Origin of the sequence: Streptomyces sp. NPDC012835 (assembly GCF_042900885.1) — a bacterium.
In the GTDB taxonomy this organism is placed as follows: Bacteria; Actinomycetota; Actinomycetes; order Streptomycetales; family Streptomycetaceae; genus Streptomyces.
Window position 1 is genome coordinate 112,394 of the sequence record NZ_JBIBBW010000005.1, and the last position, 57,671, is coordinate 170,064.

The 57,671-nt window shown below is 70.1% G+C and carries 45 protein-coding genes, 1 tRNA gene and 1 pseudogene (2 of these 47 running past the window's edge); 24 read left to right on the plus strand and 23 right to left on the minus strand.

Features of this window, described 5'->3' with window-relative positions; translation table 11 throughout:
* A protein-coding gene (locus tag ACFY6S_RS21925) for an LURP-one-related/scramblase family protein (protein WP_388824076.1) crosses the window boundary here: on the plus strand, positions 1 to 464 show its 3' portion. The gene continues 31 nt to the left of window position 1, outside the view; 464 of the gene's 495 nt are visible here — the last part of the coding sequence; its start codon lies off the left edge, out of view; the stop codon is at positions 462 to 464.
* Between the two features lie 54 nt (positions 465 to 518).
* On the opposite strand, the gene ACFY6S_RS21930 is transcribed toward ACFY6S_RS21925, so the two are convergent.
* Positions 519 to 1,334, minus strand: a complete 816-nt coding sequence (locus ACFY6S_RS21930; protein WP_388824078.1) for a carbon-nitrogen family hydrolase — start codon at positions 1,332 to 1,334, stop codon at positions 519 to 521.
* A 185-nt stretch (positions 1,335 to 1,519) separates the two neighbouring features.
* Here ACFY6S_RS21930 and ACFY6S_RS21935 point away from each other — a divergent pair, with 185 nt between their 5' ends.
* Positions 1,520 to 2,344, plus strand: a complete 825-nt coding sequence (locus ACFY6S_RS21935; protein ID WP_388824080.1) for a maleylpyruvate isomerase family mycothiol-dependent enzyme — start codon at positions 1,520 to 1,522, stop codon at positions 2,342 to 2,344.
* A 272-nt stretch (positions 2,345 to 2,616) separates the two neighbouring features.
* Here the strand turns inward: ACFY6S_RS21935 and ACFY6S_RS21940 are convergent, their stop codons facing one another.
* The 4 genes from ACFY6S_RS21940 to ACFY6S_RS21955 form a co-directional block, all read right to left on the minus strand.
* Entirely contained in the window at positions 2,617 to 3,918 is a 1,302-nt protein-coding gene (locus ACFY6S_RS21940) for a nitrate/nitrite transporter (protein ID WP_388824082.1), read from the minus strand.
* Positions 3,915 to 4,589 (minus strand): GntR family transcriptional regulator, encoded by a 675-nt coding sequence (locus tag ACFY6S_RS21945; protein WP_388824084.1) that lies wholly within the window; start codon positions 4,587 to 4,589, stop codon positions 3,915 to 3,917. The genes ACFY6S_RS21940 and ACFY6S_RS21945 overlap by 4 nt, the downstream gene beginning before the upstream one ends.
* Before the next feature lie 143 nt (positions 4,590 to 4,732).
* Entirely contained in the window at positions 4,733 to 5,710 is a 978-nt protein-coding gene (locus tag ACFY6S_RS21950) for an NADP-dependent oxidoreductase (RefSeq protein ID WP_388824086.1), read from the minus strand.
* A gap of 130 nt (positions 5,711 to 5,840) precedes the next feature.
* Positions 5,841 to 6,212 carry a MerR family transcriptional regulator gene (locus ACFY6S_RS21955; protein WP_388824088.1) on the minus strand — a complete coding sequence of 124 codons (372 nt, stop codon included), beginning with the start codon at positions 6,210 to 6,212 and terminating at the stop codon, positions 5,841 to 5,843.
* A 545-nt stretch (positions 6,213 to 6,757) separates the two neighbouring features.
* Here ACFY6S_RS21955 and ACFY6S_RS21960 point away from each other — a divergent pair.
* Complete coding sequence (locus ACFY6S_RS21960) at positions 6,758 to 6,985, plus strand: hypothetical protein (protein ID WP_388824090.1); 228 nt, start codon at positions 6,758 to 6,760, stop codon at positions 6,983 to 6,985.
* A gap of 233 nt (positions 6,986 to 7,218) precedes the next feature.
* Here ACFY6S_RS21960 and ACFY6S_RS21965 read toward each other — a convergent pair.
* The 3 genes from ACFY6S_RS21965 to ACFY6S_RS21975 all read right to left on the minus strand — a co-directional run bounded on the left by ACFY6S_RS21965 (position 7,219) and on the right by ACFY6S_RS21975 (position 8,347).
* A tRNA-Ser gene (locus ACFY6S_RS21965) sits at positions 7,219 to 7,308 on the minus strand.
* A gap of 142 nt (positions 7,309 to 7,450) precedes the next feature.
* Positions 7,451 to 7,984, minus strand: coding sequence for a hypothetical protein (locus ACFY6S_RS21970; protein ID WP_389462587.1), 534 nt, complete (start codon positions 7,982 to 7,984; stop codon positions 7,451 to 7,453).
* Between the two features lie 180 nt (positions 7,985 to 8,164).
* A complete protein-coding gene (locus tag ACFY6S_RS21975) occupies positions 8,165 to 8,347 on the minus strand; it encodes a hypothetical protein (protein WP_388824094.1) in 183 nt (60 codons plus the stop codon).
* 425 nt (positions 8,348 to 8,772) lie between these two features.
* Here ACFY6S_RS21975 and ACFY6S_RS21980 point away from each other — a divergent pair, with 425 nt between their 5' ends.
* The 3 genes and pseudogenes from ACFY6S_RS21980 to ACFY6S_RS21990 all read left to right on the plus strand — a co-directional run bounded on the left by ACFY6S_RS21980 (position 8,773) and on the right by ACFY6S_RS21990 (position 11,039).
* Positions 8,773 to 9,696, plus strand: a complete 924-nt coding sequence (locus ACFY6S_RS21980) for an FkbM family methyltransferase (RefSeq protein ID WP_388824096.1) — start codon at positions 8,773 to 8,775, stop codon at positions 9,694 to 9,696.
* 180 nt (positions 9,697 to 9,876) lie between these two features.
* A pseudogene (locus ACFY6S_RS21985) lies at positions 9,877 to 10,185 on the plus strand (UTRA domain-containing protein); the annotation flags it as partial.
* Between the two features lie 56 nt (positions 10,186 to 10,241).
* Complete coding sequence (locus ACFY6S_RS21990) at positions 10,242 to 11,039, plus strand: hypothetical protein (RefSeq protein WP_388824098.1); 798 nt, start codon at positions 10,242 to 10,244, stop codon at positions 11,037 to 11,039.
* 43 nt (positions 11,040 to 11,082) lie between these two features.
* On the opposite strand, the gene ACFY6S_RS21995 is transcribed toward ACFY6S_RS21990, so the two are convergent.
* The gene (locus tag ACFY6S_RS21995) at positions 11,083 to 11,865 is read right to left on the minus strand and encodes a glycosyltransferase family 2 protein (protein ID WP_388824100.1); all 783 of its coding nucleotides are present in this window, start codon (positions 11,863 to 11,865) and stop codon (positions 11,083 to 11,085) included.
* Entirely contained in the window at positions 11,862 to 12,650 is a 789-nt protein-coding gene (locus ACFY6S_RS22000; protein ID WP_388824102.1) for a GntR family transcriptional regulator, read from the minus strand. The genes ACFY6S_RS21995 and ACFY6S_RS22000 overlap by 4 nt, the downstream gene beginning before the upstream one ends.
* A gap of 1,083 nt (positions 12,651 to 13,733) precedes the next feature.
* Between ACFY6S_RS22000 and ACFY6S_RS22005 the strand changes: the two genes are divergently transcribed.
* Entirely contained in the window at positions 13,734 to 15,875 is a 2,142-nt protein-coding gene (locus ACFY6S_RS22005; RefSeq protein ID WP_388824104.1) for a hypothetical protein, read from the plus strand.
* A 658-nt stretch (positions 15,876 to 16,533) separates the two neighbouring features.
* Here the strand turns inward: ACFY6S_RS22005 and ACFY6S_RS22010 are convergent.
* The gene (locus tag ACFY6S_RS22010) at positions 16,534 to 18,156 is read right to left on the minus strand and encodes a S1C family serine protease (RefSeq protein ID WP_388824106.1); all 1,623 of its coding nucleotides are present in this window, start codon (positions 18,154 to 18,156) and stop codon (positions 16,534 to 16,536) included.
* A gap of 301 nt (positions 18,157 to 18,457) precedes the next feature.
* Here ACFY6S_RS22010 and ACFY6S_RS22015 point away from each other — a divergent pair, with 301 nt between their 5' ends.
* The 3 genes from ACFY6S_RS22015 (at position 18,458) to ACFY6S_RS22025 (ending at position 21,522) form a co-directional block, all read left to right on the plus strand.
* Positions 18,458 to 19,285: a glycerophosphodiester phosphodiesterase gene (locus ACFY6S_RS22015; protein WP_388824108.1), complete on the plus strand. Its 828-nt coding sequence runs from the start codon at positions 18,458 to 18,460 to the stop codon at positions 19,283 to 19,285.
* Between the two features lie 319 nt (positions 19,286 to 19,604).
* Positions 19,605 to 20,285, plus strand: a complete 681-nt coding sequence (locus ACFY6S_RS22020; RefSeq protein WP_388824110.1) for an ATP-binding protein — start codon at positions 19,605 to 19,607, stop codon at positions 20,283 to 20,285.
* A 271-nt stretch (positions 20,286 to 20,556) separates the two neighbouring features.
* Complete coding sequence (locus ACFY6S_RS22025) at positions 20,557 to 21,522, plus strand: DUF5926 family protein (RefSeq protein WP_388824112.1); 966 nt, start codon at positions 20,557 to 20,559, stop codon at positions 21,520 to 21,522.
* Between the two features lie 500 nt (positions 21,523 to 22,022).
* Here the strand turns inward: ACFY6S_RS22025 and ACFY6S_RS22030 are convergent, their stop codons facing one another.
* The gene (locus ACFY6S_RS22030; protein WP_388824841.1) at positions 22,023 to 22,709 is read right to left on the minus strand and encodes a bifunctional DNA primase/polymerase; all 687 of its coding nucleotides are present in this window, start codon (positions 22,707 to 22,709) and stop codon (positions 22,023 to 22,025) included.
* A gap of 1,302 nt (positions 22,710 to 24,011) precedes the next feature.
* Between ACFY6S_RS22030 and ACFY6S_RS22035 the strand changes: the two genes are divergently transcribed.
* Together ACFY6S_RS22035 and ACFY6S_RS22040 are read left to right on the plus strand one after the other, a co-directional pair.
* On the plus strand, positions 24,012 to 25,370 hold the full coding sequence (locus tag ACFY6S_RS22035) for a PP2C family protein-serine/threonine phosphatase (protein ID WP_388824844.1): 1,359 nt from the start codon (positions 24,012 to 24,014) through the stop codon (positions 25,368 to 25,370).
* Between the two features lie 274 nt (positions 25,371 to 25,644).
* The gene (locus tag ACFY6S_RS22040; RefSeq protein WP_388824114.1) at positions 25,645 to 27,144 is read left to right on the plus strand and encodes an aminopeptidase P family protein; all 1,500 of its coding nucleotides are present in this window, start codon (positions 25,645 to 25,647) and stop codon (positions 27,142 to 27,144) included.
* A 178-nt stretch (positions 27,145 to 27,322) separates the two neighbouring features.
* Here ACFY6S_RS22040 and ACFY6S_RS22045 read toward each other — a convergent pair whose 3' ends face one another.
* Positions 27,323 to 27,886: an ATP-binding protein gene (locus tag ACFY6S_RS22045; RefSeq protein WP_388824116.1), complete on the minus strand. Its 564-nt coding sequence runs from the start codon at positions 27,884 to 27,886 to the stop codon at positions 27,323 to 27,325.
* A gap of 342 nt (positions 27,887 to 28,228) precedes the next feature.
* Here ACFY6S_RS22045 and ACFY6S_RS22050 point away from each other — a divergent pair, with 342 nt between their 5' ends.
* The 9 genes from ACFY6S_RS22050 to ACFY6S_RS22090 all read left to right on the plus strand — a co-directional run bounded on the left by ACFY6S_RS22050 (position 28,229) and on the right by ACFY6S_RS22090 (position 38,906).
* Complete coding sequence (locus tag ACFY6S_RS22050) at positions 28,229 to 29,074, plus strand: hypothetical protein (RefSeq protein ID WP_388824118.1); 846 nt, start codon at positions 28,229 to 28,231, stop codon at positions 29,072 to 29,074.
* 185 nt (positions 29,075 to 29,259) lie between these two features.
* Positions 29,260 to 30,081, plus strand: a complete 822-nt coding sequence (locus ACFY6S_RS22055; protein ID WP_388824119.1) for a YcnI family protein — start codon at positions 29,260 to 29,262, stop codon at positions 30,079 to 30,081.
* A 208-nt stretch (positions 30,082 to 30,289) separates the two neighbouring features.
* Positions 30,290 to 30,949, plus strand: coding sequence for an SCO family protein (locus ACFY6S_RS22060; RefSeq protein ID WP_388824121.1), 660 nt, complete (start codon positions 30,290 to 30,292; stop codon positions 30,947 to 30,949).
* A complete protein-coding gene (locus ACFY6S_RS22065) occupies positions 30,949 to 31,428 on the plus strand; it encodes a copper chaperone PCu(A)C (protein WP_388824847.1) in 480 nt (159 codons plus the stop codon). The genes ACFY6S_RS22060 and ACFY6S_RS22065 overlap by 1 nt, the downstream gene beginning before the upstream one ends.
* Positions 31,429 to 31,448: 20 nt before the next feature.
* Positions 31,449 to 33,587 (plus strand): copper resistance CopC/CopD family protein, encoded by a 2,139-nt coding sequence (locus tag ACFY6S_RS22070; protein ID WP_388824123.1) that lies wholly within the window; start codon positions 31,449 to 31,451, stop codon positions 33,585 to 33,587.
* Positions 33,588 to 33,593: 6 nt separating this feature from the next.
* Entirely contained in the window at positions 33,594 to 35,006 is a 1,413-nt protein-coding gene (gene efeB, locus ACFY6S_RS22075; protein WP_388824125.1) for an iron uptake transporter deferrochelatase/peroxidase subunit, read from the plus strand.
* 147 nt (positions 35,007 to 35,153) lie between these two features.
* Positions 35,154 to 36,089 carry a prephenate dehydratase gene (gene pheA, locus ACFY6S_RS22080; protein ID WP_388824127.1) on the plus strand — a complete coding sequence of 312 codons (936 nt, stop codon included), beginning with the start codon at positions 35,154 to 35,156 and terminating at the stop codon, positions 36,087 to 36,089.
* Between the two features lie 649 nt (positions 36,090 to 36,738).
* The gene (gene serS / locus ACFY6S_RS22085; RefSeq protein WP_388824129.1) at positions 36,739 to 38,016 is read left to right on the plus strand and encodes a serine--tRNA ligase; all 1,278 of its coding nucleotides are present in this window, start codon (positions 36,739 to 36,741) and stop codon (positions 38,014 to 38,016) included.
* A 71-nt stretch (positions 38,017 to 38,087) separates the two neighbouring features.
* A complete protein-coding gene (locus tag ACFY6S_RS22090) occupies positions 38,088 to 38,906 on the plus strand; it encodes an HAD family hydrolase (protein ID WP_388824131.1) in 819 nt (272 codons plus the stop codon).
* A 511-nt stretch (positions 38,907 to 39,417) separates the two neighbouring features.
* Here the strand turns inward: ACFY6S_RS22090 and ACFY6S_RS22095 are convergent.
* The 5 genes from ACFY6S_RS22095 to ACFY6S_RS22115 form a co-directional block, all read right to left on the minus strand.
* Entirely contained in the window at positions 39,418 to 40,113 is a 696-nt protein-coding gene (locus tag ACFY6S_RS22095) for a hypothetical protein (RefSeq protein ID WP_388824133.1), read from the minus strand.
* 275 nt (positions 40,114 to 40,388) lie between these two features.
* A complete protein-coding gene (locus tag ACFY6S_RS22100) occupies positions 40,389 to 41,108 on the minus strand; it encodes an ABC transporter permease (protein ID WP_388824135.1) in 720 nt (239 codons plus the stop codon).
* Between the two features lie 25 nt (positions 41,109 to 41,133).
* On the minus strand, positions 41,134 to 42,045 hold the full coding sequence (locus ACFY6S_RS22105; protein WP_388824137.1) for an ABC transporter ATP-binding protein: 912 nt from the start codon (positions 42,043 to 42,045) through the stop codon (positions 41,134 to 41,136).
* A complete protein-coding gene (locus tag ACFY6S_RS22110) occupies positions 42,042 to 42,950 on the minus strand; it encodes an ABC transporter permease (RefSeq protein ID WP_388824139.1) in 909 nt (302 codons plus the stop codon). The genes ACFY6S_RS22105 and ACFY6S_RS22110 overlap by 4 nt, the downstream gene beginning before the upstream one ends.
* Positions 42,940 to 43,977, minus strand: coding sequence for an ABC transporter ATP-binding protein (locus tag ACFY6S_RS22115; protein ID WP_388824850.1), 1,038 nt, complete (start codon positions 43,975 to 43,977; stop codon positions 42,940 to 42,942). Before ACFY6S_RS22115 ends, ACFY6S_RS22110 begins: the two co-directional genes overlap by 11 nt.
* Before the next feature lie 478 nt (positions 43,978 to 44,455).
* Here ACFY6S_RS22115 and ACFY6S_RS22120 point away from each other — a divergent pair, with 478 nt between their 5' ends.
* Positions 44,456 to 46,303, plus strand: a complete 1,848-nt coding sequence (locus ACFY6S_RS22120) for an SDR family oxidoreductase (RefSeq protein WP_388824141.1) — start codon at positions 44,456 to 44,458, stop codon at positions 46,301 to 46,303.
* A 551-nt stretch (positions 46,304 to 46,854) separates the two neighbouring features.
* On the opposite strand, the gene ACFY6S_RS22125 is transcribed toward ACFY6S_RS22120, so the two are convergent.
* Positions 46,855 to 47,754 carry an LLM class flavin-dependent oxidoreductase gene (locus ACFY6S_RS22125; RefSeq protein WP_388824143.1) on the minus strand — a complete coding sequence of 300 codons (900 nt, stop codon included), beginning with the start codon at positions 47,752 to 47,754 and terminating at the stop codon, positions 46,855 to 46,857.
* 170 nt (positions 47,755 to 47,924) lie between these two features.
* Here ACFY6S_RS22125 and ACFY6S_RS22130 point away from each other — a divergent pair, with 170 nt between their 5' ends.
* Both ACFY6S_RS22130 and ACFY6S_RS22135 read left to right on the plus strand, forming a co-directional pair.
* Entirely contained in the window at positions 47,925 to 48,722 is a 798-nt protein-coding gene (locus tag ACFY6S_RS22130) for a VOC family protein (protein WP_388824145.1), read from the plus strand.
* Between the two features lie 183 nt (positions 48,723 to 48,905).
* Positions 48,906 to 49,775, plus strand: coding sequence for a Cof-type HAD-IIB family hydrolase (locus ACFY6S_RS22135; protein WP_388824147.1), 870 nt, complete (start codon positions 48,906 to 48,908; stop codon positions 49,773 to 49,775).
* A gap of 153 nt (positions 49,776 to 49,928) precedes the next feature.
* Here the strand turns inward: ACFY6S_RS22135 and ACFY6S_RS22140 are convergent, their stop codons facing one another.
* The 4 genes in view from ACFY6S_RS22140 to ACFY6S_RS22155 are tightly spaced (at most 20 nt apart) and all read right to left on the minus strand, a layout consistent with a single transcriptional unit that may run on beyond the window.
* Positions 49,929 to 51,812, minus strand: coding sequence for a GAF domain-containing protein (locus tag ACFY6S_RS22140; RefSeq protein ID WP_388824149.1), 1,884 nt, complete (start codon positions 51,810 to 51,812; stop codon positions 49,929 to 49,931).
* A gap of 20 nt (positions 51,813 to 51,832) precedes the next feature.
* On the minus strand, positions 51,833 to 55,432 hold the full coding sequence (gene cydD, locus ACFY6S_RS22145; RefSeq protein ID WP_388824151.1) for a thiol reductant ABC exporter subunit CydD: 3,600 nt from the start codon (positions 55,430 to 55,432) through the stop codon (positions 51,833 to 51,835).
* Positions 55,433 to 55,447: 15 nt separating this feature from the next.
* On the minus strand, positions 55,448 to 56,452 hold the full coding sequence (gene cydB, locus ACFY6S_RS22150) for a cytochrome d ubiquinol oxidase subunit II (RefSeq protein ID WP_388824153.1): 1,005 nt from the start codon (positions 56,450 to 56,452) through the stop codon (positions 55,448 to 55,450).
* Between the two features lie 14 nt (positions 56,453 to 56,466).
* Positions 56,467 to 57,671 carry the 3' portion of a cytochrome ubiquinol oxidase subunit I gene (locus ACFY6S_RS22155; protein WP_388824155.1) on the minus strand. The gene runs 304 nt beyond the window's last position, so the window shows 1,205 of its 1,509 coding nt (coding positions 305-1,509); the start codon falls outside the window, past its right edge — the gene reads right to left on this strand; it ends in the stop codon at positions 56,467 to 56,469.

Consider the following 57,671-nt stretch of genomic DNA (forward strand, 5'->3'; position numbering starts at 1 on the left):
CGATCGGCGACGACTACTGGATCGAGGACGAGCAGGGCCGGCAGGCGTTCCTCGTCGACGGCAAGGCGCTGCGGCTGCGGGACACCCTGGAGCTGAAGGACCCCTCGGGACGGGTGCTGATCACCCTCCGCGAGAAGCTGATCAGCCTGCGGGACACGATGACCATCGAGCGGGACGACGAGACGCTCGCGACCATCCGCAAGAAGCGCCTCTCGCTGCTGCGCAACCACTACCGCGTGAAGCTCGCCGACGGCAGCGAGCTGGACGTGAGCGGGAAGATCCTCGACCGGGAGTTCGCGGTCGAGTACGACGGCGAGCTGCTGGCGCACATCTCGCGCCGCTGGCTGCGGGTGCGGGAGACGTACGGAGTGGACGTCGTACGGGAGGACGCGGACCACGCGCTGCTCATCGCGGTGGCGGTGTGCGTGATCCGGATGGCGGAGAAGGAGCGGGAGGACGACTGACGGGGCCGCACCGGGCGGGACGGTGATCGGCCGTCAGGCAGCGGTGTCCCGTCATCAGGCGCCGGACGGAGGGGCCAGCCCCAGCTTCCGGTCCCGCAGCACCGGGAACCGCTCGCGGGTCGTGGCGACCGTCCCCGGGTCGAAGGCGACCGTCAGCACCTCCTCGCCCGTCCCCGCCTCGGCGAGCACCTCGCCCCAGGGGTCCACGACCATGCTGTGGCCCGACTGCTCCACCCCCGCGTGCGTACCGGCGGTGGCGCAGGCCAGGACGTACGCCTGGTTCTCCACGGCACGGGCCCGCGCCAGCAGCGTCCAGTGCGAGCGCCGGCGGGCGGGCCAGCCGGCGGGGACGACGAGCAGCTGCGCGCCCGCGTCGGTCAGACCACGGAACAGCTCGGGAAAGCGCAGGTCGTAGCAGGTGGCGAGGCCGAGCGTGGTCTCCGGCCGGTCACCGCTCGCGGGCAGCGCCACGGTGACGAGCGCGTCGCCCGCGTCCATCAGCGTCGCCTCGCCCTTGTCGAAGCCGAAACGGTGGATCTTGCGGTAGGTACGGACCGGTTCACCGGCGGGAGAGATGACGAGCGAGGTGTTGTACAGCCGTCCGTCCCCGGCCCGCTCCACCACCGAACCGGCGTGCAGCCAGACCCGCGCGTCACGCGCCGCCTCCGACACCGCCTGGAACGTGGGCCCTTCGGCCGCCTCCGCCTCCTCGGCGAAGGTCTCGTACGCGAACGCCCCGACCGGCCACAGCTCCGGCAGGACGACAAGGTCGACGCCGCGCTGCTCCCGTACCAGTGAGGCAACGCGGTGCCTACGGGAATCGACGGATTCGTCCGGGTCTACTGCGATCTGGAGCAGGGAAGCGCGCACAGTACCACCGTCCTGGCATTCGAGCCGTCAACACGGGCCTACGATCGTCACACGAAAGCACTGCCGGGGTGCCATCGGGCAGCGTAACTTAGCTGCCGAGCCTCCTACGCAGCCCGCAGCCGTACAGCCGTAGCCCGCCCGCCTAGCAAGCCAGCCCGCGTACCGCAGAACCGCCGAGGGGTCCCGTGACCGTCCATCCCAGCCTTCAGAACTACGCCGATGCCTGGACCCATTCCATCGAGGCCATAGTCGAGCTGGTGCAGCCACTCGTCGAAGGCGAGTGGAACCGGCGCACGCCGTGCCCCGGCTGGTCCGTACGGGACATCGTCTCGCATGTCATCGGCATGGAGTGCGAGATGCTCGGGGATCCACGGCCCATTCACTCGCTGCCACGCGATCTCTACCATGTGCAGAGCGAGTTCACCCGCTACATGGAGATGCAGGTGGACGTCAGGCGCCACCACACCGCGCCGGAGATCGTCTCGGAGCTGGAGTACACGATCATCCGCCGCAACCGGCAGATGCGGAACGAGACCCGTGCGCCCGAGACCATGGTCCCGGCGCCGCTGCGCACCCAGCAGACCCTGGAATCCGCCATGCGGCGGCGGGCGTTCGACCTCTGGGTGCACGAGCAGGATCTGCGGACGGCGCTGGGCAGGCCCGGCAACATCGACTCCCCCGGCGCCCTGGTCACCCGGGACGTGCTGCTGGCCGCGCTGCCGAAGGTGGTGGCCAAGGACGCGGGGGCGCCGCCGAATTCGGCGGTCGTGATCGATGTGACGGGCCCTCTGGAGTTTCTCCGTACGGTCAGGGTCAACGCGGACGGGCGCGGCTCGATCGACGGTTCGCCGTCGCTCGGTCCCGTGGTGACACTGGCGACGGACTGGGACACGTACTTCCGGCTGGCGTGCGGGCGGGTCCGGCCGGCGGCGGTCGCGGACCAGATCAAGATCGACGGGGACGAGGAGCTGGCGGAGGCGATCCTGCGCGAGTTCGCGGTGACGCCGTAGGCGCGGATCGGGGCGTGGGCGCCCGGGCGACGGGCTGACGGGCTGGCGTAGCGGGCTGAGGGGCGGGCCGGCTTGGCGGGCGGGCTCAGGGGCGGGCCGGCTTAGCGGGCGGGCTGAGGGGCGGGCCGGCTTGGCGGGCGGCGGGGGCTGCGGGGCAGGCGGCGGGGGCTACGGGGCGCCCGACGTGCGGCGCCCTGGCCCTCTGCCCCGACCGACCGACCGCCCCGCCCCGCCCCGCCACCGGGCCGAGGGCGCGTCCCCGCGTCCCGGCCTCACACGGGTACGTGCACAGCCTCCACCCGGCTCGCCACCAGCCGCTCCCGCTCCCGGCGGGCCGTGCGGTCGCGCAGCCGCAGGATCTGCACGACCCCGATCGCTTCGAGGACGAAGACGGACGAGAAGGCGATCCGGTAGTTGTCGCCGGTCGCGTCCAGGAGCACGCCGACCGCGAGCAGCGTCGTCATCGAGGCGACGAAACCACCCATGTTGACGATTCCGGAGGCCGTGCCCTGACGCTCCGGCGGGTTCGCGGGCCGGGCGAAGTCGAAACCGATCATCGACGCGGGACCGCAGGCTCCGAGGACCACGCACAGGGTGATCAGCAGCCACATCGGGGCGTGCGCGCCGGAGTGCAGCAGCGTGGCCGCCCAGAGCAGCGCGGTCGCCGCGACCGTACCCAGCGCGAGCGGGGCCCTGGCCGCGTGATGCCGGGCGATGACCTGCCCGTACACCAGGCCGACGACCATGTTGGAGAGCACGATCAGGGTGAGCAGCTCACCCGCGACGGCGCGCGACAGGCCCTGCGCCTCCACGAGGAACGGCATCCCCCACAGCAGCAGGAAGAACATCGCGGGGAACTGGGTGGTGAAGTGCACCCACATCCCGAGCCGGGTGCCGGGCTCGCGCCAGGACGCGCTGATCTGCTTCCGTACGTAGGCGGCGCCCGCGTGCTCGGCGGGCGGCGGCTCGTGGCCCTCCGGGTGGTCCTTCAGGAAGAGGAGCATCAGGACGAGCACGAACACCCCGGCGAGCGCGCTGCCGGCGAAGGTCGTCGTCCAGCCGAGGCCGTGCAGGGTGCGGGAGATGAAGATGGTGGAGACGAGGTTGCCCGCCATGCCGAAGAGGGCGGCGATCTGCGCGACCATCGGCCCGCGCCGGGCCGGGAACCAGCGGGTGCCGAGCCGCAGCACGCTGATGAACGTCATCGCGTCGCCGCAGCCGAGCAGCGCGCGGGAGGCGAGGGCCGTGCCGTACGACGGGGAGAAGGCGAAGCCCAGCTGTCCGACGGTGAAGAGGACCACGCCGAGCGTGAGCACCTTCTTGGTGCCGAGCCGGTCGACCATGAGGCCGACGGGTATCTGCATGCCCGCGTACACGAGCAGCTGGAGTATGGAGAACGTCGACAGGGCCGAGGCGTTGACCTGGAACCGGTCGGCGGCGTCGAGACCGGCCACCCCCAGGCTCGTACGGAAGATGACGGCGACGAAGTAGACGGCGACGCCGATGCCCCAGACCCAGGCGGCCCGGCGGCCACCGGGCGGATCGCCGGGCAGTGTGACGGCGGCGGCGCTCACCGGGCCTCCCCCCTGACCAGCACCTTGACCCGGCTGACATGGCTGCGCACACAGGCGGCGGCGCGGTCCGCGTCGCCCGCCCTGATGGCTTCGAGCATCTCGGCGTGCTCGGTGACGTTCTTGGCGATACGGTCCGGATGGGCCTCAAGCACGGCGACCCCCATCCGCAGCTGCCGGTCCCTGAGCTGGTCGTACAGCTTCAGCAGGATCTGGTTGCCGGCGTGGCGCACGATCTCGGCGTGGAAGCTCCGGTCGCTCACGGCCACCGCCGCGAGGTCCCCGTCCTCGGCCCGCCGGCGCTGCTCCTCCAGCCGCTCCTCCAGCCGGGCGATCAGCGCGGCGGAGGCGGGTACGGCCTTGCGTACGGCGAACTCCTCGACCAGCAGCCGGGTCTCGACGACGTCGGCGATCTCCTGCGCGGAGACCGCCAGCACGAGGGCGCCCTTCTTCGGGTAGAGCTTGATCAGCCCCTCGACCTCCAGCTTCAGCAGCGCCTCGCGCACGGGGGTACGGGACACCCCGACGGCCTCCGCCAGCTCCCCTTCGGTGAGCAGGGTGCCGCCCTCGTACCGGCGGTCCAGCACCGCTTCCTTGATGTGGCTGTAGACCCGCTCGGCGGCGGGGGGCGGTTTCACGGGCACGACGGACGCGGGAGCGGGCGCGGATGGCATGTGCACAGCTTAGATACAACAGAGGTGCAACAGAATTCGGCGTCCACCATCCGGACGCCCCACCCCTCCCCGGGTCCCCCAGGGCTCTCCGGGGTCGCTGTGGGCCACCCGCGCCCGGCCGCCGCGCCGGCCGTCCTCTCGGCTCAGCCGTGGGACGGGGCGGCACCGGGGGTGGTGCCGGGGGTGCCCGGGGTCGTGTCGGGGCTCATGTCGAGGGCGACCTTGCCGAGGGCGTGACCGTCCTCCACGAGGGCCAGGGCTTCGGCCGCACGGGAGAAGGGATAGGCGGTGACGCCGGGGTCGAGGCTCCCCCGCAGCATGAGCGCGGCCCCCTCTTCGAGATCGGCTCGCTCCAACCGGCGGCGCACCATCTCGCCCCCGAGTTCGGACACCGTCTCATCGGTGACGGACACCACCTTCTTGGGGTCCCTGGCCAGCGGCGCCACGGTGCGCAGGGACGCGCCGCCGACGAGGTCCACCACACCGTCGACGCCGTGCGGCGCGAGATCGCGCACCCGGCGGACGACATCACCTTCGGTGTAGTCGACGAACGTCACGCCGACCGCTTCGGCGAGCGCGCGCTTGGCGGTGCCGCCCGTACCGATGACCTTCAGGCCACGATCGCGGGCGACCTGCGCGGTCACGTACCCGACGCCTCCTCCGACTCCGTTGACCAGCACCGTGGCGCCGCTGGGCAGGTCGAGCTGATCGATCGCGTTGAGGGCGGAGGTGACCGCCACGGGGATGATCGCCGCCCAGTCGTCGCGGAGCCCCTCGGGCTTGCGCGCGGTGTGCGCCCCGGACAGGAGGGTGGTCCTCGCGTAGGTGCCGCCCCCGGTGAGCGCGCAGCCGAACACGGAGTCGCCCACGTCGAGCCCCTCGACCTCCGCCCCCACGGCCAGCACGACACCGGCGGCCTCCGCGCCGAGCACATGCGGGAACGGCCGTTCGCCGAAGAACTGCGGCGCGATGCCGGAACGCAGTTTGTGATCAAGGGGATTGACGCCGGCGGCGGTGACCCGCACCAGCACTTCCGACGGGCCCGGGACCGGGTCCGGCCGGTCGAAGAACTCCTGGACCTGCGGCCCGCCGAACTCGCGGAACCCGAACGCTTCACTCATGGTCATCTCCTGGAACACATGTCACGGGCGCCGACGCCGCACGGCGTCGCCTCCCTGCCGATGTCTCCAGACGCTAAGACTTGACATCAATGTCAAGTGCAAGCCCAGCCCGCGGGGCTGGGCGTCCGCGTCAGCGCGCGCGTGCGGCGGCGCAGTCGTAGTGGGGGTCGACCGCGGCGTCGATCACATCGTCCAGGCGGTCGCGCACCGTGAGCAGATCGGAGATCCGCCGCTCCACCCGCCGGCGTTCGGCCGCCAGCAGCTCCACCACCACCGGACTCCGCTCGCCCGCGTCCACGCAGGGCAGCACCTCGCGGATGGCCTTGCTGGAGAGCCCCGCCCCGTAGAACAGCTGAATGAGCCGGACCCGCTCCACGGCGGCCTCCTCGTACTGCCGGTGCCCGGCCGGCGTCCGCGTCGAGACGAGCAACCGCTGCTGCTCGTAGTAACGAAGCACCCGAGTACTGACCCCCGCTCGCGCGGCCACCTCACCGATGCGCACTGGGCTCTCCCTCCGTCAGGACACACTCCCTGCCACCCTGGCACAAACCACGACGAGAACGACGGCGCCCGCAGTCGCCCCCCAAAGCCCCGACGAACGCAGGAAGGGGCGCCCTCGACGAGGAGCACCCCTTCTGACCTGCACATATGCTGACCTGCTGCGGTGGGTGTGGGATTTGAACCCACGGTGACATCGCTGCCACGACGGTTTTCAAGACCTTTTGCCGGTCGAGCGACTTCTGGGCTCCGTCGCAGGTCAGACGAGTAAGGGCGCCCAGACGGAACCGTTGTCGACGCCATCGTGTCCGCTGCGTGCCCCTCACTCGCGATCGTGGCCCCGCCACCACGTGGACGCCGCCGCCGAGCTCAACGACCGCCCCAGGAAAAGCGCTCAGCTGGGAAGCCCCTCCGAGCCCCGGGGTCAACTCCCGCGAGCATCTGACCAAGCGGGCCGATCCGGGCGCCGGACACATGGACCAGCCCTAAGGTGGTGGCATGGCAGCGTCAGAGTGGGAACGACTCACACGCGTTCGGGCAGGTCAACGCATGAAGATGGTCGCGCGGCACATCATCCGACGTCCTCTGTTGATCGCTGGCCTCATCGGCGTGCTCGTCCTGTTCAATTTGGTGAGGGACGGCTTTGCCCTGGCCTACGGGCTGGCAGCCCCAGCCGGAACTTTTCTGATCATGGCCAGCATGGGCCGCTACCGCAGACCGCCTGAAGACCCGGCACCCGAAGACGCTTCGCTTCATGATCAGAGGTCGTCGGACTGAGCCGGTGGGACGTGGCAGTCAGTCCGACGCAGCGGACGCCGAGCCGTCGTTTTCAGCGTCCGACCCGCTGAGCCAGGAGTCCGACGCCGCCGCCACCTGGTCGTCACGGCCGACAACGGGCCGGGCGTATCCGTGCCCGACAGAGCGGGAAACCAGGGGGAACAGCGGCGCCCGGCGGGGAACGGCCATGGCAAAGGCCCCCGACCATACGTACTGGTCAGGGGCCTCTCACCTGGCGGTGGGTGTGGGATTTGAACCCACGGTGACATCGCTGCCACGACGGTTTTCAAGACCGTTCCCTTAGGCCGCTCGGGCAACCCACCCATGCCCCGCCCACCTGCTGCGGAGCGGCTACAGCCTACCGGCCCCGGCTGATGTCGGGGGCCGTTGGCCCGTCCCCGGCCCACGGGATCCGAAAACGGCCCGCGCCGAGGGACCCGGCCAGGATGCCACGCACGCTCAGCGTCACGCAGAGGCAGCATCGTCGTCGCGGCGAGCGGCGGGAAGCAGCAGATCCCGCTCCGGGTGATTCTCGCCGGTGACCTTGCCCTGAACCCCGAGGTTGACCCGGGCTGCTTCGTGAAAGGCGTTGATCCCGCGGAAGGCGGCGCGGTTCCGCTCCCGCCATTCCTCCAGCGTTCCCACGGTCTTCCCGGTCGCCTGCCAGTCGATGGCCCGCACCATGGCGTGCAGCTCGTGAGCCGCCTCCACCACCTCGTCACCACCGAGCAGCATCACCTGCTCGAACGACCGCCCGCGCTGCCGCTCGGCGTCGGCCATCTCCGCGAGCATCTCGACCTCAGAGTGCTCGCTCCGCCGGATCTGCTCCCGGTGCTCGTACAACTGCACAGCGAGGAAGATCCCGGCCCGAACCCGGTCGACGAAGCCCGCGTACGCGTCCAGCTTCCGGTCATCCCACCGGGTCAACAGCTGCCGTTGGTGCCGGCTCCGCTCCATCACGTAGTTGGTCAGATGCGTCGTGAACGCACCCAACAGCACGGCAGCGATGGTCACGAGCTGTTCGCCGGTACCCAACTTGTCCCCCAGCAGCCGAAGTCATCCAGATCTCTCAGGATCTTAGAAGCGCGGCTGCCGGGAGGCAGAGGGATCGTTGCGACAGGATGGCTCGGGTCGTACCTCGCCGCTCCGGGCAGGAGACCACCCTGACGCCGAGCAGCGCTATCGGCGGCCTGCGTCGAACCCGAGGACGACGATCACCAGCCCGACGCCGGTCATGGCAACGGTCAGGGGCACAGCAAGGCTTGGGTATCGGTGCGTCACGTCCATCAAGCCGACGAAGACAAGGGCGAGCACGATCAACAGAAGCGTCTGGGTGGGGTTCTGCGGGCCGGTCGGGTTCATCTGGCTTCTTTCGGATCCGGGCATGCGTCAGCCGCATACGAGGGGATGGAAGCGAGCGCTCGGGGACCAAGCGACGGGTCCGGGCTCGACGGGGCCACTATGAGGAGAGCGGTGGTTAGCCGCGCAAGCTCGCTGGGAGCGGCTCTGTCTCAGCTGCACCGGGCGGCGCCACCCGTTGTCGGCCTGGCACCGGACTTGCCAGTGAACGACTTCCATTCCACACCTCTGACCTGCGACTATCCAAAATTTCCACCCCTGTGCAGCCTTGAATGGACGGCGCGTCCACGCTACGGAGCGCGCAGCAGCTGCGCCTTGGACAGGCGCCTACACCAGCACCGGCATAGCCGCGCAACCCCGGCGCGAGCATCGCGAGCAGCCGCGGCAGGGCTACGGTTGACGCGGGACCCGGCGGAGAGGCCAGTTGGATGCTCAGTCGCAGCTCAGATCTCTTGATCACTCTCGGCAGGGGCTACCTGCGAGACGCCCCCGGGGCCCTCGGCAAGGCCACCTTGGCCGGGCGGTACGTGAACCCGCGGCTGCGCGAGCGCCCGCGACAGCGGGTTGTCCGCTCGCGGTTCGATGCTCGGTTCGCAGTGGACACTCAGGACCTGATCCAGCGGTATCTGTACATGTTCGGGGTGTGGGAGCCACACATGACGCGGTGGCTTCAGGGGCGACTACGGCCCGGGGACACGTTCGTCGACATCGGGGCGAACATCGGGTACTACAGCGTGCTCGCGGCCGGACTGGTCGGGGCCGAGGGCCGGGTCGTGGCGATCGAGGCGTCTCCCACATTCCATCAGAGGGTGCTCCAACACGCGCAACTCAACGGCCGCCCCAATATCCGGGCGGTGAACGGCGCCGTCTCCGACAGCAGGAGAGCCCTGACGTTCGTGCTCGCCAGCTCGGCGAACATGGGCGCGAACAGCATCGTCCCGTACGACGGGCCGGCCGAGTCGTCGTTCGAGATCGAGGCGCTGCCGCTGCCCGAGGTGCTCCTGGCCGAGGAGATCACGAGCGCCCGGGTGATCAAGATCGATGTCGAGGGAGCCGAGGGGCCCGTCGTGCGCGGGATGGTGCCCCTGTTCGACAAGCTGCGACCCGACGCCGAGATCACGGTCGAAGTGTCCCCCGACCGGATGGCACTGCTCGGCGACTCCGCCGAGGAGTTGCTGCGGACGATGCGAGACCACGGCTTCCACGTCTACCGGCTCGCCAACGACTACGCGCCCGAGAGCTACCCGGCGGCGATACGGAACAAGGCCGTCGTACCCGTGCGGTGGCGGGGGACCCTCGATGGCGAGAGCGATCTGGTCTTCTCCCGGATCGACGCGGAGACGCTCCCTTGACGTACGCCCGACGCGACTGCGGCCCGGCCCCTTCCCTTACGGGGGAGCCGGCTCGCAGCGTCACCCCCGGGATCACGGGACCGTCATCCTGGTCCTCGTCACCGTCCGGCTCCGGCAACCGCACCCCTCAACTCTCCGCCAACCGAAGCACATCACCGAGTGGCTCCGTCACCCGCGCCCAGTTGGGAGCCGTAGGACCTCATGTCGGGCACTCTCATCGTGCTGCCCGAGGGCGGTCGGCGCGCCGACGCGGGAGTCGTCGACCGCATGGCCGAGATCGGCATCACGGTCAGCCACGTCGTGGCGCAGCCCGAGCCCGGCCGGGCCGACATCGAGGAAGCGACGCTCCTCGGCGTACAGCGCGGCGCGCTCGTGACGCGCATCCGGCGGACGTACTGCAGCGACGACGCACGGCCGGTCGAGACGGCGGACATCGTCACCCCGGTGGCCACCTGCGAGATCGCCTACGAGATGCCGGTCAGCCCGTAACCGGTCAATGCCCCAGTGCCGCCGGGATGTCGGACCCGAGTGTCACACTGCGGCGTATGTCTCTCGCTGATCTCCGTCTCGACCAGTGGCGACTCTTCGAGCTGTCCGCCGCGCGCCGCGTCGCCCGGGAAGCGGCCTCCCAAGTGGATGGCCGCGTGACCGCCGTAGAGACCGTCGAGCACCTCGGTAGGCCGCTGCACCGCGTGCGGATCGAGCGGAAGGGGCAGGAGTTCGCGCTGATACCCGGTGGCCCTGTGGCCCTCGGATTCGACCTCGCCGCCTGGCGTCCGACGCCCGAGCAGACCGCCGACTACGCGGAAAGCCTGGATCAGGGTTTCGGCTACGGCTCTGGCCTGCGGGCCCACCTCGCCGAGGTACTCAGCCCGCGCCGGAGTGTCGTGCTGGCCGCAGTGCTCATGGCCGTGGAGGACGAGAACCTGACCGAACCGCCCGCCGACATGCCGAACGTCCTCGCGGCACGTGGCCTACGGATGCCGAGCTCCGACGAGTGGGAGCACGCCTGTGACGCCGGCGCGAACACCTTGTTCCGGTGGGGCAATGACTGCCCCCTCGACCGCATCCCCTACGCGGACCACACCGGCCCGCATCAGCAGCTGAGTGCCTTCGGGCTGCGTATCGCGTACGACCCCTACCGCACGGAGCTGACAAGCGACATCACCGCGGTCCACGGTGGCGACGGCGGCGAGTCGGTGTGCGGGGGATACGGCCACATGCTGGCGTGGCTGCCCCTGGCCACCGCCAACCGCAACCCTCTCTTCGCCGAGTTCGTGTACGGCCCCGCCGGTGAAGACCTGTGGGAGGACCTCTCCGTCCGCCCCGTACTCACGCTCTGATCCTGCTCAGGGCGTTCAGGACGCTCCTGAGAACTCGGGCCACTCAGGGAACAAGGCCGGGGCCTGCCGGAAAGCTCCACCCCAGCCCCGACAGCGCCCGCGCCCGCGCCTCCACCACCGCCATCCGCGCGTCCCGCTCCGCCGGGTCGACGTGCGCGGCCTGGCCGGTCGCCTGACCCGGCCACTTGCGGTACAGGAGCCCCACTTCGGGGGTGAACCAGCCGCGGCTGACCGCGTCCAGCGCGAGCAGCAGCCCGGTGTCCTCCGAGGCCGGCAGTGCCATCCACCCACCAAGAGCAAGGACCAGTTCCCGGCGCGCGAAGAGCGTCGCCGGGTGGACCTGTGCGCGGTGGTGATTGGCCGACCAGTACGCCAGCACGGCGCCGCGTTCGAGAGGCCCGGCGTCGGGGTCGCCCGGGAAGCCGGCCGTGGAGCCGTCCGGCAGCAGGTCCAGTACGCGCGACGTCGCCCAGCCGATCGTACGGTCGGCTTCGAGCGCGGCCAGGTCACGGGCGAGCGCGCCCGCCGGCAACTGGTCGTCGGCGTCCAGGACCTTCACGTACTCGCCGTCCGCGTGCGCGAGCGCGAGCGTACGGGCGGTCCCCGGGCCGCCGGGGCGACCCTGATGGAACGTGACGCGCGGGTCATCGGGCACGTGCGGCGCGACCTCGTCGCTCCGGCCGTCCTCCTGGATCAGCCAGTGCCACTCCCCACCCTCGGGCAACTCCTGCGCGCAGAGCGACTTGTACGCGTCCGGCAGGAAGTGGGCGGAGGGAGCGTGGACAGCAGTGATGACGACGATGCGCCGGCTGCTCACGGCGCTCACCACCTTTCCAGGGGAGTGACGAAGAGCATTTCTGTACGGTCACCGGGGAGCGTGACGTCGGACACCTCCACGACGCGGTCGTTGAGGTCGAACGAGGTTTTTCGGAGCAGGAGGATCGAGGTCCCGGGCGGTAGTTCCAGCTCCTCCGCTTCTTCCGGCGTCGGCGGCCGGGCGGTCACGCGTTCCTCGATACGGTCCAACTCGATCCCGATCGACAGCAGTTGGCTCTGCGTACCGCCGGGCCAGGGCTCATTGGCCGCGTCCAGGAGATCAGGGTTCGACTCGACCATCTCGCGGACCAGATACGAGGTGACCAGCGCGAACGGCGCGGTCTCGGCCGCGTACCGCGTCCGGTAGGTGCGCTCCACCAGGACGGCCCCCTCGGGGACTCCGAGCGCCTCGGCGATCCCCTCGTCCGCCTCGGTCTCGCGGTACGACGCGTGGAAGACGAGATCATTGACCCCGAGGCCGGTGTCATGCTCGGTGGAGCCGGTCTCCAGCCGCTTGGCCTCCGGCTCGCGCGCCCGGCCCTTCTCCCACTGGTGCCGGTCGTTGGTACGCAGCACCCGCGTACGGGCCCGGCGGACGAAGTTCCCGCGACCGTGCTGCTTCTCGACCAGCCCCTCGTCCTGGAGCAGCCGGAGCGCGTCCCGAATCGTCGGAACGCTGCGCCGGTACCGCTCCGCGAGCTTCGTCTCCGAGGGCAAGCGGTCGCCGGGCTTCAGCTCACCTGCGCGGATGGACTCCCGTAGCTCGTCCGCGATCCGCTCGTATGCCTTCGCCATGCGTACTCAACCGTCCTCTCGTGCGACAGCGCCAGCATACGACTCCTAAAGAAGAGTTGAGGAGATGACCTCTTTAGGAGTCACTTCGATCGGGTCCTCGGTGGCGCTCGACGGGTCACACGATGCCCGCCGCGCGCCGATTCGCCCTGCCCCAGCCAGCCCCAGGAGAGACCCCTCGTGCGTATGCGTATGTACGAGCCGGGCCCCTACGAGCCGGATCCCGAGAACTTCCCCGCTCTGTTCCTCGGCGAGTGCGGCGAGTCCACCGAGGAGCCCCGAATCCGAGAGGCGGCGGCCCGTAACGTGCTGGCTGAGCTGATCGTGCGAACGTCAGGGCGAATTACGACGGCGCACGAAGGTGATCCGGTCGCTGCCCCCGGTCACCTGCCCGGAGTCCAAGGTGACCACCGAACCCGCGTCGAAGCGGTCCCTCGGGCTGCACCCGACCATCGTCCGCGTCAACGAATGCCAGCCTGATTCGGACCGCCAAGTGCCGTGGGGAGTTCAAAGCACATCTACACGGAGCCGGTGAAGCGCGGGCGGCGACCGGGGTCGTGCCGCTGCCGGCCACTCAGCGGCCGGACAAGGACAGCATTCCGACAGCGATCAGCGCCGACGCCCCGGCCGGCTGGTGAATCAAGCTCCTGGGACAGGTCGAGCAAAGGCACCTCCTACGGGGCACCGCCCCGGACGGCCGCCTCTTCTGCACCGAGTACTGCTGGGAATGGGAAAAGGACGCATCAAAGCGCTCTCAAAGGAAGAGTCAGGCACCCTTCGCCGAAGTCCCCCACTCCCTCCGACACGCGGGCATCTGCCTTTGGCCCAAGGCCGGCGCAGACTCAGTAGAAGTAGCCCTGCCGCGCCGGCCAGAGCCCCGCCGTCCTGCACCACCTCTACGCCATGATCCTCAGAGGCCAGACCAGCTCGAACAGCCTGATCGACGCGGAATTGACCGAAGCCAGCACAGGACCAGCGGTTAAATACTATACAATTACGACATAATGGATATTATGTGATTACGAGTACAGAGGCCCAGACGAGCTGCTAGAAGTATGGCAGTAGTCCGACTATCAAGGGGCCAACATGCTTCTGGAAGACCTCTGTTCAACGCTTGGCCGCTCCACCGACTGGTACGGAATCCTCAGTAATGACTACGGCATCCGAGAGGAACGCAAAGAGAACGCCGATTACGAAATCCCGGAAGTCCGGGAAGTTTCGACATGCACCCCCCTGCCTCCCTCTCTCGTGCTTATTACGGCGCCAGCCGCAGTAGGAAAAAGTGCCGCCGCTTCCTACATCGGAAATACCCTTCATGCCCCGATTCTCGACCTTTCCAGATTGCAGGTCGGTGACGCGACCCTAGAAGGCGCTTTGGCAAAGTCGTTCGGAATTAGAAAGTACGCAGACTTTTCGGAAGCTATGCATGAAAGTAAAACCACACTAATCGTGGATGCGCTTGACGAGGCGGAAGTACGATCTGGCCAAGCAAACTTCCGAGCCTTTGTCCGAGGAATAGCCGATACTGCCGCTCAGATTTTTGGAGGCAAAGCAGCAATCGTAATTCTGTCACGCGCAGAGAGTGCTCGAACTCTTCAAGAACTCTTTGACGAGAGATGCCTTCAATATTCTCATTACGAGATTCGCCCGTTCGGAAAGGAGCAGGCCGAAAGTTATCTCGAGAAGAGGGTTTCTGGAGTTTTCCAGAGTGACAACAAAGAGCCATTGCATTTGCGGCACTCACAGCCCTACAAGGCGGCAAGAGATGGGCTGTTCGGCATCCTGGCTTCTGCAATTACGGAACGTTCCGTGAACATTTGGAGCGATCCGGACGTGCGAGACTTCCTTGGTTATGCTCCAGTACTCGATGTCGCGGCAGAATATTTGGCAGTCGAAAATTTCGCTACGCTTGAACGCTCGTTTAATCACTCCGGTGCTAATTTCGCTCATTGGGACATGATTGCTGACGTAATTGATCAACTCCTACTGCGGGAGCAGGAAAAGTTTGTCAATCAATACAAAGAAACCGACTCCTTCAAGCGCAACGAAAACGAAGCGCTGTTGCCCGTCCTCTACGCGCCTGAGGAACAGTGTGCACGCCTGCTCGATTACGTTGAAAATATGAGACTGGATCTCGACATTCCTGCATCACTCCCTTCCGAGTTGCGGGAATCGTACGATGCTGCCGTGGACACTCAGCTCTCAAATCATCCGTTCTTGCGAAAAGATGGATGGTTTAATGTAATCTTCAGGGATTATGTTACTGCGCGCGCTCAATCCAGTGCTCTGGTCTCGGAAAAATCCGCCCAGGCAATACGGAATGGAATCCTTAGCAGTTCGTGGAAGCATTCCCCTATGTATGCTTTCTTTTCACACAGCTTGGGACGGGCAAGCGAAGGGGACTCGTCCTCTTGCCATTCGGAAGACGTGGGCTCTTTGTATGAGTCGTTGAAATCCACATGTAAGGCCGACGACCGACTTTTCGTGGCGGTTGGAAAGACTGGCAACCGGCTCGTTGCTACCTTTTCCATTCACCGCCACGAAACGCGCGAGCCCGTAGTTTTTCTAGCCTTCGCTACACACGAAGGAACGACTAGTATTTCATTCCCTCGCGAATTGAGTCACGCCAATATCTGGAATGTCCCAGAGGTGACCCTCGGAAGCGATCACCCGTCGTTCAAGTTCGGCTCAAATGTCTACATTTCATGCGGCGATCTATTGCTTTCGTCCAACGAAATTCAAACTTACGTCGCAGCTGGCGAGAATCCGGTTCTGCTGTCTTCTGGATCACTTATCAGCGACGGAATAAAAATTCAGGCCGACCCAAACGACCTGTTTGTCATCTGCGAGGATGATTTGACCTTTCCGTGGTCACGCTATCAGCGCCGTCTAGACGTTGGAGGACTTGCTGCTGACGCTCGAGAGAGCCGTTATTTGTATCTCGAATTTCGTCGAATTGTGCTGCGCTTCAAGGATGCAAAGCGCCGCGAGGCAGCTGTTTACAAGCCCATGATGGATAACCTGGTAGTCGGCACCAATAAGAGAGCTCAAGTCGTTATGGATTACCTCTTGAGTATGGGTTATGTGAAAATTTCAAACAGTATGTACTTGCTGGATCTCGCGATCTTTGCGCAACTAGGAATATCGCGCTCTCAACTGCGAGACCTTGAAGCTACGGACGCCACTAAGCAAGTCTCGAAGGAGATACTTCGATTTTCAAAGAATTGAATGACCAACGTCTGCGGAGTCAGTTTGGTCGCATGCTCAGAGGGCCGTACGCTGGTCGGCAACTCGGAGAGGCTAGATATGGCCCGGAATGTGAACGAGCGGCACCTGGTCTTGTTCAACCCGAGTGAAGCCGACCACCCCAGCCACAGCAGGTTTCCCACGCCAAGGTGCTCGCTCCAGCCGCGCAGCCGCGCAGCCGGGCCAGAGCGAGCCAGCTTTTGGGTCCGTGGGTGGTCCGTGCGGGCTGATCTGGCGGGATACGGCAGCCGCACGCGGTGAGACAGCACGTACAGAGGCGGGGCCCCGGATGCATCCGGGGCCCCGCCTCATCTGCGCTTATGTGGAGCTGGTCAAGCTCCGACGCACCGTCGATCGAGGGTCGTCCGGGGCCGCTTCGGGTCTCAACGCCGTTCCATCAGGCCGCTCGGGCAACCCACCCTCGCGTCGTCCGGCGGTTCGCCGGAGTTGTGGTGACGCGGGGACAGCCTGAGGGCTGTCCCGTCATGCCTGGTGGATCAGCGCGCGGCGTCAGATGCGGTGCATCGCACGGCGGAGGAGCATCCGCATACCGGATGTACGCGGACGCTCCGACAACGCGGCGAGGTGGCGTAGCTGTCGTCGCGCGCCCGCCGGGCATTTCGGGACAGCCCTTAGCCGGTCAGCTGTCGCCTTCGCGCTTGCCCAGGGTGACTTGGGTCGTGGACTCCTTGCCGTCGCGCTTGTAGGTGAGGGTGACCGTGTCGCCGGGCTGGTGGGTCCAGATCTGGCCGATCAGGGTGGGGCCGCTGTCGATGGGGGTGTCGTTGAACTTGGTGATGACGTCGCCCGCCTTCAGGCCCGCCTTGGCCGCCGGGCCGTTCGGGGAGACCGCTGCGGCGCCGCCCTCGCCCTGGGGAGAGATGACCGCGCCCTCGCCCTCCTCGCTCATGGTGACCGTCGCGCCGATCAGGGGGTAGACGGGCTTGCCGGTCTTGATGAGCTGCTCGGCGACGTTCTTCGCCTGGTTGATCGGGATGGCGAAGCCGAGGCCGATCGAGCCGGCCTGCGACTGGCCGATGCCGCCGCTGCCCGCCGACTGGATGGCCGAGTTGATGCCGATGACCGCGCCCCGGGAGTCGAGGAGCGGGCCGCCGGAGTTGCCCGGGTTGATCGAGGCGTCGGTCTGGAGCGCGCTCATGTACGAGTTGCTGGAGCCGGAACCGTCCCCCGAGGCGACCGGGCGGTTCTTGGCGCTGATGATGCCCGTGGTGACGGTGTTGGAGAGGCCGAAGGGGGCGCCGATCGCGATCGTCGAGTCGCCGACCGCGACCTTCTCCGAGTTGGCGAGCGGGAGCGGGGTCAGGCCGGCGGGCGCACTCTTGAGTTTCACCACCGCCACGTCGTAGCCCTCGGCCCGGCCGACGACCTCGGCGTTGTACTTCTTGCCGTCGGAGAACGTCGCGGTGAGGTCACCCCCGTTGGCCGCGGAGGCCACCACGTGGTTGTTGGTGAGGATGTGGCCTTCCTTGTCATAGATGAAGCCGGTACCCGTACCGCCCTCACCGTTGCCGCCCTTCGCCTCGATGGTGACGACGCTCGGCAGGGACTTGGCCGCGACGCCGGCGACCGTGCCCGAGTCGCGCTTGATGTCCTTCGGGGCGTCCGCGGCCGAGACCGTCGTCGAACCGACCGAGCCGTCGCTGCTCTTCGCGCCCCAGTAACCGATCCCGCCGCCGATGCCGCCCGCGACCAGCGCGGCCACGACCACCGCGGTGACCAGGCCGTTGGTGCGCTTGCGCGGGGGTACGGGCTCGTGTCCCGGCACCGGCGCGCCCCAGACGGGGCCGCCACCGCCGCCACCGCTGCCGTCGCCTCCGTACGGCCCGCCGCCTCCCTGCGCCCCGTCGCCGCCGTGGCTCCCGTACGCGGGGAGTACGGGCGGGGGCGGCGGCCAGGCGGCGGAGGCGGCGGTCGGCGCACCCACGGGCGCGCCGGCGTGAGCGGCATCCTGAGCCGGCCCCTGCGGGGGCGCGGGGGCGGGCCCTGGCGCGGGCGCGGGCCCCTGCGCGGGGGCGGGTGCGTACGCCGGCGCGGGGGCGGGGCCCGTACGCTCCGGCGCCGCCGGGTCGTACTGCTGCTGGTCGTACTGCTGCTGGTGCGGCTGGTCCTGCTGCCGCTGGTCGCGCTGCTCGGGCGCGGCCTCACTCGGAGCGGACGCGGGTGTGCCTCCGGGAGTGGCATCCGGCACGGGAGGTACGGACGGGGCGGCGGGGACCGCGTTGCCCTCGTTCTCGGTGCTCACAGCTCTTTCTCCTCGGTTCCACATCAGTCTTCGGCAAGAGTTCCGCTGTTCGGCTGTCGCCCTGTGCAGGTGTCGCTGTGCAAGTGTCGCGGGTGCACGTGTCCAGCAAGTCTCTGCGGTCAGCTTTTCCCACAGCGCGTCAGGCCACTGTAAGCAGGACCTGTGTGTCTGGCCTGCCAACCTTTATTTACGGACATAACGCGCACGGTCCGCGACGACGGGCTGATGAACGCCCGCCGTTCACCCGTCCATCTCTCAGTTGTCCCGCCCGCCTACCCCGTCACGATGACACCATGGCGCGGTGACTCAAGCACGGCAGCGCAGCATCCAGGTCATCGCCCACCGCGGAGCGTCGGAGGACGCGCCCGAGCACACTCTGGGCGCCTACATGAAAGCCATCGAGGACGGTGCCGACGCGCTGGAGTGCGATGTACGGCTCACCGCTGACGGACATCTGGTCTGCGTCCACGACCGGCGGGTGAACCGCACCTCCAATGGACGCGGCGCCGTCTCCGCCCTGGAGCTGGCCGATCTCGCGACCCTCGACTTCGGCTCCTGGAAGGACAGCGAGGAGAGCCCGGACTGGCGGGACCCCGAGTTCACCTCCGTACTGACGCTGGAGCGGCTGCTCGAACTGGTCGCGGACGCCGGGCGCCCCGTCCAGCTCGCCATCGAGACCAAGCACCCGACCCGCTGGGCCGGTCAGGTGGAGGAGCGGCTGGTGCAGCTGCTGCGGCGCTTCGGGCTGGACGCCCCACCGACGAACGCCCCCGACGGAACGTACGATCCCAACGAGTCGGCCGTACGGATCATGAGCTTCTCCGCGCGCTCGCTGCACCGGATCGCCTCCGCCGCGCCCCTGCTGCCGACCGTCTATCTGATGCAGTTCGTCTCGCCGAGGGCGCGCGACGGCCGGCTGCCCGCCGGCGCGCAGATCGCGGGGCCCGGAATCCGGGTCGTACGCAACCACCCCGGCTACATCGCCCGGCTGCACCGAGCTGGTCGCCGTGTCCATGTCTGGACGGTGAATGAACCGGAGGATGTCGATCTCTGCGTCCGCCTCGGCGTGGACGCCATCATCACCAACCGGCCCAAGCAGGTGCTCACCCAGCTCGGCCGCCCGGTCTGACCGGCCGCACGGCCTGATCTCTGCCTGACCTCGGCCTGAGCCCCGCCTGACCTTGGCCTGGCCTCGGCCTGACCCCCGCCTGACCTTGGCCTGAGCCCCGCCTGACCGCGGTCTGACCTCGCCTTCAGCTCGGCCCGGCGGCTGCCCGGCCCCGGCCGACGCCGTCCGCTTCGCTGTCACGGACGTGACGTGAGGTGTACCGGCGCGTTCGTCCGGCGTTCCGCCGCGACGAGTGCGTCAATGGCCTCCCTCCGGCCGGTTTCCGGCCCAGGCCGTTGGGGCATCCACACCGTGGCGTGGGGCGAAGGAGGTCTCGGGGGTGGCGTTTGTGGTGGCACAGGAAGTGCCCGCGTCGTCGAGCATGGCCGTTCCCCATGGCCCTGCGGGCGTGGGCAGAGCACGGCAGCGGATGCGGGAGCAGTTGCGCCGCAGCGGGGTCTCGGACTCGGTCGTCGACGATGCCGTACTGATCCTTTCCGAGCTGCTCAGCAACGCCTGTCGGCACGGCAGGCCGCTGGGACGCGCGGAAATCGGAGACGGCGATGTCCGTGCCGCGTGGCGCGTGGACAAGGCGGGCCGGCTGACCGTCGAGGTGACGGACGGCGGTGGTCCGACCCGGCCCGTTCCGGCCACGCCATCGGTCACGGCGAGAGGCGGGCGCGGGCTCAACATCATCACGTCCCTCGCGCAGGACTGGGGCGTCCGGGACAGCGCTTCCGGCGAGGTGACGGTCTGGGCGGTCATTACGGAAAGCCATCGGCGCGACGATTTCGCTACGCGCGTCACAGGGCCGGGCCTCGCGGGGCTGAACGGGATCGACGGCATCGATGACGGCGTCGACGGCTTGGAGGATCTGGACGGTATCGACGGCAGGAGCCGACGGCTCGACAGCATCGGAGCGCTCGATGGGCTGGACGGCCTCGGCGGCCTCGGCGGGCTCGGCGGCCTCGGCGGGCTCGACGGAGTGGGCTTCGCGGGAGCGTTCGACGATGCGGGATGAGACGCCGGTGATGCCGTGAGACGCGGGTGTTCCGTGAGACGCGGTGATGCCGGTGATGCCGGTGATGCCGGGCGAAACGCCCGGTGATCCCCGGTGATCCCCGGCGATCACCGGGTGGTCCTCGGTGAGACGGTCGGGGCATCGGCGGGTCGGTGGTGTCTCGGCGGATTCGTGCGGCGGCGGGCGGCACCGAGCGGTCGGCGGCGGGCCGTTCCCGCGAAGCATTAGGCTCGCGCCGACACCGCATCGCCGCTACCGGGAGAAGCCACACATGGCCAAGAAGCGCCCCCAGACGAAGGCCGTGAAGCCTCAGCTCACGGACGGACCGGTTCCGGTGGTCGGGGCCCGTGAACCCTGCCCGTGCGGTTCGGGCCGCCGCTACAAGGCGTGTCACGGGCGCGCCGCCGCGCACGCCGTGACCGAGCTGGTCCAGCGCCCCTTCGAGGGCCTGGCCGGCGAGTGCGACTGGGTCGCGCTGCGCGAGCTGGTGCCCGCCGCGACCGTCGAGCTGACCCTCAAGGACGGGCTGCCCGACGGCGTACCGTCCGTGACCCTCGCGACCGTCCTGCCGATGGCCTGGCCGGCGCTGCGCCGCGACGACGGCTCGGTACTGCTCGCGCTCCAGAACGACACCTCGTCCGGCGATCTGAGCCGGGATCTCGCCGATACGCTCCGGCGTGCGCTAGTCGCAGAACCGGGCAGCCCGGTCGCGGCGCACCGGGTGGAGGCCGACGGTCCGCGGCTTCAGGACCTGCTCGACCCGCAGGCCGCGTTCACCCCGGTCGTCCATCCCGGATTCGAGTTCTGGGTGCCGGACGCGGAGAACGCCTCGGCCGAGGTGGCCGCCTCCCTGGAGCGCGCCAACGCCGCCGCGATCCCGACCGCCCTGCTCTCCGGCACGGACGCCGCTTACTGGTGCGAGACGCCGGAGAAGAACCACCTGCGCTGGGTCATGCCGTACCCGGAGGAGAAGCTGCTCGACGCGCTCGCGCGGCTGCACGCGGCGGGTACGTCGAGCCTCGGCGAGGGGACCCGGCTGGTCGGCTCCTTCCGGGCGCACGGACTCACCGTGCCGGTGTGGGACCTGCCCAGCGGCATGGGCGCCGAGGAGTGCGAGAAGCCGGCGGCGGAGTTCGCCGAGCGGCTGGCGGCGGCGCTCGCGACCGACGCTCCGCTGACCGGTGACGAGCGCAGGGCGCGCGGCGGGCTCACCAACCGGCAGGTGACGCTCAGCTGAGGCCGGGTGTCAGGGGCAGGGAGTCGTTGAGCCGGCCGGGCTCTCCAGGCTCCCGGGCCCTGCACCCAAGAGCCACGCGCCCCGAGCCACGAGCGCTGGCGGACCTTGAGTCGGGAGCCCTCAGCGGTTCGGCGGTAGTTCGGTGACACCTGTCACAGCTTGCCTTACTGGCAAGTAATTCGTTGTCCGAATACACCGGATCGAATTTGCTAACCGCCGATCTCTTGTTACGGTTCTAGAAGCCCGGTCGCTGGTGCATCCCCCGTCGCCAGCGACCGGGCGTTCGCGTTCCCGGGCACGCCCCGCCCGCCCCGCCGAATCCGAGGCCGCGGCCAACAGGGCTCCGGGGGCCGGGAGTTGCGCACCGCGCGTCCCTCGCCTCCCCCGACACCCCCCGCCCACGCACGCTCCTGGCGCACTTCCGCCGCGCACTCCGGCGTACGCGGGCAATCAGCACGTGAGCCCGCTGCCGCCGTCAGTACGTGAGCCCGCTGTCGCCGTCAGTACGTGAGCCTGCTGCCGCCGTCCGGCGCCCCGGTGCTCGCCTCGACCAACGCGTCGACGACCGCCTCCACGTCCGGCAGCCAGGGTGCGGCAGAGCCCTTCAGCGGAGCCCGCTCCCAGCGCACCTGGCCGCCCGCGGCCTCGGACGGGGGCAGTACGAGGTAGCCGCCCTCCCCGTGGAACCGGAGCGAACTCGGCACCCAGTCCTTGCTGTACAACAGCTCGCCGAGCTGTTCGAGGGTGTACGGAGCGACCAGCAGCGACCAGCGTGTGGGCGTCGCCACGACCGGTCCGAGCCGCATCCCCATCCGGTCGAGTTCCACCAGGGCGCGGGCGCCCGCGACGGCCGGCAGGCTCACCGCGCAGGGGGCGCTGCCGCCGGTGGCCAGGACGATGGGGGCGGTGGGGCGGTTGTTCCACCACCAGCGCACCATGCGCGCGTCGGTGGTCGCCGCGAGCAGCCCCGGATCGAAGGGGTGTGCGCCGGGTACGACGCATTCGGGGTCCGGGCAGGAGCAGCCCTGGCCGCGTGTTCCGCGTCCGCCGGCCGTCTTGAGCCCGGCGCCCGGGAGTACGGGCCAGTCCCACGCGGTGGCGCAGGTGAGCGCCGCCTCCAGCTGGCCAGGCCGCCGCCCGTTGCGTCGGAACCAGAGCCTGCGTCGCCTTCCGAGGATCTCGCGCATGAGCGCTCGTTCCTTTCCGTTGAACGCCGAGGTCCACATGACACTGACACCATGTGTGTGCATCACTTCACTGTGCGTACATCGCGTGCAGACATGCCCTGACGTGCGTTGACGTGCGTTGACGTGCAAAACGGTGCGTACATCGGTGCGTAGTTCGGTACGTGCGTCGGTGCGTGATCCAGGCTTGCGCCAGCGCGCGGTCCGGACGTTCCGCCGCCCCCGCGCGTGGCACCGGGACAGGTCCGGACCCTTCAGCTCAACGGCGCTTCCGCACCGTCCCTGAATCGATCACGGCCTGTCTTCATTGAACGTGTGGCGAGGGGTGGCGTGCGCATGGCGCTTACTGTCCCGCTGCTGTCCCGCTGTACTTTTCTCGCCACTCCGGGGAACGGGCGTTGCCTACGGCGGTTAAGACGCCCGGCCCCGCCGCCAGGTTCCGGGGCGGTCGCAACTGCCCCTGTCCGTCACCGTTTACGTACCCATCACGTTCGGAATGACGCTCCGCCCGGGCCTTACAGCAACCCGGTCCTGGAGGATCCCCCAGTCAAGCGCCCTCAGTCGATCGCAAAACCCAGTCAGGCGGGTCATTTTTCGGCCAAGCTGAGAGCCGCACGGACGCCCGGTGGATATCCGACGGATAGCCGCCATCACATCGGGACAATGCTGGACATTGCATCCGGTGTGCGTGTACATGTGGATGCACCGACAGCCGCGCAAAATGAGCGTAATGACATGGGGGTTCGCCATGCTATTGAGCGAAACGCACCGGTCGCAGAGCCGACTGCCATGAGCGCCCGGCACATGCCGAAAGTGGCTGGAATCGATGCCCTGGTACCTGCTCCCGCCCACACTGATCCGCCGCTCGGCGACGTGTCCCCCGCGCCCGGCGCGCTCATCCAGGACCGGTTGGCCGGCTGGGTCTCCGATCTCACCACCCTCCATGAACTCACCGAGCGGCTGGCCGGAATCCGTTCCCTGGACGCGGTGCTCCATGAGCTTCTGCGGGCCGGAGCGGCCCTGGTGGGGGCGGGCCGGGGGCTGGTCGTACTCGAACCGGCCGACGGGCTGGGCCCTGCCACCACGCTCGGACTGGGCCTCTCGCACGCCGAGCTGGGCCAGCTGGAGACCGTGCCGCGCCATGCCGTCTCGTACGGCCGGCTGTTCGCCGGGTCCGGCGGGAGCACCGACATGAGCACCGGCGGGAACACCGCCAGCCACATCGGCGCGAGCACCGGAACCGCCGGGCCCCGCACGCGGTCCGCGAGCGCCGGGTACGGGGCGGCCGTCGGGCGGCCGGAACCGGTGTGCGTCCCCGACCTGCTCGCCCTGCCCGACCTGGACCCGCTCGAACGCGAGGTCGCGGCCCGGCTCGGTTACAGCGCCAGTTACGCCGTACCACTGACCGGCACGGCTGAGGCCGCGCGCGGGACGCAGGTGGTGGTGGGAGCACAGGGGGCGCGGGGAGAGCCGCGGAGGGCGGCAGGTACGGGGAGGGGCGAACGCACCGAAGAAACCGCCGCCCGCACGGACACGGACGCCCGTACGGGCACCGTCGCCCGCACGGACAGGGACGCCGGTACGGGGCCGGTCGTCGGTACGGACACGGACGCCGGTACGGGGCCGGTCGTCGGTACGGACACGGACGCCGGTACGAGGCCGGTCGTCGGTACGGACACGGGCGCCCGCACGGACACAGGCGTCCACACGGACACGGACGCCGGTACGGGACCGAACACCGGCTCAGGACCGGAGACCGGCGGCGCGGCCACCACCTCCCTCCCCGGACAACTCGGCGTCGTCGTCTGGCTGTACGACGAGCCCGCCGCGCCGACCGATCGGCAGCGTCACCTCGTCCGCCTCTACGCCCGGTACGCGGGCGAACAGCTCGCCGGCGTCGTGGAGTTGCAACGGGCCCGTGCGCGGGCGACCAGCCTCACCGAGGAGCTGCTGCCCGGCCTGCTGCCCCGGATGCCCGGCGTGCGGCTCGCCGCGCGCCACCGCACGGGCCCGCTCGGCGGCGGCGACTGGTACGACGCGCTGCCCCTGCCCGAGGGCGCTCTGAGCCTGGCGGTCGGCTCGGTGAGCGGTTCCGGGCCCGGCGCGGTGGCCGCCTCGGGGCGGCTGCGCGCCTGTCTGCGGGCGTACGCCGTGATGGAGGGCGAGGACCCCGTCGCCGTACTCTCCGACCTGGAACTGCTGCTGCGGCTGACCGAACCGGCCCGTACCGCCACCGTGCTTTTCGCGTACGCGGAGCCCGACCGGCGCCGGGTCGTGCTGGCCGGGGCGGGACACGCGCCGCCGTTGATCGTCGGGGACCGGCGCACCGAGTTCGTCGAGACGTCCCTCTCCGCGCCGCTCACCGTGCTCAGCTGCTGGCAGGCGCCGAGCGTGGTGGTGTCGCCCGCGCCGGGCGAGACGGTGCTGCTCTACACGGAAGGGCTGCTGCGGCGTACCGGCGAGCCCATGGACCGCGCCTTCGCCCTGCTGCACGCGGCGGCGGCGAGCGTGCCGGCCGCCGCCAGGAGGGATCCGGGGGCGATCGTCGACCACGTACTGCGCCGGCTGTTGCCGGAGCCCGCGGTGGGGACCGGCAGAGGTGCGGGAGACGGCGGGGACGCAGGCGGGGACGACCTCGTGCTCCTGGCCGCCCGCTTCGACTGACCACCGACCGGCCACCCGGCCGACCGCCCGACCAATCGGCCGACCGACCGGCCACCCGGCCGACCACCCGAGGCCCCGCCCACCGGCGCTCCGGCGCTCCGGCGCTCCGATGCCCCGCTCACCGACCACCACTCACCACTCACCGCTCACCGACCACCCGCGCCCCGACCGGCTGACCGCCCCCGCCGGCTCCGGCGCTCCTCGGGTCACCTTCCCCTCGCGCATACGATGGGAAAGATGGCCCATTGTTGTAGTCATATGAGGAGAAGAAGCCGTGACTGAGGAGCTCACCCCGGTAACCCCGGATACGCCGGAGATCCCGGATGCGGAGTCGCCTGAGACAGAAGAAGCACCCATCAAGCCGAGGAAGAACGGTCTGTACCCGGGCGTGTCCGATGAGCTCGCAGAGAACATGAAGTCCGGCTGGGCCGACACCGAGCTGCACGGCCTGGAGCCGATCGCGCAGGCGTCCCACACCGCCGCCCGCCGCGCCGCGCTCTCCGCGCGCTTCCCGGGTGAGCGCCTGGTGATCCCGGCGGGCAACCTCAAGACGCGGTCCAACGACACCGAGTACGCCTTCCGCGCCTCCACCGAGTACGCGTACCTCACCGGCGACCAGACGCAGGACGGCGTCCTGGTCCTGGAGCCGAAGCCCAACCAGGACGGTCACGACGCGACCGTCTACCTGCTGCCGCGCTCCGACCGGGAGAACGGCGAGTTCTGGCTCGACGGCCAGGGCGAGCTGTGGGTCGGCCGCCGGCACTCGCTGACCGAGGCCGAACAGCTGCTGGGCATCCCCGCCAAGGACGTGCGCGAGCTGCCCGCCGAGCTGGCGGACGCCACGGGCCGGGTCCGTAACGTGCGCGGCCACGACGCCGGGATCGAAGGCGCGCTGGCCGACAAGGTCACCGCCGAGACCGACGAGGAACTGCGCGTCTACCTCTCCGAGGCACGCGCCGTGAAGGACGAGTTCGAGATCGGCGAGCTGCAGAAGGCCGTCGACTCGACGGTCCGGGGCTTCGAGGATGTCGTACGGATCCTCGACAAGGCGGAGGCGACCAGCGAGCGCTACATCGAAGGAACCTTCTTCCTGCGCGCCCGCGTCGAGGGCAATGACATCGGGTACGGCTCGATCTGCGCGGCTGGTCCGCACGCCACCACCCTGCACTGGGTACGCAACGACGGCGACGTACGCCGGGGCGACCTGCTGCTCCTCGACGCCGGCGTGGAGACGCACACGCTCTACACCGCCGACGTCACGCGCACGCTGCCGATCGACGGCCACTACACCGATCTCCAGCGGAAGATCTACGACGCGGTGTACGAGTCGCAGGAGGCCGGCATCGCGGCCGTGCGGCCCGGCGCGAAGTACCGCGACTTCCACGACGCCTCGCAGCGCGTGCTCGCCGAGAAGCTCGTCGAGTGGGGCCTGCTGGCGGGCCCGGTCGAGAAGGTGCTGGAGCTGGGTCTCCAGCGCCGCTGGACGCTGCACGGCACGGGCCACATGCTCGGCCTCGACGTGCACGACTGCGCGGCGGCCCGCCGGGAGGCGTACGCGGACGGGACGCTGGAGCCCGGGATGTGCCTGACGGTCGAACCGGGGCTGTACTTCCAGGCCGACGATCTGACCGTACCGGCGGAGTACCGGGGGATCGGCGTCCGGATCGAGGACGACATCCTCGTCACGGAGGACGGCAACAGGAACATGTCGGCCGGGCTGCCGCGCCGGTCGGACGAGGTCGAGGCGTGGATGGCCGGCCTGCGCAACGGCTGAGTCCGCGGCTGAGTCCGCGGATCTCCCGGGCCCGGACCTCCCGGTTCTCCCGTACCTCGGACTCTCCCGTATCTCGCTCGGGATCTCCCGTATCTCGGGCTCTCCCGGGCTCCCGGACCTGCCGGAATTTTTCGGACCGGCCGGCCCTCTCCCGGAGGACGCCCTGCTCAGTGCCGGCTCATACGGCCCTGAGCAGGGCGTCCTCCCGCCATTTCAGGGTCTTGTCGAAGCTGACCACGGCGCCGTGCCCCGGCCGGTTGCGCACATACACATGGTCGGTGAGCTGCTCGATCAGACACAGCCCCCGGCCGCTCTCGGCCATGAGGGCGGCGGGCGGCGGCGCGGGGGCGAGCGCGACGGGCGCGGACAGGGGCGCGGGCCCCACCGCAGGCATCACGGCGGGCGGGAGCGCGGGCGCGGGCGCGACGGCCGGCGCGGGGGCGTGCGCGGCGAGGGACGTGAGACGGCGGGCGGGGAAGCCCGGCCCCGAGTCGGACACCTCGATACGGCACAACTCGCCGTCCAGATAGGCCGTCACCCGATACGCGCCGGGCAGCTCGCCGGAGTCCTCGCCGCCGCCGTGCTCCACCGCGTTCGCACACGCCTCGCCGAGGGCGACCGACAGATCGAAGGAGACGTCCGGATCGACCCCCGCGGTCTCCATGGTGCCGAGCAGCAGGCGCCGGGCGAGCGGAACGCTCGCGGCTTCGCGCCGCAAGTGGAGAGACCACCAGATGCTCATGCTCCAGCCTCCTGGCTGCGGCTCGACATACCGATACGTATTGCCCTTCCCCTCCGGCCGTAAGCACATGATTGTCGTGATATCCCTCATTCGGCGGACGCGAATGGAACGCGGGCCGGTGTATAGGACGGCGAAGACACTCCCCGCCGGACACGCGGGGGTACGGCCGGACGGGCCTCGGCAGGTACGGGACGAGCCGCGTGAAGCGCGGCGTACGGGGGCAGACGCTGACCTTCCGGACCTGCCCCACGGAGCGTACGGCCGCAGTGCGATGATGACCCGGCCATGTCCATTCCCGTGCGCGTTCGTGCCACAGCGGCACCGCGGCTATTCAGGGCCGCGGTGTTCACCGCGCTCTGCGTCGTGCTGTCGGCGACGGGACATGTCGTGGCGGCCTGCGCCCCGGTGCCCTGGTGGACGCTGCTCATCGGCTTCCTCGCCGTGTTCGCGGTCGCCGCGACGCTCTCGGGACGCACCCGCTCCACCACCTCCATCGTCGTGGCCCTGGCGGGCGGTCAGTTCGGCCTGCACAGCCTCTTCGGTCTGGGGCAGCAGCACCTCACGGCGTCGGCGGCCAGGGACGACGTACTGATCAGGATGGCCGCGAAGCTGGTGTGCGGGGCGGGCCCCGGTTCACTCAGCCCGGTCGACGCGCAGCGGATCGTCGCCGACGCGGGGCTCAGCCCCGCGGACTCGGCGGGCGTGGCAGGCGCGGCGGCTTCGGCGGCGGGCGGCGTCCATCAGCACATGGTGACCGGCGGGGCCGGCTCGATCGCCGCCGATGTCACGAACGGGATCGCGGGCGGGGTCGCGGGCGGGGTCGCGGGCGGCGGCATGGGGGACGGCATGAGCGCCGGTCTGCTGCCGTCGCTGCCCATGCTTCTCGCGCATCTGCTGGCCGCCCTCGCCGCCGGCTGGCTGCTCAGGCACGGCGATCTCGCGCTGCTCCGGCTCGGCCGGCTCTCGGCACAGGGCATCGGGGACGTGACGGAGAACGCGGCGCTGCGGGCCCTGCGCGCGGCCTTCGCGCTCGTACGGGCGATGCTCGCCGGGCTGCCCGGCACCCGCGCGCCGCGCCCGCGCGCCCCGCGCACCTCCCACGCGCCTCCCCCGCTGTCCGGCGGGGAGACACTCCAGCACTCGGTGATCAGGCGCGGCCCTCCGGCCGTATGCGCTCTCGCAGCCTGACGCGACGCGCGCCGCACTCCGCTCACCACCCCGCAGTCCGCGAGGACGGTCGGGTGACGGGGGTGCCTGCCGTCGCCGTGCCGCCGCGCGTCCGCGTCGCGGTGCTCCTGACCGGTACGCCTGTTCACCTCACACCGTGGAGTGTCTCCGTGTTCTCAGCCTTCTCAAGGTTCTCGGCCCCCTCGATGTCCTCGTCCTCCCCGGCGACCCCGGCCTCCCCTGCGACCCCGGCTTCGGCTTCGGCCAGGAACGTCTCCCGCCTCTGCGTCGCCGGCGGTATCGCCGCGGGCGCGCTGCTGCTGCTGGCGGGCCCGGCCTCCGCGCACGTCAGCGTGCAGCCGCAGGGCGAGGCGGCCAAGGGCGGTTACGCCACGATCAACTTCAAGGTGCCCAACGAGCGGGACGACTCCGCCACCATCAAGCTCGAAGTCAACTTCCCCGCCGACCACCCGCTGGCGTCCGTCATGCCGCAGCCGGTGGCCGGCTGGGACATCAAGGTCACCAAGGACAAGCTGGCGAAGCCCCTGGAGATGCACGGCAACACCATCACCGAGGCCGTCTCCAAGGTCACGTGGACCGCGACCGGCGGCAAGACCGGGCCGGGCATCGAGGCCGGCCGGTTCCAGCAGTTCCCGCTCTCCGTCGGGCAGCTTCCCGAGGACGCCGACCAGTTGGTCTTCAAGGCCCTCCAGACGTACGACAACAAGGAGGTCGTCCGCTGGATCGAGGAGACCAAGGAAGGCGCGGCGGAGCCGGACAGCCCCGCACCCGTCCTGAAGCTCACGGCCGCCGCCGAGGGCGGACACGGCAGCTCGGCCGACAAGGCCACGGCCGGGGCCGGCACCGAGCAGGACGACGCGGACCGCGACAACGCCTCCACGTCCGACGCCGCGGCCTCCGCCGACAGCAGCGACACCACCGCCCGCGTTCTCGGCATCATCGGGATCGTCGTCGGCGTGGCCGGGGTCGCCTACGGAATCCTCGCCGGCCGCCGCCGCACCGCCTGACGCACCGCCTGACGTACGGCGGGACGCACCGCAGGACGCGCGCCGCAGGACGTACGGCCTGACGCCGTACGCCTCGCGCCCCCGTGTCCGCGCACGCGCCCGCACCACGCACCGTGACTGACCCTCGCGGCGCGCGGGGCCGGGTCCCTTCCGGCCTCGCGCGCCGCGACGGCCCGCACCACACCACTCAGCACCAGGACACATCCTCATGCGCAAGAAGACCGTGACCACCGTCGCCACGCTCGCCGTCGCGGCGGCCCTCACCCTGACCGCCTGCGGCAGCGGCGACGACACCGCCTCGAAGCCGATCGCCGATGTCTCCGCCTCGGCGAAGACCCGGGCCGCGACCGTGCTCGACCAGCCGTTCAAGAAGCCGGACCTCGTCCTCGACGACACCAAGGGCAAGCCGTACGACTTCCGCAAGGCCACCAAGGGCAAGCCGACGCTGGTCTACTTCGGCTACACGAACTGCCCGGACGTCTGTCCGCTGACGATGAGCAACATCGCCATCGCCATGAAGTCGCTCCCCGAGGCCGACCGGGAGAAGCTCCAGGTCGTCTTCGTCACCACCGACCCCGAGCGGGACACCTCCGCCGAACTCGCCAAGTGGCTGCCGAGCGCGGGCGATCCGTCCTTCATCGGTCTCACCGGCGACTTCTCCACCATCCAGGCGGGCGCCCGTCAGCTCGGCATCGGCATCGACGCGGCCACGAAGGAGAAGGACGGCACCGTCACCTCCATGCACGGCACCCAGGTCATCGCGTTCTCCCCGAAGACCGACGCCGGGTATGTCCTGTACGGCGAGGACGCCACCGCCGACGACTACGCCAAGGACCTGCCGAAGATCATCAAGGGGGAGAACCCGTGATCCGCCGCGCACCCCTGGCGCTCTGCGGCGGTCTCACCGCCGTGCTGGTCCTGGCCGCGACCGGCTGCTCCTCCACGTCATCCGCCTCCTCGTCCGACGCCTCCGGCGGCTCGCCCCGACTGAAGATCAGCGGCGGCTACATGCCCCAGCCCGTCAGCGACATGGCGGCCGGCTTCCTCACCGTCACCAACAGCGGCCGCTCCGCCGACCGCCTCACCTCCATCACCAGCGACATCTCCGACGACATCACGATCCACCGCACCGAGAACCAGCGGATGCGGGAAGTGGAGTCCTTCGACATCCCCGCCGAGGGCGAGCTGGATCTCGAACGCGGCGGCAACCACATCATGTTCACCCACCTCAAGAAGCGGCCCGTCCAAGGGCAGGAAGTCGGCATCGAACTGCACTTCGAGAAGGCCGACCCGATCAAGGTCGAACTTCCCGTGAAGGAGACCAACCACAACCCGGCCACACACTGACCGAGGGACTGAGACACGTCATGACAGCCACCGCCCCGCGCTTCGGAACCGCCGGCCCCACCAGAGCCATAGCCCTGGTGCGCCTGCTGCTCGTCACCACGGTGCTCATCGGCACCGTCTTCACCGTGCTCTCCGGTACGGCGTCGGCACACGCCGCGCTGACCGGCAGCACCCCCGAGGACGGGGCGGTGGTCGCCACCGCGCCCAAGGACATCACCCTCTCCTTCTCCGAACAGGTCGCGCTGGGCGCCGACTCGATTCGCGTACTCGATCCGGACAGCAAGCGCGCCGACACCGGAAAGATCATCGACCTGAGCAGTGGCGGCACCGTGCGGTACGGCGTCGGCCTCAACCCCGAACTGGCCGACGGCACCTACACCGTCGCCTGGCGGGCCGTCTCGGCCGACAGCCACCCGATCTCCGGCGCCTTCACCTTCTCCATCGGGGCCCCCTCGGAGACCACCGCAGCCCTGCCCGCCGAGCAGGCCGGCGGCGGCCTGGTCGGCACCCTGTACGACATCGCGCGCTACGTCTCGTACGCCGGCTACATCCTGCTCGTCGGCGGCGCCGCCTTCATCCTCTGCTGCTGGCAGCGCGGCGCTTCCGTACGGCCGCTGCAACGCCTCGTCGTCCAGGGCTGGCTGGCCCTGACCGGCGCCACACTCGTACTGCTGCTTCTGCGCAGCCCGTACACCGGCTCGGGCAAGCTGGCGGACGCCTTCGATCTGGACGGACTCCAGGACGTCCTGGCGACCAAGACCGGCGCGGCACTCGTCTCCCGGCTGCTGCTCCTCGGCGCGGCCGCACTGATCATCGCCGTCCTCTTCGGCACGTACGCCAGGCGCGAGACCTCCGGGGACGAGAGGGAGAGCGAGCAGGAGAGCAAGGAGAAGAAGGACCTCACCTTCGGCCTCGTCGTGGGCGGCACCGTCGTCGCGGCCGGGATCGCCGGGACCTGGGCGCTCGCCGAACACGCCTCGACCGGTATCCAGACCGGACTCGCCATGCCGGTGGACGTCCTGCATCTGCTGGCGGTGGCCATCTGGCTCGGCGGCCTCACCGCGCTGCTCGTCGCTCTCTACCGGGCGCCCTTCATGGAGAGCGCGGCGGTCCGGCGCTTCTCCCGCACCGCCTTCATCAGCGTCATGGTGCTCGCGGCGACCGGGCTCTACCAGTCCTGGCGGCAGGTCGGATCGTGGTCGGCGCTCTGGGAGACGTCATACGGGCAGCTCCTTCTGGTCAAGATCGGGCTCGTCGCCCTGATGGTCGGTATCGCCTGGTTCTCCCGGCGGTGGACGGGACGGCTGGCGGAGCGGTCGGAACGGTCGGAACGGTCGGAGCGGTCGGAGCGGTCGGAGCGGTCGGAGGAAGATACGGCCGCCACGGGCGAGGCAGCCGGGGACGAGATGGCCGAGCGGACAGGGGTGACCGAACGGACCGGTGTGACCGAGCGGACAGGGGGAGCCGAGGACGAGGTGACGGAGCAGACCGGGGTGACCGAGGCGACCGAAGCCGCCGCGGAACCGGGGACCGGGAGGACCGCCGGGGCCGCCGCGACGACGGTCGTCGTCGGTGACAGTGAGAGAGCTACCCAGCTCGCACGCCAGAAAGCCGCAATGGCAACAGCACGCCAGAAGCGGAACCGCGACCTCGATCCCGGGCGTACCGGACTGCGTCATTCCGTACTGGCGGAGGCCGGTGTCGCGGTGGTGCTCCTCGCCGTCACGACCGTGCTGACCACGACGGAACCGGGCCGCACGGTCGAGCAGGAGGTGGGCAGAGGCGGCGGTACGGCCGCGGCCCCCGGCGAGAAGAAGGGGCCCGTCACCCTCAGCGTGCCCTTCGACACGGGCGGCGCGAACGGCCGGGGCACCGTACGGCTCACCCTCGACCCGGCGTCCCCCGGCTCCAACGTGATGGACCTCAGCGTCGAGGGACCCGACGGAAAGCCGCTGGACGTGCCGGAGGTCAAGGCCGCCTTCACGCTCAAGGCCAAGAAGATCGGCCCACTGCCGGTCACCCCGGAGCGCGCCGGTACGGGACGCTGGAAGGCGGACCCCGTACTGATCCCCATGCCGGGCGAGTGGCTCCTCCAACTGACCGTGCGGACCTCCGACATCGACCAGACGACCGTCGACAAGAACGTGAAGATCGGCTGACCCACCGTGAGCGACACCCGCCAGAACCAGGCCCGCACCCCCGCCCCCTCGGGCGCCGGCAGCGTTCCCCCCGCAGGGGACGACCTCGGCGACGCCCCCGCCACCGCCATCTCCCGGCGTCGGCTGCTCGGCACGGCGGGGGCCGCCGGCGCCGCGGGCCTGGCACTCGGCGCGGTCGGCGGCGCCACCGGCTACGCGGCCGGGCGCCCGGAGCCGGTGGCCGCCCTGACCACCATCGGCACCGGCTCCGTCCCCTTCCACGGCGCCCATCAGCCCGGCATCACCACCCCGATGCACTCCAGCGGCCATCTGATCGCCTTCGACCTGCTGCCGGGTGCGGGCCGCAAAGAGGCCGCCGCGCTGCTGCGCCGCTGGTCGGCGTCGGCGCGGGCGCTGATGGCCGGCGAACCGGCCACGGGCGGCACGGGAACGTCCGGCGCGACGAACGGGAAGAACGGAACGAGCGGAAAGAACGGAACGAGCGGCGAGGACCCCGCCGTGGGCCACGACACAGGCATCGCCCTGGACGCGGGCCCGTCCTCCCTCACCGTGACCTTCGGCTTCGGCCGGAGCTTCTTCGGCCGCACCGGCCTGGCCGACCGGCGCCCCGCCGCACTGGACCCGCTGCCCGCCTTCTCCTCGGACCGGCTCGACGCCTCGCGCAGCGACGGCGACCTGTGGATCCAGATCGGCTCCGACGACGCGCTGGTCGCCTTCCACGCCCTGCGCACCCTGCAGAAGGACGCGGGGGCCGCGGCCCGGGTGCGGTGGCAGATGAGCGGCTTCAACCGTTCGCCCGGCGCGACCCCGCACCCCATGACCAGCCGGAACCTGATGGGCCAGATCGACGGCACCGGCAATCCCCGGCCGTCCGAACCGGACTACGAGCAGCGGATCTTCGTCCCGGCGAATCCGCCGGCCGGCACCCCCGACTGGATGGCGGGCGGCTCGTACGCGGTGGTACGTCGCATCCGTATGCTCCTCGACGACTGGGAGAAGCTCGGCGTCGGCGCGCAGGAGCGCGTCATCGGCCGCCGCAAGTCCGACGGCGCCCCCCTCACCGGCGGCACGGAGACCACCGAGATGGACCTCGACCGGCTGGGCTCCGACGGGAAGCCCGTCATCCCCGTCAACGCGCACGCCCGGATCTCCAAGCCGGAGGCGAACGGCGGGGCCGCCATGCTGCGCCGTCCCTTCTCCTTCCACGACGGGATCGGCGCCGACGGCGTACCGGACGCGGGGCTGCTCTTCGTGTGCTGGCAGGCCGACCCGCTCAAGGGCTTCGTACCCGTACAGCGCAAGCTCGACCGCGGAGACGCGCTGTCGGCGTTCATCCGCCACGAGTCGAGCGGCCTGTTCGCGGTGCCGGGGGGCGCGCGGCAGGGGGAGTACGTGGGTCAGCGGCTACTGGAGTCGTAAACACGGGTACGCATGTACGTATATATGCGCCCCGGCGCGGCGGGTACGGCGGCGGGTACGCGGCGCACGGCGAGCGCGCCCGCCCGCTCGGCCGGGGAGCCCGTCGGCCGGGAACGACGACCCCGGTCGGCCCATTAAGGTGACCGTATGTCGGCCACGCGCTATACGTATCTCGGCCCCGAGGGCACCTTCACGGAAGCCGCTCTCCGCACGCTCCCGGAAGCCGCCACGCGAGAACTCGTCCCCATGGTGTCCGTCCCGGCGGCCCTCGACGCCGTACGCGGCGGCGAGGCCGCGGCCGCACTCGTACCGATCGAGAACTCGGTGGAGGGCGGTGTCACCGCGACGCTCGACGAACTGGCGTCCGGCGAGCCGCTGATGATCTACCGCGAAGTGCTGCTGCCGATCGCCTTCGCCCTGCTCGTACGGCCGGGGACCGGGCTGTCCGACATCAAGACGGTGACCGGGCATCCGGTCGCCCAGCCGCAGGTGCGCAACTGGCTGCGGACCCATCTGCCGGATGCGCGGTGGGAGTCCGCCGCGTCCAACGCGGACGGGGCCAGGCTGGTGCAGGAGGGCCGGTTCGACGCCGCCTTCGCCGGAGAGTTCGCGGCGGCGACCTACGGGCTCGTCCCCCTGGTCACCGAGATCCACGACGCGCAGAACGCGGAGACGCGCTTCGTGCTGGTGGGCCGGCCGGCGCGGCCCTCGGCGCCGACCGGCGCGGACAAGACCTCGGTGGTCATCTGGCTGGGCGACGACCACCCCGGAGCGCTGCTCGGACTCCTTCAGGAGTTCGCGGTGCGCGGGGTCAACCTGATGCTGATCCAGTCACGGCCGACCGGCGCCGGGATCGGCAACTACTGCTTCGCCGTGGACGCCGAGGGCCATATCGCCGACCGCCGGGTGGGCGAGGCGCTGACGGGGCTGAAGCGGATCTGCCCCAAGGTGCGATTCCTCGGCTCCTACCCCCGCGCGGGGGTGTCCCCGGCGGATGTACGGACGCTGCGGCCCGGCACCTCGGACTCGGAGTTCATCGAGGCGGCCGAGTGGCTGGCGCGCAGCCAGGACGGCCGCGCCTGACCTCGGGAGCGGGCGCCGCTGACAGCGAAAGCGGGCGCCGCCGGTCTCGAAGGCGGGCGCCCGCGCCCCGGCGGATCCCGGGGGCTGTGGATGCTCGGGAGAGTTATCCACAGGCGCGCTTCTCGACCTGGGGACAAGTCGACAGCGACAACCGACACAGTCGACAAATCGCCCCAGGTGCCTCACTTCCATCCACAGGGCGCCAGGTCGCCCCGTGTCAGCTCAATTCCAGTGATCAACTCGTTAGAGCGAGTAATTCCCACCCGAATGAGTGCGCCAAGCCGGTTTAGGGCGGGAATTCCCCAGACCTTCCGCGACCTTCCCGCCCCTGAATTCCGTGATCCACAGACCTCCCACACAGCCTGTGGATAACTCCGCCAGACTCGCCTTTTCTGTGGACAACGCGCACGACGAGCCACCCCAAGTCCCGCCCTCCGCAAGGGTGATGAGTCAAGACGGCAGCACCGGAATGCCTCATTCCGGGGAATTGCCGCCCCCTTTATTGACGAACGAAGCGTGAACCGAGAGCGTGCGCCGAGCGGTCCACCGAGGCTTCTCCCCACCCTCCCCAATTACCGCAATTTGGACAAATAGCCGCGCCCGCGACTATCGAGTGGGCGCTGTCGGTGCACACCGGTAGCCTGGTGGGGTGATTGACCTTCGCCTGCTTCGTGAGGACCCCGACCGTGTTCGCGCCTCCCAGCGCGCCCGTGGAGAGGACGTCGCGCTCGTCGACGCCCTGCTCTCCGCCGATGAGCGGCGCAGGTCGTCCGGCGTCCGCTTCGACGAGCTGCGCTCCGAGCAGAAGTCGCTGGGAAAGCTGATCCCCAAAGCCTCCGCCGAGGAGCGGGCCGAGCTGCTCAAGAAGGCGGAGCAGCTGAAGGCCGACGTGAAGGCGGCCGACGCCGAGCAGCACGAGGCGGACGACGAGGCCAAGCGGCTCCTCCTCCAGTTGGGGAACGTCGTCCACCCCGACGTGCCGGTCGGCGGCGAGGAGGACTTCGTCGTCCTGGAGACGCACGGCACGGTCCGCGACTTCGCGGCCGAGGGCTTCGCGCCCAAGGACCACCTGGAGCTGGGCGAGGCGCTGGGCGCCATCGACGTCGAGCGCGGTGCCAAGGTCTCTGGCTCGCGCTTCTACTACCTGACGGGGGTCGGCGCCCTGCTGGAGCTGGCCCTGGTCAACGCGGCGATCGCGCAGGCCACCGAGGCCGGTTTCATCCCGATGCTCACCCCCGCGCTGGTCCGCCCGCGCGCCATGGAGGGCACCGGCTTCCTCGGCCAGGCCGCGGAGAACGTGTACCACCTGGAGAAGGACGACTACTACCTGGTCGGTACGTCGGAGGTCCCGCTCGCCGCGTACCACATGGACGAGATCATCGACGCGGACAAGCTCCCCCTGCGGTACGCGGGCTTCTCGCCGTGCTTCCGCCGCGAGGCCGGTACGTACGGCAAGGACACCCGGGGCATTTTCCGGGTCCACCAGTTCGACAAGGTCGAGATGTTCTCGTACGTCGACCCGGCGGAGGCGCAGTCCGAGCACCAGCGGCTGCTGGACTGGGAGAAGCAGTGGCTGACCTCTCTCGGTCTGCCCTTCCAGGTGATCGACGTGGCCACGGGCGACCTGGGCGCTTCGGCCTCGCGCAAGTTCGACTGCGAGGCGTGGATCCCGACGCAGGGCAAGTACCGCGAGCTGACCTCGGCGTCGAACTGCGACGGCTTCCAGGCCCGCAGGCTCTCGGTCCGCATGCGGGACGGCAAGCAGGTCAAGCCGCTGTCGACGCTGAACGGCACGCTCTGCGCCGTACCGCGCACGATCGTGGCGATCCTGGAGAACCACCAGTTGGCGGACGGTTCGGTACGGGTGCCCGAGGTGCTGCGTCCGTATCTGGGCGGCCGTGAGGTCCTGGAGCCGATCGCCAAGTGAGCACGGATCCCACGCCCGCGCCCGCGGAGGCCACGCCCGCAACGGCCATATCCGCGAAGACCGTACCCGCGGTGGCCACGCCGGCTCCGCCGTTCCCGTACAAACTCGTCGCGACCGACCTCGACGGCACACTGCTGCGCGAGGACGGCACGGTCTCCGAGCGCACCCGGGCGGCGCTCGCCTCGGCGACGGCCGCGGGCGCCGCGCACATCATCGTCACGGGACGTGCCGTGCCGTGGACCCGGAACATACTGGACGACCTGGGGTACGAAGGTCTCGCGGTGTGCGGCCAGGGCGCGCAGGTCTACCACGCCGGTGAGCACAGGCTGCTGACGTCGCTGACCCTGGACCGGCAGCTGGCCAAGCTGGCGCTCGCCCGGATCGAGGAGCGGATCGGCGCGCCGACACTGGCCGTGAGCCGGGACGGGCTGGACGGCGAGGTGCTGGTCGGCCCCGGCTACCGGGTGCAGGAAGGCCCGCTGCCGGCGCTGTTCGTGGACGACCCGGCGCAGCTGTGGGCCGCGCCGCTCAACAAGGTGTACATCCAGCATCCGGCGCTGGACGACGACACGCTGGCCGAGGCGGCGCAGGCGGCCGTCGGCGGTCTGGTGGACGTGGTGATGGCGGGCGCAGGCGTCGTGGAGATCCTGCCGCCGGGCCTGACCAAGGCCACCGGGCTCTCGCTGGCCGCGCGGAGGCTCGGCGTCAAGCCGGCGGACACGATCGCGTTCGGGGACATGCCGAACGACATCCCCATGTTCGGCTGGGCGGGGTACGGCGTGGCGATGGCCAACGCGCACACGCAGCTCAAGGCGGTCGCGGACGAGGTCACCGCGTCGAACGCGGACGACGGCATCGCGGTTGTGCTGGAGAAGCTGCTGCTCGGTTAGGCGACGGCGTGGCGCTGCCCCGCCCGGGTGCTGCCCCGCTTCAGGTGCTGCCCTGCTCGGGTGCCGCCCCGCTCGGGTGCCGCCCTGCTCGGGTGCCGCCCCGCTCGGGTGCTGCCCCGCTCGGGTGCCGCCTCGCTCAGGTGCCGCCCGCTCAGGTGTGTCTGGCCGTCGCAGGTGGTCGTGGAGGTGGTCCGGGAGGGGTGGCCCGCGCGGATGCGCGCTCGAAGCGGCCACCCCCGGGCAGCTCGCCGGCGGCTGCGCGGAGTCATGATGGTTACTCCGGTGCCTGCGCGGTGGTGCCCCGCTGGAAGCTCGACGGACTCGGATCCCCGGTCATCGCCGTGCTCCGCTCCCGGTCTGTGGGTCTTCCGACCACCACAACTCTGCCCGGAACCTCGTTGCGGCGCCACCGAATATTCGCCAACGGCCCGTGCCCGCCCCGGAGTCACCCCCGCGGCATGGGCGGACACGGACCTGCCGGGCCACCGCACGGCCCGGCCCTACCGGCGGATCAGCCGCGCCTGCGCCCCAGGCGCAGATCCCTCACCTGATGGGCGAGGCCGTCCACCTTGGCGTCGACCCGGTCGAGGCGGGCGGACACGTCGCACAGCCGGTTGCTGAGCGCGGCCACCACCCGGTTGGTGGCGTCGAGCCGGCGGTCCAGACTGTCGAGCCGGTACGACATCCGGTTCAGGACCGGCCCCAGCTCCTGAAGCGCGGCCCCGACGCCGCCGAGGCAGGACTCGATGTTCGTCACGCGTCGGTCGAGGTCCGCGTACCCCTGGCGCAGGTCCTCCTCGGCGTCGAGGAGATACGTACGGACGCGGCGCGCGATGTCGCTGTCGCGGAGGAGCATCGCGATGTTGAGTACGGCCCGGCGGGGGTGCAGCGTCAACTGGGTGACAGCCTGTGGATAACTTTCTCCTCGACCCTCGCTCCATAGTGACAACATGTCACTATGAAAGCGTCGCAGGTCAGCGCCTCGCACCACGCGCATGCCGTTCTCGCACAGCTCGGCGCGATGCCTCGCCGTCAACTGCCTGATGACGCCTGTGGATACTTCGAAGTACCGCGCGACGTCCTCCGTACGGACATGAATGCCGTCCGGAAGCATCGTCAGGGCCTTGACCTTGTCGAGCGCCTCGACCCGCCCCATGACGCTGTCGCGCATCGCGCGCGATTCGAGCAGAGCACCTTCAGGTGGCATGGAAATGCCTTCCCCTTCGTGAACCGATGATGGTCGGCCCTCTCCCCGGGCTTCAGGGGTGGAGGTCGGCTCACGGTGCTTTCTCACTCAATGACCGGTGCGGCCGTTCGACCCGGTCACCGGCAATCCCCAGATTCACGAACGCTCGACGTCACGAACTCCAGTTGCCTCCACGCACCCTGCCAAACGAACAGATAACCCTACAGTTACGCGGCAACCCCCGCCTTTCGGGCGGGGGTTGTCCTAGCGAACCGGAGGTGCCGTGCTCCCGGTGCTCACTCCTCGCCCGCGAGCGTCAGCGTCCGGAGCTTCCGCCCCGCGTACCAGGTGGCGACCACGGAGACCCCGACCAGCAGGATCACCGCGAGCGGCAGCGTCACATCCGAGGTGATCACGCCGTCGCCACCGATCTTCTGGGCGAGTGCCAGGGCCCACTGCTGGACGCTGAGCGTCCGCGCGCCGGACACCAGGCTGCCGAAGAGCGTCTCCCAGACCAGCGCGTAGACCAGTCCGATGACCACCGCGTGCCGGCTGACCGTACCGAGCAGCAGGAACAGCGCGCTGTACGCGATGGAGGCGACGAGGGCCGCCACGGTGTACGCGATGGCGATCTGCTGCCCGTTGCCGTTGAGGATCCACCCGGCGACGAAGGTGGGGACGGCGGAGAACGCCATGGTCACGGCGATCGCCACGATCAGCTTGGTGAAGATGATCGACGAACGCTTCACCGGCTTCGAGAGCAGATAGACGATCGAGCCGTCGTCGATCTCGGGGCCGATCGCGCCCGTACCCGCGATCACGCCGATCAGCGGCACCATCGTGGCGAGCGCGAAGCCGCCCAGCACATCGGAGGCGATCTGGTCGTCCACACCGTTGAAGGCACGGACGGCCGCCGACATCATGATCAGCAGCGCGGGCAGGACGAAGAGGATCGCGGCCCGGCGCCTGCCGAGCAGGGCCCGGTAGGTGAGCCGGGCGACTGTGGGGTTGTACATGACGTCACAGCTCCTTTCAGGCCGCTCAGGCCGCTACGAGATAGGAGAAGACCGACTCGAGGGACTCGTCGGAGGGTGAGACCGTGAGCAGCCGGATGGAGTGTTCGCGGGCGACCTTCGGCAGCAGCTCGGTGAAGCGGCCGAAGTCGACGGCCTGGATGCGCAGGGCTCCCTCGGCCATGTCGACGTCGATGCCCGCCGTCGACGGATCGGCGATCAGGGCGGCGGCGAGCGCGCGGTCGTCGCTGGAGCGCACGAGATAGCGGTGCGGCCGGTCGGTCATCAGGCGACGGATCTTCCGGAAGTCGCCGGAGGCCGCGTGCCGCCCGGCCACGATCACCTCGATGTGCGAGGCGAGTTGCTCGACCTCCTCCAGGATGTGGGAGGAGAACAGCACGGTACGGCCGGTGGCGCCCATCTGCCGCAGCAGATCCATGAGCTGCATGCGCTGGCGCGGGTCCATCCCGTTGAACGGCTCGTCGAGCAGCAGCACCGACGGATCGTGGACCAGCGCGGACGCCATCTTCACGCGCTGGCGCATGCCCTTGCTGTACGTCCCGATCCTGCGGTCCTGCGCGTACTCCATCTCGACCGTGGCGAGCGCGGCACGGGCGGCCTTCGGGCCCAGTCCGTGCAGTTCGGCGTTGGCCACGACGAATTCGAGGCCGGTGAGGAAGTCGTACATCCCCTCCCGCTCCGGCACGATGCCGATCTTCCGGTACGCGGACTCGTTGCGCCAGATCGGCTCCCCGTCCAGGGTGACGGCGCCCGTGGAGGGGGCGAGGAAGCCCGCCATCATGTTGATGAGGGTGGACTTGCCCGCGCCGTTGGGCCCGAGCAGACCGGTCACACCGGGGCCGATGGCCATGGTGACGTCGTTGACGGCGACCACGTTGCCGAACCAGCGCGAGGTGTGCTCGATGTTGATGGTGGTCACAGCCCGACCTTCCGGTAACGGCTCATCAGGACGGCGTACGAGCCGAGGATGAGCCCGAGTACGACGAGCAGATAGATCACGCCCACGCCGGCCGAGGGGCCCGCGCTCGCGGGGAAGGACGACGTGGCTCCCAGAAACGCGCTCTGGAGACCGTCGATGAGCGTGATGGGTGAAAAGAGGCCGATCCACTTGACGGCGGGCAGCTCCCCCGTGGACCAGGCGATCGCCTGGAGGATGGACACGGCTCCGTAGGAGATGGTCAGCGTCGCGATCACGGCGGCGACACCGAAGCCCCGGCGCGGGGTGAGCGCGGCCATCACCAGGCCGAGTCCGCCGAACAGCAGCGAGAGCACGGCGATCGAGACCAGTCCCTGGCCGAAGCCCTTGGTCTGCTCGGCGAAGTCCATCTTGGCCAGCAGCGAGCCCACATAGAGGATCAGCAGCGGCACCCCGGTCAGTACGAAGAGGGCGGAGGCCATCGCTCCGTACTTCGCGAGCACATAGTCGACGCGCTCGATCGGGCGCGAGAAGTACAGCGGAACGGTCTTGAAGCGCAGATCGCGGGAGACGGACTGCGGTGCCTGCGAGGCCAGATAGAGACCGATGATCGCCTGGGTGAAGATCGCGTAGCGCGTGTAGTCGAGCGGCAGCTTCTTGAGATCGGTCGCGATGGCGACCGCGACGATGATCGCCGCGGGCAGACACATCACGGCCAGGAGGATCATCGGAAGAACCTTGGACTTGGCCGAGCGGCCCAGTCCATACGCGCCGCGCAGGGACTGTACGTACAGGGAACGGCGGGCGTAGGAACGGCCGAGGCGCGCACCGTCGTAGTTGCGGTACCCGATGTTGTGGATACGGGTGGTGTCGGCCCCGGTGCCGGGCGGCCGGATCTCACTGCTCATCGCGGGCGCCTCCCTTCTGAAGTGCGTAGTCGGCCGCGTCCCGGTGGGCGGCGGCGGTGTCCGCCCCGTCTCCGCCCGGGCCGTCCGCCTCCGCCTGACGCGGGCGGAAGACCTCCGCGATGTGGTGGCGGCGCTGTTCCATCCGTACGAGCCCCAGGCCGAGCCCGGCGACGGTGTCGCGGACGGTGTCGTACGTCTCCTCGCCCCTGGCCTCGATCAGGAGGATGTGACCGGCGCCCGGCAGCCCCTCCTCGGCGCCCGCGCGGATCGTGACGCCGGCCGCCGACAGGGCCTCGCGCAGCGCCCCCGTGCCGTCGGGGTGCGTGTCCGTGTCGGTGACCTCGACCGCGAGTGTGGTGGTGGTCTGGGTGAAGTCGCTGGTCGAACTGGAACGCAGCAGCGTCCCGCCGTCGATGACGACCACGTGGTCGCAGGTGCGCTCCAGCTCGCCCAGGAGGTGGGAGGTGACCAGGACGGAGATGCCGAAGTCGGTGTAGACGCGGCGGATGAGGCCGAGCATCTCGTCGCGGCCGACCGGGTCGAGGCCGTTGGTCGGCTCGTCCAGCAGCACCAGTCGCGGGTCGTGGACCAGGGCCTGCGCGAGCTTGACGCGCTGCTTCATCCCCGTGGAGTAGCCGCCGATGGGGCGGTACCGCTCCTCGTAGAGGCCGACGTGGCGCAGGGTGTCGGCGGTCCGCTCGCGGGCGGCCGTCGCGGGAAGTCCGGACATGCGCGCCATGTGTACGACGAACTCGGTGGCCGAGACGTCCGGCGGCAGGCAGTCGTGCTCGGGCATGTATCCGACCAGCTCGCGGATGGCGCCGCCGCTCGTGGCGACGTCGAGCCCGAGCACCTCGGCCCGGCCCTCCGTGGCGGGGGACAGCCCCAGCAGGATCTTGATCATGGTGGACTTGCCGGCCCCGTTGGCGCCCACCAGCCCGGTCACACCGGGGCCGATGTCCAAGGAGAGCCGGTCAAGAGCGGTTACCCGGGGGAACCTCTTACTCAGGCTTTCGGTCGCGATCACAGTCACCCCTCGAAGGTAGTGGTGTCGGCCACACCGGTCGTCAGCCCAGGCGGCTGTATCCGTGTCAGCCTCCAGGCGTAGGTACCCGTAAGGGCCACGTAAGGGGACGCGGGTGGGGCGCGGGGCGCTTCTTCAAGGAGTCCCTTCACGGGGCTTCGGCACGAGGGTCGACGCGGTGGACTCCGGGTGGGTTTTCCACAGGCAGGACGGTGTCCTTGACGTGGCCGCCGACCATTGCGAGATTCGTCGGTGTCACGTTACGGACACGTAGCGCACGCGGGCGGGGGCCGTGGGAGTGGGGGGCGTGGGTGTGTGGCGGCGGAGGTGTGTGGCGGCGGAGAGGGAGAGAGACGGACGCTGGGCAGAGGCACGGACGGGAACAGGGGTGGGACAGGAACAGGGCAGGACGGGGACAGCAGGGACAGCAGGGACAGGGCAGAGCCAGGAGCGGGAACACAGAGCCGGAAGCGGAGGCGGTATGAGCGACGGAGACCGTACGGTGCCCGAGCCGGAGCGCGCCGGCACCGAGGGCGCCCGGATCGTGAGGACGGGGACCGAGGGGACCCGGATCGCGGGGGCCCGGGAGCGCTGGATCCCGGCGGGCGGGGTCGAGCTGTGTGTCGCGGAGCTGGGCGACACGGCGCGGCCCACCGTGGTGCTCGTACACGGCTATCCGGACAGCAAGGAGGTCTGGTCGGCGGTCGCGGTCCGGCTCGCGCGACGCTTCCATGTGGTGCTGTACGACGTGCGTGGCCACGGCGGTTCGACGGCGCCGAGTCCGTTGCGCGGCGGTTTCACGCTGGAGAGGCTGACGGACGACTTCCTGGCGGTCGTCGACGCGGTGAGCCCGGACCGCCCGGTCCACCTGGTGGGGCACGACTGGGGCTCGGTGCAGTCCTGGGAGTTCGTCACCGTGGCCAGGACGGCGGGGCGCGTCGCCTCGTTCACCTCGATATCCGGGCCGTCCCTGGACCATCTCGGGCTGTGGATGAAGCAGCGGGCCGCCCGGCCCACCCCGCGTCGGGCGGGTCAGCTCCTCGGGCAGGGCGCCAGGTCCTGGTACGTCTATCTGCTGCACGCTCCCGCGCTGCCCGAACTGGCCTGGCGCGGCCCTCTCGGCAAGCGGTGGCCGCGGATCGTCGGCCGGGCCGAGAAGCTCCCCCCTGGGCCGTACCCGACCGCGTCCCTGCCGCGCGACGCGGCACACGGGGCGTGGCTCTACCGGGACAACGTCCGTCCCAGGCTGCGCGATCCACGAACCGACGCCTACGCGCACGCGCCCGTCCAGCTGATCATCCCGACCGGCGACGCCTTTCTGTCGGAGCGGCTCTACGACGACCTGGAGCGGTGGGCTCCGGGGCTGATACGTCGCTCACTGCCCGCCAAGCACTGGGTGCCGCGCACCAGACCGGACCAACTGGCCCGCTGGATAGACGACTTCGTCACCGCACAGGAATCCGGCGACCGTCCGGCCGGGGCCACCGTGCCGACCGGTCCGTACGCCGAGCGCTTCGCCGGTCGGCTCGTCCTGGTCACCGGTGCGGCGAGCGGCATCGGACGGGCCACCGCGCTCGCGTTCGCCGAGGCGGGCGCCCGGATCGTGGTGGTCGATGTGGACGGCGAAGGTGCTCGGGAGACAGCCGAGTCGGCGCTCCGCACCGGAGCGGCCGAAGCCTGGGCGGAGCAGGTCGATGTCGGCGACGGAGACGCCATGGCGCAGCTCGCCGACAAGGTCACCGCGGAGTACGGCGTCGTCGATGTCCTGGTGAACAACGCGGGAGTCGGACTGTTCGGGCCCTTCCTCAAGACCGAAGCCGAGGACTGGAAGAAGGTCCTGGACGTCAACCTGTGGGGGGTCATCCACGGTTGCCTCCTCTTCGGCCGGCGGATGGCCGAGCGGGGCGAGGGCGGGCATATCGTCAACACCGCCTCGGCCGTCGCTTTTCAGCCCTCACGGGTGCTGCCCGCGTACGCCACGTCCAAGGCGGCCGTGCTGATGCTCACCGAGTGCCTGCGGGCCGAACTGGCCGGTCAGGGCATCGGGGTGTCCGCGATCTGTCCGGGCGTCGTCAACACCGGCATCACCTCCACGGCGCGTTTCCTCGGAGTCCCGGCCCGGGAACAGGAACGGCTCAGAAGGAAGACGGCCCGGCTGTACGGTCTGCGCGGCTACCCCCCGGAGAAGGTCGCCGCCGCCGTACTGCGCGCTGTCGCGCGCAACCAGGCTGTGGTGCCGGTCACTTCGGAGGCACGGAGTGCGCGGTTCCTGTCCCGGCTCGCGCCCGGACTGTTGCGCGCCATCGCCCGGATCAAGCCGCCCCTGTGAGCGTCGAGTGGAACAGGGAGCGTGCGCAACGCCCCTTCGCATCGCAACGATTTCAGTCGGGCGAATGTCGAAAGAGCCCTGCTGGCAAGCGACTTGGAAGCATCAGCCTCAACTGACCTACACATGGCACATATTGCTCAAATAGCCCAAAAGGAGCGTCAGTTGTCCACAGGTTCAGCAAATAGCCTGTGGATAAGTCCAGTTGGCTGTGGATCAAACCTGCTACCCGCAACTGACCTGAAACCGACCAGAAAAAGCGAGCGAAAAACAGGAGCGATGCGCTGATCCGATGAGCGGACCAACCGATGAACACGACGCGACGCCACGCGACGCCACGTCACGTCACGTCACGCCAAGCCGACGCCGCACGACGATTGCCAGCCGACCGGCCAGACCGACAGGCCAGACCGACAGGCCAGGCCGGTCGGCCGGTCCGGCCTGTCGAAACCGGCCTGTCGGAACCGGCCTGTCGAAACCGGCCTGTCGGAACCGGCCGTCCGGACCAGCGACCGGCTCTCCGCCGGCCACTCGGTCCGCTCCCCTGACGGCTGCTACGGACGCAGCTGCCCCAGCGCCTCCGTGGCGATCTGCTCGAAGACCCGTTCGTCGGCCGCGAAGTCCGAATCCGCGATCGGGGCGTGCACCGCGATCTCGGTGATGCCCAGCGCGAAGTGCCGGCCCGCGAAGTCCACGAACGCGTCGAGCGACTCCATCGGGCCGCCCCGCTCCGGGGTGAATCCGGTCAGCAGAATCCTTTCCACCTCGGACACCTCCCGCCCGATCTCCGCACACGCCTTGCCGAGCCGGTCGATCTGCCCGCGGATCGCCGCCGCCGACTCCTCGGGCGTACCCGACTCGAACAGCTTCGGGTCGCCGGTCGTCACCCACGCCTGACCGTGCGCCGCGGCGAGCTTCAGCCCGCGCGGACCGGTGGCCGCCACCGCGAAGGGCAGCCGGGGGCGCTGCACGCACCCCGGAATGCCACGCGCCTCCGAGGCCGAGTAGAACTTCCCGTCGTACGAAACGGAGTCCTCGGTCAGCAGCCGGTCCAGCAGCGGTACGAACTCGGCGAACCGGTCCGCCCGCTCTCCGGGGGTCCACGCCTCCTGGCCCAGGACCGTGGCGTCGAACCCGGTGCCTCCCGCGCCGATGCCCAGCGTGATCCGGCCGTTCGAGACGTCGTCCAGCGACAGCAGGTCCTTGGCGAGCGTCACTGGATGCCGGAAGTTCGGCGAGGTGACGAGCGTCCCCAGCCGCAGCCGGTCCGTGACCGCGGCGGCGGCCGTGAGCGTGGGAACCGCTCCGAACCAGGGGCCGTCGCGGAAGGTCCGCCACGACAGGTGGTCGTAGGTGTACGCGGTGTGGAAGCCGAGCCGCTCGGCGCGGAGCCACTCGTCGCGGCCCCCCTCGTTCCACCGGCGGACAGGAAGGATCACGGTACTCAGACGCATGCCCCGAGCCTACGTGGGCGCTCCCCCGCGCGGGATACCTCGCGCGGGCCCATGAGTTTCCGGCCGGCCGCCAGGGAATGCGGGATCGGCACGGTGCGAGCAAGGTGGTGAGGGGGATCCGTCAGCCGTGGGCGGCCGCTCGCGGCGGACCAGAGCTTGGGAGACGAACGATGTCCGAGGTCACCACCCCCTACGCGCCCGGCACCCCGTGCTGGATCGATCTGATGGTCCCCGACCAGCAGGCCGCCCTCGACTTCTACCGGGACCTGTTCGGCTGGCAGGGCGAGGTCGGTCCCGACGATCTCGGCGGCTACTCGGTCTGCACGCTCAGGGGCAAGCCCGTCGCCGGGATCATGAAGACGATGACCCCGGCGGCGGGCTCACCGGCACCGCCGCCACCCCACTGGACCAGCTACTTCGCCAGCGCGGACGCCGCCGCGACCGAAGCCGCGATCAGTTCGAACGGTGGCTCGGTGATCTCCCCGACGATGGACGTCAGCACGATCGGCCGCATGCTGATGGCCGCGGACCCGCAGGGCGCCGTCTTCGGGATCTGGGAGCCGCTGGAGTTCCAGGGAGCCCAGATCGTCAATGAGCCCGGCGCCCTGGTCTGGAATCAGCTCACCACCTCCGACCCCGAGGCCGCCGGGACCTTCTACCGCGCCGCGCTCGGCCTGGACGCCGGGCCGATCCCGGAGATGCCGGGCTTCACCGGATTCCATGTCGACGGGCACCTCGTCGGCGGCGTCCAGGGCGCGGAGAACCTTCCGGAGGGCGTCGCACCGCACTGGCTCGTGAACTTCGCCGTGGACGACACGGACAGCGTCGTCGACGCTCTCGTACGGGCCGGAGGATCGGTGCTCGCACCGGCCTTCGACATGGACTCGGTCGGCAGAATGGCCGTCCTCCAGGACCCGCAGGGCACCGCCTTCGCCGTGGTCGCACAGAGCGAGCCGACGGCCGCCTGACCGCTACCGGCCGGCGCCCGCCCCCTCCGCCGCGCCCGGCAGCCGCCCGCGCCGGGCGGGACGAGCGACGAGAAGCCAGGCGGGCGACGATTGGCCCGGCGACGGGCGGGCACCGTACCGAGTTCGCACTCAGATGTGCGACCCTCCGCACGCCCGTGCGTCTCCGTACGGGAGAATGGCCTCGTGACCTCGCCCCGTGGATCAGAGACCCCGCCCGCCGACTCCCCGCTCCCCGCCCGGCCCCGGCTGATCGCCACCGACCTGGACGGCACGCTGCTGCACGACGACAAGTCGGTCTCCGACCGTACGGTCAAGGCGCTCGCGGCGGCCGAGGAGGCCGGCATCGAGGTCTTCTTCGTCACCGGGCGACCGGCCCGCTGGATGGGTGTGGTCAGTGACCATGTGCACGGCCACGGGATGGCGATCTGCGCCAACGGCGCCGCCGTCGTCGATCTGCACGCCGGCGGAAAGCTCATCCAGGACCGCCCGCTGGACCGCGCGACCGCGCTGGATGTCGTTCAGGCGCTGCGCGACGCCGCCCCCGGGACGAGCTGCGCGATCGAGACGACCGCGGGCATCCACTACGAGCCCGCCTACCCGCGCTTCCTGGACGACCCGGGCGCGACTCTCGACTCGGCGGAGAAGCTGCTGCGGGAGTCCGGCGAGGCCGCAGCGGAGACATCGGTGCTCAAGCTGCTCGCGCACCACTCCGAGCTGACCCCCGACGGCTTCCTCGCGCTGGCCCGGACGGTGGCGGGCGACCGCGCCACCATCACCCGCTCCAGCCCGACCGCGCTGCTGGAGATCAGTGGCCTCGGCGTCAGCAAGGCGAGCACGCTCGCGCTCTGCTGTGCCGAGCGGGGGGTCTCGTCCGACGAGGTCGTCGCCTTCGGTGACATGCCGAACGACCTGGAGATGCTGACCTGGGCCGGCACCTCGTACGCGATGGCCAATGCCCATCCGGACGTGCTGGCCGCCGCCTCCGGACGCACGGTCACCAACAACGAGGACGGCGTCGCGGTCGTCATCGAACAGATCCTGGCGCGGCTGTAGCCGCCACGTCCGCGACACAGCCGCGACGGACGACCACGACCACGACTACGGCTACGGCTACGGCAACAGCAACAGCAACAGCAACGGCCGAGACTTCCCGCGGCCGCAGGGCCGGGCGACGCATGAGGTGGCGGACGGGGCGGCACACGCGGCTCAGAGCGGGGCCTCCCAGATCACGCTCGTACCGCCCGCCCCCTCACCGATTCCCCCCTCGCACCAGCTCGACCCGCCCAGCGCCTCGGCCCGCCGCCGCAGATTGCGCAATCCGCTCCGCCGCCCGCCCTCCGGGATGCCCACCCCGTCGTCGGCCACCGACAGCCGCACCGCTCCCCTGCCGTCGGGCAGCTTCGCGGTGACATCCAGCACGACCTCGATACGGGTGGCGTGCGCGTGCCGGAAGGCGTTCGAGAGGGCCTCGCGGAGCGCGGCGATGATGTTCTTGCCGGCGGGTTCGCCGATGGCCGCGTCGACCGGTCCGACGAAGCGGTGGGTGGGCTGGAAGCCCAGCGGCACGGCGGCCATGTTGAGTTCCCTCAGCACGCGGCCGCGCATCCCCGAGGGGGCCTCCGCCGAACCCTGCTGGAGCGCGAAGATGGCCGTACGGATCTCCTGGATGGTCACGTCGAGCGCTTCGACCGCGTTGTCGATGCCCTGGTGCACCTCGGGCGCGACCGATCCGCGATGGGCGCCCTCCAGCATCAGCCCGGTGGCGTGAAGCCGCTGGATGACGAGATCGTGCAGATCGCGGGCGATCCGGTCCCGGTCCTCCAGAACGGCCAGCCGCTCCCGGTCGCGCTGCGCCTCGGCCATCATCAACGCCAGCGCGGCCTGCGAGGCGAACTGGGTGGCCAGCACCCGCTCCCGTTCGCCGAAGCGGTGCCCGCCGCGCACCCGGGGAGTGACCAGAGCACCGAGCACCCGGCCGTCCGTGCGCAACGGCAGCAGCATGCTCGGGCCGAATCCGGTGACCAGCGTCGATGTCATACGCGGGTCGGTGGGGGAGTCGTCCACGAAGACGGGCTCACCGGCGAGGAGCGTCTCGGCGACGGGGCTGTCGGCCGGGATGACATCGCCCGGTCGGGCGGTCGGATGGTCCGCGGAGACCGCCACGATCTCCAAGCCCCCCTCGGGTGTGCGCAGCAGCACCACACCGACCGCCGAATCGGCCAGCATGCGGGCCTGTTCGGCGACCACGGACAGCGCGTCGTCCGCGTCCCCACCGGAGAGCAGGGCGGTGGTGACGGCCACGGAGCCGTCGATCCACCGTTCGCGCTGCCGGGCGGCCTCGTAGAGCCGGGCGTTGCCGATGGCGATTCCGGCCTCGTTGGCCAGGACGCGCAGCATGTGCAGGTCGTGGTCGTCGAACTCGTCGTGGGCGCCCTCGACGTCCGCCCGACGCGCCGCGCCCCCACCGTTCCCGACCTGGCGATCCTCCACAGCACCCATATCCGGCCCATCCGGCCCATCCGGCCCACCCGGTCCGCCTCGTCCGTCCGATCCCTCCGGTCCGCCGGGTCCGCCTCCGGCAGGCCCGCCGTTCGCTTCTGCCGGGCCGGACTTCTCCGCCAGGTAGAAGTTGCCGACGGTCTGGCCCTGCACCTGAATGGCGACACCGAGGAACGTGCGCATCGGCGGATGGCCGGGCGGAAACCCCACGGCGCGCGGGTCCGTTGTCAGATCCGCCAGCCGGATCGGACCGGGATGCCGGATCAACGCGCCGAGAAGCCCACTGTGCCCGTCCGGCCTGCGCCCGATACGGCGGGCCACGTCCTCGCCGACGCCGTGCACGACGAAATCCGCGAGGCGCTCGCCCGTCTCGTCCATGACCCCGATCGCGGCGTACTCGGCCCCGATGAGTTCGGCCGCCGTGCCGCAGATCCGGTCGAGCGTCGCGTGCAGCCCCAGCCCCGCGCCGACGGAACACATCGCTTCCAGCAGGTGCGGTACTCGCGCGGTGGTTTCGGCGGACAGGCCCTCAAGGCTGCCGACCGCGCGGGTGGCGGCTTCGAGCGGATCCATGGACTCGGGCACCTTCATACCCAAGAGCCTAGTAAGTCCTATTTGACAGGGAAAGTCGACTTCTGGGCGCCGAGCAGATCCCCGGCCCGCTCCCGGTCCAGCATGCGCCGCAGTGGCCCTTCCGCTGCGGCGAGTTCGGCGTAGGGACCACGCTCCACGCAGCGGCCCCCGTCGAGCACGATCACTTCGTCAACGGTGTCCAGGCCCCGCAGCCGGTGGGTGATCAGCAGCGTCGTCCGCCCCTCGGTCGCCGTCAGCAGATCGGCGGTCAGTTCGTCCGCCGTCGCCAGGTCCAGATGCTCCGCCGGCTCGTCGAGGAGGAGCACGGGGAAGTCCGCGAGCAGTGCGCGGGCCAGCGCGAGCCGCTGCCGCTGTCCCCCGGAGAGCCGGGCTCCGCCCTCGCCGACATGGGTGTCGAGACCGGCGGGCAGGGCGTCCACCCAGTCGAGCAGCCGCGCCCGGCGCAGGACGTCGCGCAGTTCGTGCTCCGACGCGTCCGTACGGGCGAGCCGCAGGTTCTCGCGTACGGAGCTGTCGAAGAGGTGCGCGTCCTGGGCGCACAGCCCGACGAAGCGCCGGACGGTGTCCCCGTCGAGGGCCGCCAGATCCGTACCGCCGAGCCGGCACTCGCCCTCGCGCGCGTCGAGGAAGCGCAGCAGCACGTGAGCGAGCGTGGTCTTGCCCGAGCCCGAGGGCCCGACGAGAGCGACGCGCCTGCCCTCGGTCAGCGTCAGGTCGAAGCCGCCGAGCGCGTCCCGCCGCTGCCCCGGATACCGCGCGGCCAGCCCGCGTACCTCCAGCGGGAACGGGGATGCGGGGGCCGTGGCGGGCTCCCGCGGCTCCTGTACGGGCACGGGGGCGTCCAGCACTTCGTAGACCCGTTCCGCGCCGCGCGCGCTCCGCTGCCGGTGCCGCACCGCGAGCGGCAGCCCGCTGACGGCCTCGAAGGCGGCGAGGGGGGTCAGGACGACAACGGCGAGTTCGAGCCCCGCCAGCCGTCCGGCGGCAACGGCCCCGACCCCGACGAACGCGGCAGCGGCCACGGTCAGTCCGCAGACGAGGGCCGAGAGGCCGCCGCCGAGCCCGTTGCCGCTCGCCCCGCGCGCGGCGACCTTGGTCAGCGTCCCGTCGGCCTCCGCGACCTCCTGGGTGCGGCTGGTGAGCGTACCGGCCACGGTCAACTCGGCCAGTCCGCCGAGCAGGTCGGTGACGCGGGTGGAGAGCAGCCCGCGCGCCGGGGCCAGTTGACGTTCGGTACGGCGTACGACCGCACCGCTCAGCAGAGGTACGGCGACCCCGGCGACGAGCAGCCCGGCGGCGAGTACGGCACCGGCCTCGGGCAGCAGCCACGCGGTGAAGCCGACGGCGCCCGCCCCGACGACCACGGCGCTGCCGACGGGGAGCAGCCACCGCAGCCAGTAGTCCTGGAGTTCGTCCACGTCCGCGACGAGCCGGGACAGCAGGTCTCCGCGCCGGGTGTCGCGCAGCCCCGCGGGGGCGATGCGCTCCAGCCGCTCGTAGACGGAGACCCGGAGGTCGGCGAGCATCCTGAGTACCGCGTCGTGCGACACAAGGCGCTCGGCGTAGCGGAAGACGGCGCGGCCGATTCCGAAGGCGCGGGTCGCCGTCACCGCGATCATCAGATAGAGCACGGGCGGCTGCTCGGAAGCGCGCGAGATGAGCCAGCCGGACACCGCCATGAGGCCGACGGCGGAGCCGAGGGCGCAGCTCCCGAGGAGCAGGGCCAGCGCGAAGCGTCCGCGCAGCGGCCGGGAGGCGGCCCGCATCCGCGCGAGCGGGCTCCCGGGCGCTGCGGCGGCTCCGCCTGCGCGCCCGCCGGGCGCGGCCCTCCCGCCCACCTCCGTCCCCGCGCCCGCATCCGTTCCCGTCGTCCGGGTGACGGACTGCGCGCCGTGGGCGACCGAAACGGCCGGTTCCCGCGCGGCGGCGGACGGGCCCCGGGACGGCGACACAGGGGCGAGGCGGTCGCCGGGCGAGCGTGCCGGCCGCGCCGGGAGGCTCACCACCCGGTCCGCCACCGCGAGCAGCGCCGGCCGGTGGACGACCAGCAGCACGGTACGGCCTTCGGCCAGTCGGCGTACGGCGTCGACGATGCCCGCTTCCGTCTCCCCGTCGAGCGCGGCCGTGGGCTCGTCCAGCAGCAGCAGCGGGCGGTCGGCGAGGAAGGCCCGGGCCAGGGCGAGCCGCTGGCGCTGGCCGGCCGAGAGCCCGGCGCCGTCCTCGCCGAGCACGGTGTCCAGCCCGCCGGGGAGCCCGGCCACGAAACCGGCCGCCCCCGCGTCGCGCAGCGCCTCCCACACGGCCGCCGGTTCGGCGTCCGGCCTGGCCAGGCGTACGTTCTCCGCGATCGTTCCGGCGAAGAGGCGGGGGTGCTGCGGCACCCAGGCGATCCGCTCGCGCCAGCGCTCCAGGTCGAGCGAGTCGAGGTCCCGGCCGTCCACCCGCACCCGGCCCTCGTCCGGTACGGCGAATCCGAGCAGCACCTGGAGCAGCGTGGTCTTCCCCACACCGCTCGGGCCGACCAGGGCGACGGTCTCCCCCGGCTCGACCGTCAGTGTGGCCGCGTCCAGCGAGGGCTCCGTCCGTCCGTGACGGCGGACCGTCACCCCGGTCAGCTCCAGCCGCAGCGCGTCGGGCACCTGTCCCGTACCGCCCGTCGGAGTCGGGGCCTCCAGGACCGTGAAGATCTCCTCGGCGGCGGCCAGTCCCTCGGCCGCCGCGTGATACTGCGCCCCCACCTGCCGGATCGGCAGATACGCCTCGGGGGCGAGCACCAGGACCACCAGGCCCGTGTACAGATCGAGTTCCCCGTGGACGAGCCGCATGCCGATGCCGACCGCGACCAGCGCCACCGAGAGCGTGGAGAGCAGCTCCAGCGCGAAGGACGACAGGAAGGCGATCCGCAGTGTCCGCACCGTGGCCTGCCGGTACTGCGAGGTGATCGAGCGGATCGACTCGGCCTGCGCCTTGGCCCGGCCGAAGACCTTGAGCGTCGGCAGCCCGGCGACCACGTCGAGGAAGTGCCCCGACAGCCGTGACAGCAGCCGCCACTGCCGGTCCATCTGGCTCTGGGTGGCCCAGCCGATGAGCGCCATGAACATCGGGATCAGCGGCAGCGTGACCACGATCACGGCCGCCGACACCCAGTCCTCGGTGACGATGCGCGCCAGGACCGCCACCGGCACCACCACCGCGAGTCCCAGCTGAGGCAGATAGCGGGAGAAGTAGTCGTCCAGAGCGTCGACCCCGCGCGTGGCCAGCGCCACCAGCGAGCCGGTGCGCTGGCCGGCCAGCCATCCGGGACCCAGGGCCGCCGCCCGCTCCAGCAGCCGTCGGCGCAGCTCGGACTTGACGGCGGCGCTCGCCCGGTGGGCGGCCAGCTCCGTCAGCCAGGAGACCAGAGCGCGCCCGACGGCGACGGCGACCAGCAGAAGCAGCGGGGTGCGCAGTCCGGAGCCGTCCAGTCCGTGCTGGAAGGCGCCCACCACCACTTCGGCGATCAGCATCGCCTGGGCGATGACCAACCCCGCCCCGGCCAGTCCGAGCGCCACGACCGCCGCCAGAAAGAACCGGGTGGCGCGGGCGTACCGGAGCAGGCGCGGATCGATTGGTTTCACGTGAAACACCCGCCTTCAGTGCTGGGCGTCGGCGATGTGCTGCGTACCGATCCGCTTGCGGAACACCCAGTACGTCCAGCCCTGGTAGAGCAGGACGACGGGGGTGGCGACGCCCGCGCACCACGTCATGATCTTCAGGGTGTACGGAGTGGAGGAGGCGTTCGTGACCGTCAGGTTCCACGCCTCGTTCAGGGAGGACGGCATCACGTTCGGGAAGAGCGCCAGGAAGAGCGTCGCGACCACGGCCACGATGGTCACGCCGGAGAGCGCGAACGACCACCCCTCACGCCCGGCGGCGATGGCTCCGATCGCGGCGGCCAGCGCCGCGACAGCGATGATCACCGTGACCAGGCTCTTGCCGTTGCCGTTGTCCGCCTGGGTCCAGATCAGGAAGCCCAGTGCCAGCACGGTGGTGACCGCCCCCAGGGTCAGCGCCAGCTTCCTGGCCCTGATCCGGATGTCCCCGGCCGTCTTGAGCGCGGCGAACACCGCGCCGTGGAAGGTGAAAAGCGCCAGGGTGACCAGTCCGCCCAGGATCGCGTAGGGGTTGAGCAGATCCCCGAGGCCGCCGACGTACTCCATCCGCGCGTCGATCTTCACGCCGCGCACGATGTTCCCGAAGGCCACCCCCCACAGCACGGCGGGGACCAGTGACGTCCAGAAGATCGTGTGTTCCCAGTTGCGCTGCCACTTCTCGCCCGGCCGCTTGGCCCGGTACTCGAAGGCGACCCCGCGCAGGATCAGGCAGATCAGGATGACCAGCATCGGCAGGTAGAAGCCGGAGAACAGGGTGGCGTACCAGTCGGGGAAGGCCGCGAAGGTGCCGCCGGCGGCGCTCAGCAGCCAGACCTCGTTGCCGTCCCAGACGGGGCCGATGGTGTTGATGAGGACCCGCCGCTCCTTGCGGTCGCGGGCCAGCAGCTTGGTCAGGATCCCGATGCCGAAGTCGAATCCCTCAAGGAAGAAGTAGCCGGTCCAGAGGACGGCGATCAGGACGAACCAGACGTCGTGGAGTTCCATAGCTCCTCAACTCCTCAGTACGAGAAGGCCATCGGCCGGTCGGCGTCCGCATGGTCGCCGCCGATCTTGGTGGGCGGGTTGAGGTCGTCGTCCGTCAGCTCGGGCGGCCCGGCCTTGACGTACTTCACCAGCAACCTGACCTCGATCACCGCGAGGACCGCGTACAGCAGGGTGAAGACGATCATCGAGATCAGCACCTCGGCCTGGGAGACCCCGGGAGAGACCGCGTCGGCGGTGCGCAGCACCCCGTACACGACCCAGGGCTGGCGGCCCGTCTCGGTGAAGATCCAGCCCCAGGAGTTGGCGATCAGCGGGAAGAGCAGGGTCCAGAGGGCGGTGATCCAGTACCACCTGGCGAGCTTCGGGCTGAGCGCCTTGGTCCTGAGGAGCACCAGATTCGGCACCTCGTCCTCCCCCGTGCGCAGCGCGGGTGGCAGCAGGAACTTCCTGCGGGTCAGCCAGAGCCCCAGGAGACCGAGGGCGAAGGACGCCATACCGAAGCCGATCATCCAGCGGAAGCCCCAGTAGGCGACCGGGATGTTGGGCCGGTAGTCGCCGGGCCCGAACTTCTCCTGCTCGGCCTTGTTGACGTCGTTGATGCCGGGGACGTACGAGGTGAAGTCATTGTTGGCGAGGAACGAGAGCACTCCGGGGATCTCGATGGCGACGGAGTTGTGTCCCTTGTCGACATCGCCGTAGGCGAACACGGAGAACGGCGCCGGACCCTCACCGTCCCAGAGAGCCTCGGCGGCGGCCATCTTCATCGGCTGCTGCTTGAACATGACCTTGCCGAGGGTGTCGCCGCTGACGGCGGTGAGCATGCCCGCGATCACCACGGTGATCAGGCCGAGCCGCAGTGAGGTGCGCATCACCGGAATGTGCTTCTTGCGGGCCAGATGAAAGGCCGCGATACCGACCATGAAGGCACCGCCGACCAGGAAGGCGGCTGTCAGGGTGTGGAAGAACTGGGTGACCGCGGTGTCCTGCGTGAGGACTTTCCAGAAATCGGTGAGTTCCGCGCGGCCGGCTTCCTTGTTGATCCGGTAGCCGACCGGATGCTGCATCCAGGAGTTGGCCGCCAGAATGAAGTACGCGGACAGGATCGTGCCGATCGAGACCATCCATATACAGGCCAGATGGATCTTCTTCGGCAGCTTGTCCCAGCCGAAGATCCACAGCCCGATGAAGGTGGACTCGAAGAAGAAGGCGATCAGCGCCT

Bases quoted from the DNA above. Each gene is read 5' to 3' on its own strand.
- ACFY6S_RS21945 (WP_388824084.1), bottom strand. From the start codon at position 4,589: ATGCCATCCGCGCCCGCTCCCGCGTCCGTCGTGCCCGTGAAACCGCCC.
- ACFY6S_RS21950 (WP_388824086.1), bottom strand. From the start codon at position 5,710: ATGAGTGAAGCGTTCGGGTTCCGCGAGTTCGGCGGGCCGCAGGTCCAG.
- ACFY6S_RS21960 (WP_388824090.1), top strand. From the start codon at position 6,758: ATGAAGATGGTCGCGCGGCACATCATCCGACGTCCTCTGTTGATCGCT.
- ACFY6S_RS21975 (WP_388824094.1), bottom strand. From the start codon at position 8,347: ATGAACCCGACCGGCCCGCAGAACCCCACCCAGACGCTTCTGTTGATC.
- ACFY6S_RS21980 (WP_388824096.1), top strand. From the start codon at position 8,773: ATGCTCAGTCGCAGCTCAGATCTCTTGATCACTCTCGGCAGGGGCTAC.
- ACFY6S_RS21990 (WP_388824098.1), top strand. From the start codon at position 10,242: ATGTCTCTCGCTGATCTCCGTCTCGACCAGTGGCGACTCTTCGAGCTG.
- ACFY6S_RS22000 (WP_388824102.1), bottom strand. From the start codon at position 12,650: ATGGCGAAGGCATACGAGCGGATCGCGGACGAGCTACGGGAGTCCATC.
- ACFY6S_RS22005 (WP_388824104.1), top strand. From the start codon at position 13,734: ATGCTTCTGGAAGACCTCTGTTCAACGCTTGGCCGCTCCACCGACTGG.
- ACFY6S_RS22025 (WP_388824112.1), top strand. From the start codon at position 20,557: ATGGCCAAGAAGCGCCCCCAGACGAAGGCCGTGAAGCCTCAGCTCACG.
- ACFY6S_RS22030 (WP_388824841.1), bottom strand. From the start codon at position 22,709: ATGCGCGAGATCCTCGGAAGGCGACGCAGGCTCTGGTTCCGACGCAAC.
- ACFY6S_RS22045 (WP_388824116.1), bottom strand. From the start codon at position 27,886: ATGAGCATCTGGTGGTCTCTCCACTTGCGGCGCGAAGCCGCGAGCGTT.
- ACFY6S_RS22055 (WP_388824119.1), top strand. From the start codon at position 29,260: ATGTCCTCGTCCTCCCCGGCGACCCCGGCCTCCCCTGCGACCCCGGCT.
- ACFY6S_RS22060 (WP_388824121.1), top strand. From the start codon at position 30,290: ATGCGCAAGAAGACCGTGACCACCGTCGCCACGCTCGCCGTCGCGGCG.
- ACFY6S_RS22070 (WP_388824123.1), top strand. From the start codon at position 31,449: ATGACAGCCACCGCCCCGCGCTTCGGAACCGCCGGCCCCACCAGAGCC.
- pheA (WP_388824127.1), top strand. From the start codon at position 35,154: ATGTCGGCCACGCGCTATACGTATCTCGGCCCCGAGGGCACCTTCACG.
- ACFY6S_RS22095 (WP_388824133.1), bottom strand. From the start codon at position 40,113: ATGCCACCTGAAGGTGCTCTGCTCGAATCGCGCGCGATGCGCGACAGC.
- ACFY6S_RS22100 (WP_388824135.1), bottom strand. From the start codon at position 41,108: ATGTACAACCCCACAGTCGCCCGGCTCACCTACCGGGCCCTGCTCGGC.
- ACFY6S_RS22110 (WP_388824139.1), bottom strand. From the start codon at position 42,950: ATGAGCAGTGAGATCCGGCCGCCCGGCACCGGGGCCGACACCACCCGT.
- ACFY6S_RS22120 (WP_388824141.1), top strand. From the start codon at position 44,456: ATGAGCGACGGAGACCGTACGGTGCCCGAGCCGGAGCGCGCCGGCACC.
- ACFY6S_RS22125 (WP_388824143.1), bottom strand. From the start codon at position 47,754: ATGCGTCTGAGTACCGTGATCCTTCCTGTCCGCCGGTGGAACGAGGGG.
- ACFY6S_RS22130 (WP_388824145.1), top strand. From the start codon at position 47,925: ATGTCCGAGGTCACCACCCCCTACGCGCCCGGCACCCCGTGCTGGATC.
- ACFY6S_RS22140 (WP_388824149.1), bottom strand. From the start codon at position 51,812: ATGAAGGTGCCCGAGTCCATGGATCCGCTCGAAGCCGCCACCCGCGCG.
- cydB (WP_388824153.1), bottom strand. From the start codon at position 56,452: ATGGAACTCCACGACGTCTGGTTCGTCCTGATCGCCGTCCTCTGGACC.